Origin of the sequence: Streptomyces sp. 11x1, assembly GCF_032598905.1 — a bacterium.
Classification (GTDB): domain Bacteria; phylum Actinomycetota; class Actinomycetes; order Streptomycetales; family Streptomycetaceae; genus Streptomyces.
In genome coordinates this window covers 8,836,095-8,891,935 of sequence record NZ_CP122458.1, presented here as the reverse complement: position 1 = coordinate 8,891,935, position 55,841 = coordinate 8,836,095, and the positions used below count along the sequence as shown (strand labels likewise).

50 protein-coding genes, 7 tRNA genes and 1 pseudogene (2 of these 58 cut by a window edge) are annotated in these 55,841 nt (G+C 71.5%); 19 read left to right on the top strand and 39 right to left on the bottom strand.

Translation table 11 applies throughout. The features are described 5' to 3' along the window. The 3 genes from thrS to P8T65_RS39120 form a co-directional block, all read right to left on the bottom strand. Positions 1–14, bottom strand: partial view of a threonine--tRNA ligase gene (gene thrS, locus P8T65_RS39130; RefSeq protein ID WP_316730099.1) — the 5' end (the start) only. It extends 1,963 nt beyond the left edge of the window; 14 of the gene's 1,977 nt are visible here — the first part of the coding sequence; it begins with the start codon at positions 12–14; its stop codon lies beyond the left edge, outside the window. 106 nt (positions 15–120) lie between these two features. After that, a complete protein-coding gene (locus P8T65_RS39125) occupies positions 121–1,344 on the bottom strand; it encodes a hypothetical protein (protein ID WP_399103352.1) in 1,224 nt (407 codons plus the stop codon). A gap of 50 nt (positions 1,345–1,394) precedes the next feature. After that, positions 1,395–1,961, bottom strand: a complete 567-nt coding sequence (locus P8T65_RS39120) for a DUF4365 domain-containing protein (RefSeq protein ID WP_184896325.1) — start codon at positions 1,959–1,961, stop codon at positions 1,395–1,397. A gap of 168 nt (positions 1,962–2,129) precedes the next feature. On the opposite strand from P8T65_RS39120, the gene P8T65_RS39115 reads away from it, so the two are divergent. Continuing rightward, positions 2,130–2,858: a 3'-5' exonuclease gene (locus P8T65_RS39115; protein WP_316730096.1), complete on the top strand. Its 729-nt coding sequence runs from the start codon at positions 2,130–2,132 to the stop codon at positions 2,856–2,858. 40 nt (positions 2,859–2,898) lie between these two features. Here P8T65_RS39115 and P8T65_RS39110 read toward each other — a convergent pair. Together P8T65_RS39110 and P8T65_RS39105 are read right to left on the bottom strand one after the other, a co-directional pair. Then, positions 2,899–2,970: transfer RNA gene (locus P8T65_RS39110), tRNA-Val, on the bottom strand. 39 nt (positions 2,971–3,009) lie between these two features. Then, positions 3,010–3,468 carry an SRPBCC family protein gene (locus P8T65_RS39105; RefSeq protein ID WP_316730094.1) on the bottom strand — a complete coding sequence of 153 codons (459 nt, stop codon included), beginning with the start codon at positions 3,466–3,468 and terminating at the stop codon, positions 3,010–3,012. A 102-nt stretch (positions 3,469–3,570) separates the two neighbouring features. Here P8T65_RS39105 and P8T65_RS39100 point away from each other — a divergent pair, with 102 nt between their 5' ends. Then, a complete protein-coding gene (locus tag P8T65_RS39100) occupies positions 3,571–6,072 on the top strand; it encodes an SCO7613 C-terminal domain-containing membrane protein (protein WP_316730092.1) in 2,502 nt (833 codons plus the stop codon). Between the two features lie 107 nt (positions 6,073–6,179). On the opposite strand, the gene P8T65_RS39095 is transcribed toward P8T65_RS39100, so the two are convergent. The 7 genes from P8T65_RS39095 to P8T65_RS39065 form a co-directional block, all read right to left on the bottom strand. Further along, entirely contained in the window at positions 6,180–8,927 is a 2,748-nt protein-coding gene (locus P8T65_RS39095) for a Tat pathway signal sequence domain protein (RefSeq protein ID WP_316730091.1), read from the bottom strand. Between the two features lie 174 nt (positions 8,928–9,101). Continuing rightward, a complete protein-coding gene (locus P8T65_RS39090) occupies positions 9,102–9,731 on the bottom strand; it encodes a hypothetical protein (protein WP_316730089.1) in 630 nt (209 codons plus the stop codon). Positions 9,732–9,744: 13 nt separating this feature from the next. Beyond that, on the bottom strand, positions 9,745–10,644 hold the full coding sequence (locus P8T65_RS39085; RefSeq protein WP_316730088.1) for a carbohydrate ABC transporter permease: 900 nt from the start codon (positions 10,642–10,644) through the stop codon (positions 9,745–9,747). Next, a complete protein-coding gene (locus P8T65_RS39080; RefSeq protein WP_316730087.1) occupies positions 10,644–11,648 on the bottom strand; it encodes a sugar ABC transporter permease in 1,005 nt (334 codons plus the stop codon). The genes P8T65_RS39085 and P8T65_RS39080 overlap by 1 nt, the downstream gene beginning before the upstream one ends. Further along, on the bottom strand, positions 11,648–12,937 hold the full coding sequence (locus P8T65_RS39075; RefSeq protein WP_316730086.1) for an extracellular solute-binding protein: 1,290 nt from the start codon (positions 12,935–12,937) through the stop codon (positions 11,648–11,650). The genes P8T65_RS39080 and P8T65_RS39075 overlap by 1 nt, the downstream gene beginning before the upstream one ends. Before the next feature lie 560 nt (positions 12,938–13,497). Continuing rightward, positions 13,498–13,569, bottom strand: a tRNA-Val gene (locus P8T65_RS39070). Between the two features lie 78 nt (positions 13,570–13,647). Then, entirely contained in the window at positions 13,648–14,127 is a 480-nt protein-coding gene (locus tag P8T65_RS39065; protein ID WP_316731866.1) for a TIGR02611 family protein, read from the bottom strand. A gap of 191 nt (positions 14,128–14,318) precedes the next feature. Here P8T65_RS39065 and P8T65_RS39060 point away from each other — a divergent pair, with 191 nt between their 5' ends. Continuing rightward, positions 14,319–14,732: an SsgA family sporulation/cell division regulator gene (locus P8T65_RS39060; RefSeq protein WP_004002642.1), complete on the top strand. Its 414-nt coding sequence runs from the start codon at positions 14,319–14,321 to the stop codon at positions 14,730–14,732. 310 nt (positions 14,733–15,042) lie between these two features. Beyond that, complete coding sequence (locus P8T65_RS39055) at positions 15,043–15,603, top strand: CGNR zinc finger domain-containing protein (RefSeq protein WP_316730085.1); 561 nt, start codon at positions 15,043–15,045, stop codon at positions 15,601–15,603. 84 nt (positions 15,604–15,687) lie between these two features. Here P8T65_RS39055 and P8T65_RS39050 read toward each other — a convergent pair whose 3' ends face one another. Then, a complete protein-coding gene (locus tag P8T65_RS39050) occupies positions 15,688–15,840 on the bottom strand; it encodes a hypothetical protein (RefSeq protein ID WP_184896304.1) in 153 nt (50 codons plus the stop codon). A gap of 180 nt (positions 15,841–16,020) precedes the next feature. Then, positions 16,021–16,476 carry a hypothetical protein gene (locus P8T65_RS39045; protein ID WP_316730084.1) on the bottom strand — a complete coding sequence of 152 codons (456 nt, stop codon included), beginning with the start codon at positions 16,474–16,476 and terminating at the stop codon, positions 16,021–16,023. A 192-nt stretch (positions 16,477–16,668) separates the two neighbouring features. Between P8T65_RS39045 and P8T65_RS39040 the strand changes: the two genes are divergently transcribed. Then, positions 16,669–17,187 (top strand): DsbA family protein, encoded by a 519-nt coding sequence (locus P8T65_RS39040; RefSeq protein WP_316730082.1) that lies wholly within the window; start codon positions 16,669–16,671, stop codon positions 17,185–17,187. 130 nt (positions 17,188–17,317) lie between these two features. On the opposite strand, the gene P8T65_RS39035 is transcribed toward P8T65_RS39040, so the two are convergent. The 3 genes from P8T65_RS39035 to P8T65_RS39025 all read right to left on the bottom strand — a co-directional run bounded on the left by P8T65_RS39035 (position 17,318) and on the right by P8T65_RS39025 (position 20,084). Continuing rightward, positions 17,318–18,142, bottom strand: a complete 825-nt coding sequence (locus P8T65_RS39035) for a GNAT family N-acetyltransferase (RefSeq protein ID WP_316730080.1) — start codon at positions 18,140–18,142, stop codon at positions 17,318–17,320. A gap of 80 nt (positions 18,143–18,222) precedes the next feature. After that, on the bottom strand, positions 18,223–19,044 hold the full coding sequence (locus tag P8T65_RS39030; protein ID WP_316730078.1) for an aminodeoxychorismate lyase: 822 nt from the start codon (positions 19,042–19,044) through the stop codon (positions 18,223–18,225). Beyond that, positions 19,041–20,084 (bottom strand): chorismate-binding protein, encoded by a 1,044-nt coding sequence (locus tag P8T65_RS39025; protein WP_316730077.1) that lies wholly within the window; start codon positions 20,082–20,084, stop codon positions 19,041–19,043. The genes P8T65_RS39030 and P8T65_RS39025 overlap by 4 nt, the downstream gene beginning before the upstream one ends. 157 nt (positions 20,085–20,241) lie before the next feature. Between P8T65_RS39025 and P8T65_RS39020 the strand changes: the two genes are divergently transcribed. The 5 genes from P8T65_RS39020 to P8T65_RS39000 all read left to right on the top strand — a co-directional run bounded on the left by P8T65_RS39020 (position 20,242) and on the right by P8T65_RS39000 (position 20,717). Next, positions 20,242–20,314 (top strand) — tRNA-Gly (locus P8T65_RS39020). A gap of 40 nt (positions 20,315–20,354) precedes the next feature. Next, a tRNA-Cys gene (locus tag P8T65_RS39015) sits at positions 20,355–20,428 on the top strand. Between the two features lies 1 nt (position 20,429). Continuing rightward, positions 20,430–20,501 (top strand) — tRNA-Val (locus P8T65_RS39010). 40 nt (positions 20,502–20,541) lie between these two features. Then, positions 20,542–20,613 (top strand) — tRNA-Val (locus P8T65_RS39005). A gap of 32 nt (positions 20,614–20,645) precedes the next feature. After that, positions 20,646–20,717 (top strand) — tRNA-Val (locus P8T65_RS39000). A 95-nt stretch (positions 20,718–20,812) separates the two neighbouring features. Here P8T65_RS39000 and P8T65_RS38995 read toward each other — a convergent pair. The 4 genes from P8T65_RS38995 to P8T65_RS38980 form a co-directional block, all read right to left on the bottom strand. Next, entirely contained in the window at positions 20,813–21,124 is a 312-nt protein-coding gene (locus P8T65_RS38995; RefSeq protein ID WP_316731865.1) for a zf-TFIIB domain-containing protein, read from the bottom strand. Positions 21,125–21,211: 87 nt separating this feature from the next. Next, on the bottom strand, positions 21,212–22,165 hold the full coding sequence (locus P8T65_RS38990) for an aminoglycoside phosphotransferase family protein (RefSeq protein ID WP_316730075.1): 954 nt from the start codon (positions 22,163–22,165) through the stop codon (positions 21,212–21,214). 1,052 nt (positions 22,166–23,217) lie between these two features. After that, entirely contained in the window at positions 23,218–23,418 is a 201-nt protein-coding gene (locus P8T65_RS38985; RefSeq protein WP_316730074.1) for a hypothetical protein, read from the bottom strand. A 277-nt stretch (positions 23,419–23,695) separates the two neighbouring features. Further along, on the bottom strand, positions 23,696–23,935 hold the full coding sequence (locus tag P8T65_RS38980) for a hypothetical protein (protein WP_033532621.1): 240 nt from the start codon (positions 23,933–23,935) through the stop codon (positions 23,696–23,698). Between the two features lie 196 nt (positions 23,936–24,131). On the opposite strand from P8T65_RS38980, the gene P8T65_RS38975 reads away from it, so the two are divergent. Further along, a complete protein-coding gene (locus P8T65_RS38975) occupies positions 24,132–25,451 on the top strand; it encodes a protein kinase domain-containing protein (RefSeq protein WP_316730072.1) in 1,320 nt (439 codons plus the stop codon). A gap of 97 nt (positions 25,452–25,548) precedes the next feature. Here P8T65_RS38975 and P8T65_RS38970 read toward each other — a convergent pair whose 3' ends face one another. The 8 genes from P8T65_RS38970 to P8T65_RS38935 all read right to left on the bottom strand — a co-directional run bounded on the left by P8T65_RS38970 (position 25,549) and on the right by P8T65_RS38935 (position 37,531). Continuing rightward, on the bottom strand, positions 25,549–26,373 hold the full coding sequence (locus P8T65_RS38970; protein WP_316730070.1) for an RNA methyltransferase: 825 nt from the start codon (positions 26,371–26,373) through the stop codon (positions 25,549–25,551). 105 nt (positions 26,374–26,478) lie between these two features. Beyond that, the gene (gene cobA / locus P8T65_RS38965) at positions 26,479–27,711 is read right to left on the bottom strand and encodes a uroporphyrinogen-III C-methyltransferase (RefSeq protein ID WP_316730068.1); all 1,233 of its coding nucleotides are present in this window, start codon (positions 27,709–27,711) and stop codon (positions 26,479–26,481) included. A 270-nt stretch (positions 27,712–27,981) separates the two neighbouring features. Then, positions 27,982–32,304 (bottom strand): nicotinate-nucleotide--dimethylbenzimidazole phosphoribosyltransferase, encoded by a 4,323-nt coding sequence (gene cobT, locus P8T65_RS38960; protein ID WP_316730067.1) that lies wholly within the window; start codon positions 32,302–32,304, stop codon positions 27,982–27,984. 348 nt (positions 32,305–32,652) lie between these two features. Beyond that, complete coding sequence (gene cbiE / locus P8T65_RS38955; RefSeq protein ID WP_316730065.1) at positions 32,653–33,864, bottom strand: precorrin-6y C5,15-methyltransferase (decarboxylating) subunit CbiE; 1,212 nt, start codon at positions 33,862–33,864, stop codon at positions 32,653–32,655. Between the two features lie 125 nt (positions 33,865–33,989). After that, positions 33,990–34,628: a GNAT family N-acetyltransferase gene (locus P8T65_RS38950; protein ID WP_316730064.1), complete on the bottom strand. Its 639-nt coding sequence runs from the start codon at positions 34,626–34,628 to the stop codon at positions 33,990–33,992. 168 nt (positions 34,629–34,796) lie between these two features. Then, positions 34,797–35,630 (bottom strand): MetQ/NlpA family ABC transporter substrate-binding protein, encoded by an 834-nt coding sequence (locus tag P8T65_RS38945; protein ID WP_316730063.1) that lies wholly within the window; start codon positions 35,628–35,630, stop codon positions 34,797–34,799. Between the two features lie 78 nt (positions 35,631–35,708). After that, on the bottom strand, positions 35,709–36,446 hold the full coding sequence (locus tag P8T65_RS38940; protein WP_316730062.1) for a methionine ABC transporter permease: 738 nt from the start codon (positions 36,444–36,446) through the stop codon (positions 35,709–35,711). Further along, positions 36,443–37,531, bottom strand: coding sequence for an ATP-binding cassette domain-containing protein (locus tag P8T65_RS38935; RefSeq protein ID WP_316730060.1), 1,089 nt, complete (start codon positions 37,529–37,531; stop codon positions 36,443–36,445). The genes P8T65_RS38940 and P8T65_RS38935 overlap by 4 nt, the downstream gene beginning before the upstream one ends. Positions 37,532–37,985: 454 nt before the next feature. Here P8T65_RS38935 and P8T65_RS38930 point away from each other — a divergent pair, with 454 nt between their 5' ends. Together P8T65_RS38930 and P8T65_RS38925 are read left to right on the top strand one after the other, a co-directional pair. Further along, entirely contained in the window at positions 37,986–38,345 is a 360-nt protein-coding gene (locus tag P8T65_RS38930) for a hypothetical protein (RefSeq protein ID WP_316730058.1), read from the top strand. Continuing rightward, positions 38,326–38,778: a hypothetical protein gene (locus P8T65_RS38925; RefSeq protein ID WP_316730056.1), complete on the top strand. Its 453-nt coding sequence runs from the start codon at positions 38,326–38,328 to the stop codon at positions 38,776–38,778. The genes P8T65_RS38930 and P8T65_RS38925 overlap by 20 nt, the downstream gene beginning before the upstream one ends. 84 nt (positions 38,779–38,862) lie before the next feature. On the opposite strand, the gene P8T65_RS38920 is transcribed toward P8T65_RS38925, so the two are convergent. The 3 genes from P8T65_RS38920 to P8T65_RS38910 all read right to left on the bottom strand — a co-directional run bounded on the left by P8T65_RS38920 (position 38,863) and on the right by P8T65_RS38910 (position 41,229). Then, positions 38,863–39,360, bottom strand: a complete 498-nt coding sequence (locus P8T65_RS38920) for a GNAT family N-acetyltransferase (protein WP_230219103.1) — start codon at positions 39,358–39,360, stop codon at positions 38,863–38,865. Positions 39,361–39,405: 45 nt separating this feature from the next. Next, positions 39,406–39,912: an RNA polymerase sigma factor gene (locus P8T65_RS38915; protein ID WP_230219101.1), complete on the bottom strand. Its 507-nt coding sequence runs from the start codon at positions 39,910–39,912 to the stop codon at positions 39,406–39,408. A gap of 108 nt (positions 39,913–40,020) precedes the next feature. Further along, positions 40,021–41,229 (bottom strand): glycerophosphodiester phosphodiesterase, encoded by a 1,209-nt coding sequence (locus tag P8T65_RS38910; protein WP_316730053.1) that lies wholly within the window; start codon positions 41,227–41,229, stop codon positions 40,021–40,023. A 331-nt stretch (positions 41,230–41,560) separates the two neighbouring features. Between P8T65_RS38910 and P8T65_RS38905 the strand changes: the two genes are divergently transcribed. Beyond that, positions 41,561–42,235, top strand: a complete 675-nt coding sequence (locus tag P8T65_RS38905; RefSeq protein ID WP_316730052.1) for a lysophospholipid acyltransferase family protein — start codon at positions 41,561–41,563, stop codon at positions 42,233–42,235. A 203-nt stretch (positions 42,236–42,438) separates the two neighbouring features. On the opposite strand, the gene P8T65_RS38900 is transcribed toward P8T65_RS38905, so the two are convergent. The 4 genes from P8T65_RS38900 to argH all read right to left on the bottom strand — a co-directional run bounded on the left by P8T65_RS38900 (position 42,439) and on the right by argH (position 47,366). Continuing rightward, on the bottom strand, positions 42,439–43,962 hold the full coding sequence (locus P8T65_RS38900; RefSeq protein ID WP_316730050.1) for an MFS transporter: 1,524 nt from the start codon (positions 43,960–43,962) through the stop codon (positions 42,439–42,441). Continuing rightward, the gene (locus P8T65_RS38895; protein WP_316730049.1) at positions 43,959–44,525 is read right to left on the bottom strand and encodes a helix-turn-helix domain-containing protein; all 567 of its coding nucleotides are present in this window, start codon (positions 44,523–44,525) and stop codon (positions 43,959–43,961) included. Before P8T65_RS38895 ends, P8T65_RS38900 begins: the two co-directional genes overlap by 4 nt. A 104-nt stretch (positions 44,526–44,629) precedes the next feature. Then, a complete protein-coding gene (locus tag P8T65_RS38890) occupies positions 44,630–45,601 on the bottom strand; it encodes an aldo/keto reductase (RefSeq protein ID WP_316730048.1) in 972 nt (323 codons plus the stop codon). Positions 45,602–45,935: 334 nt separating this feature from the next. Then, positions 45,936–47,366 carry an argininosuccinate lyase gene (gene argH / locus P8T65_RS38885; protein WP_316730047.1) on the bottom strand — a complete coding sequence of 477 codons (1,431 nt, stop codon included), beginning with the start codon at positions 47,364–47,366 and terminating at the stop codon, positions 45,936–45,938. Between the two features lie 203 nt (positions 47,367–47,569). Here argH and P8T65_RS38880 point away from each other — a divergent pair. From P8T65_RS38880 to P8T65_RS38860, 5 genes and pseudogenes are all read left to right on the top strand, one after another. Next, positions 47,570–48,409, top strand: a pseudogene (locus P8T65_RS38880) (hypothetical protein); the annotation flags it as partial. Positions 48,410–49,109: 700 nt separating this feature from the next. Beyond that, the gene (locus P8T65_RS38875) at positions 49,110–49,697 is read left to right on the top strand and encodes a pyridoxamine 5'-phosphate oxidase family protein (protein WP_316730046.1); all 588 of its coding nucleotides are present in this window, start codon (positions 49,110–49,112) and stop codon (positions 49,695–49,697) included. A gap of 168 nt (positions 49,698–49,865) precedes the next feature. Then, entirely contained in the window at positions 49,866–51,203 is a 1,338-nt protein-coding gene (locus P8T65_RS38870; RefSeq protein WP_316731864.1) for a ferredoxin reductase family protein, read from the top strand. Between the two features lie 156 nt (positions 51,204–51,359). After that, positions 51,360–52,448 carry an FMN-binding protein gene (locus tag P8T65_RS38865; RefSeq protein WP_316730045.1) on the top strand — a complete coding sequence of 363 codons (1,089 nt, stop codon included), beginning with the start codon at positions 51,360–51,362 and terminating at the stop codon, positions 52,446–52,448. 4 nt (positions 52,449–52,452) lie between these two features. Then, a complete protein-coding gene (locus P8T65_RS38860; RefSeq protein WP_316730044.1) occupies positions 52,453–53,247 on the top strand; it encodes an FAD:protein FMN transferase in 795 nt (264 codons plus the stop codon). A gap of 287 nt (positions 53,248–53,534) precedes the next feature. Here the strand turns inward: P8T65_RS38860 and P8T65_RS38855 are convergent, their stop codons facing one another. The 3 genes in view from P8T65_RS38855 to argB are tightly spaced (at most 7 nt apart) and all read right to left on the bottom strand, a layout consistent with a single transcriptional unit that may run on beyond the window. Beyond that, complete coding sequence (locus tag P8T65_RS38855) at positions 53,535–54,077, bottom strand: arginine repressor (protein WP_184896243.1); 543 nt, start codon at positions 54,075–54,077, stop codon at positions 53,535–53,537. Positions 54,078–54,084: 7 nt separating this feature from the next. Continuing rightward, a complete protein-coding gene (locus tag P8T65_RS38850) occupies positions 54,085–55,302 on the bottom strand; it encodes an acetylornithine transaminase (RefSeq protein WP_184896241.1) in 1,218 nt (405 codons plus the stop codon). Next, on the bottom strand, positions 55,299–55,841 hold the 3' portion of the coding sequence (gene argB, locus P8T65_RS38845) for an acetylglutamate kinase (RefSeq protein ID WP_316730042.1). The gene runs 372 nt beyond the window's last position; only the last 543 of its 915 coding nucleotides appear in the window; the start codon falls outside the window, past its right edge; it ends in the stop codon at positions 55,299–55,301. Before argB ends, P8T65_RS38850 begins: the two co-directional genes overlap by 4 nt.

Below are 55,841 nucleotides of genomic sequence, written 5' to 3'. Positions count from 1 at the left end.
CGGACGTCGGACACCGGTCTCTCCTGACTGAAGGGGACCACCTACGGATTTTCGTAGGTGGTCCCCGAATCGTACCGAGCCAGGGGTGCCCTCTGCGAAACGGTTGATGGGCGGACGCGGTCAGTCGCCTCCGCACGCCTCCTCGAAGAAGGCCGTGATCTCCGCGGTCTCCTGCAGCGACTTCATCAGCCGGTCCCGTTCGGCCTCGTCGACCTGCACGGGTGCGATCCCGTCGGCGTTCGTCAGCCGCCGGAAGCCGCCCCGGCTCTCCAGCCGGCCGTGCACCCGGACCGGCAGACCGACGAGATGGGCCTGGCCTGCGATCCGGTACGACTCCTCGTCCAGGGTCATCCGGACGTGCGGGACCTCGGCGCCGGCGATGACCCGCAGCCGTACCGTGCCCTCGCCGCGCGCCGCCGACCTGCGCATCCGCACCACGGCTCCGGTGATCCGCACCGGCATCGGGGGCTCGGCGCGCAGGTAGCGGGCGCCGGCCTCGCGCAGCACGGGCAGGTCGCCCGGGGAGAACTCGACGGGGTCGGCCGGTGTCGCACCGCCCTCGGGGACACCGGCGGCGGGCGCCCAGTCGACGGCGACGCGGGCGCCCTCGGTGCCGCGGACGAGGGCGACGAGGGCCTCGGTCAGCTCGTGGCTGACCCCTGCCTCGACGGCGCTGTCGAAGGCGTCCATGCCGCCGGTGGCGCGCTGGTAGTCGATGGCTTCACGGGCGGCATAGAGGGCCTGGTGGAGCCGTAAGGCCAGGGAGCGGCCCTGGGCGACGGGGACGAAGGCGGTCAGCCGACGGCCGCCGGGGGCCGCGCCGACGAGGACACCGTCGAGGGAGGCGGCGGCGGGCAGGCGGTGCCGGGCGCCGTGGTAGCCGGCCCGCGCGCGGGTGGCCAGGGCCGCCGCGAGAAGCATCTGGCGGGCGGCGGAGCGCAGTTGGTCCTCGACGACCCAGGAGGCGGTACCCAGCGGTCCGGTGGGGACGTCCCGCCACCAGTGGATCTCGTCGCTCGGTACCGTGAGGGCGGTCAGCACGTCCCGGGCGGCGGGCGAACCGCTCCGCGACAGTGCCGTGAGGGCCTCGCCGAGCAGGTCGTCGCTGTCGGGGAAGGCCCGGTTCTCCGGCACGAGCAGGCTCATGGCCCGCCCGGCCGGCTCGGGCGGGGTCCAGCGCCCGTACCGCCCGGTGGCTCCGCCGCGCCGCTGCCACCCGTGCCGTCGCAGCAGGGTGCCCAGTACGGCGGGGTCGACGTGCGCGGGGTCGGGCGGCTGGGTCCAGACGGGTTCGGCGGGGTGGGGCCGGGCGGGGCCCACGGGTTGGTTGATGGGGCGGCGCACGGACGCGCCCGCGGTCCGCGGGCCGCGGCCGTCGTCGATGGGGCCGTGGGTCACGGTCTTCCTCCCGTTCCGACCCGCGTCATGATCTCGCAGAGCGCTCGGTCGTCGAAGATGCGCGAGGTCGGGATGCGCACGGTGGTGCGGCGCCGACCGGTGATCGGGTGTCCGGCGAGATTGGTCCAGTAGCAGCAGTGCCGCAGGTCGAGCCGGTCGTGGCCGGCCCGCAGCCACTGCTCCTGCGACCTGGGGACGATCATCACGACCAGGATCTTGTGCACCGAGACGGGGGTGCGGGCGAGCTTCGCCAGGTGCTCGTTGTCGAGGGTGAAGGAGAAGAAGCGGCCCGGGGGGTTCGGCGCGAGTTGGTAGGTGGCCTTGAGCTGCACCTTGATGGTGACCTCGTCGTCGACGGTGTGGCCGGGCGAGCCGTGACTGACGTGCCAGTCGATGCCGTTGTCCGGAAAGGGCTGGGACAGGGAGCAGCCGGCGGCGGCCGCCACCGCGTGCAGATAGCCCACCTGCAGGGTCTCCATGCAGGCGGTGGTGGCGAGGGAGCCGCGGAGCGGTGCCGCGTGCTCGGGCAGCAGCCCGCCCCGCTCGGGCTGCGCAATGGCCATGACCAACAGCCTTCCCCTACAGGTGTTTCCCCGTGCCGGGCCCCTGAACTGCGCAGACCCGTACTTCTGTTGTCTCCGTCCGGCGTACGGCGCAAACAGCCCGGGTATCACCAAACTGGCAGAAGACGGGACGTCAGCTGCCGTGGGTGAACGAGGAGTTGTGGACACATGACGTGTTGGTACGAGGGGCCCTTGGCGGCGTTCGACACGGAGACCACGGGCGTGGACGTCGAGACCGACCGGATCGTGTCGGCCGCCGTCGTCGTCCAGGACGCGCCCGGCACCCGCCCCCGGGTGACCCGGTGGCTGGTGAATCCGGGGGTGCCGGTGCCCGCCGCGGCGACGGCGGTGCACGGGCTGACGGACGATCAGTTGCAGCGCGACGGCCGGTGGCCGGCGCCGGTGATGGAGGAGATAGCCAGGGCGCTCGCCGAGCAGGCGGTGCGCGGCCGCCCGCTGGTCGTGATGAACGCGCCGTTCGATCTGACCCTGCTGGACCGCGAGTTGCGACGGCATCGCGCCTCGTCGCTGGACCGCTGGTTCGAGACGACGCCGCTGCGGGTCCTCGACCCCCGGGTCCTGGACAAGCATCTGGACCGCTACCGCAAGGGCCGGCGCACGCTCACCGATCTGTGCGCGCACTACGAGGTGCCCCTGGACGGCGCGCACGACGCGGCGGCCGACGCACAGGCCGCGATGGATGTCGTCCGCGCGGTGGGCCACCGTTTCGCGACCCGGCTCGCCCGCCTCTCCCCCGCCGAACTGCACACGCTGCAGGCCGTGTGGCACGCGGCCCAGGCCCGGGGGCTGCAGGCCTGGTTCGCCCGCAGCGGCACGGAGGAGTCGGTGGACCCGGCATGGCCCCTGCGTCCGGATCTGCCGGCCGCGGCGGCATGAGAAAGGCCGGCCCGCGACTGCGGACCGGCCTTTTTCCCGGTGGGCGATACTGGGTTCGAACCAGTGACCTCTTCGGTGTGAACGAAGCGCTCTCCCACTGAGCTAATCGCCCGGGAACGGACTGAACAATACAGGTCCCGACGGGTCTGGTTCAAACCGCTTGCCCGTCCGCCGTGAGGTACGCGAGGAGTCCTCGTCGTCCCGCCCGCATCATCAGCGCGTGGTTGGCGCGGAAGAGCGGCCGTCCCGGTACGGCGAACCGCCGCAGCAGGGGTTTGGAGACGTCGACCTCCTGGTCGTAACGGGCGAGCGTGCACGTGCCGTCGGCGGTGAGTGTCCAGCGGGCCCAGCCGTCCAGGTCGCCGGTCATCTCGATCTCCAGGACCCCGGCCGCCCGGTCGCTGCGTACCTCCCGCGCGGTGAAGGCGAGGTCGTAGGGGAGGACCGAGCGGACCCGGACGGTTCCGGTGGTGGCGTCGAGCCGGGTCACCTCACGGACCTGCGGCCACCAACGCGGATAGTCGTCGACCCGCTGGAGCACGTCGTACACGACGGTGGGGCGGACGGGCAGGTTCCAGTGGCTGAAGAAGCGGTAGTGGCACCAGTCCATGGTCGGATTCTGCCTGCACAGGGCCGGTTCACTCGGGAAGTGAGTACGTCCTGAGTATCCGCACTCATGTCGTACGCCGTGACGCGGACCACACTCCCCTGCATGACGTCCTTTCCGTCCCCTGCCGAGGAGTTGCGGGCCCTCGACGCCGAGCTGCGGCACCTCGACGCCCGCCGCGCCTTCCTGCTGGGCCGCCGCGCATGGCTGCTGAACGCCCTGTACACCTCCGCGCCCGGGTCCACGCCCGCCGCACCGCCCGTACGACGCCCCGAGGCGACGGCGCCTCGCGTCCAGAACGTGCTGCTGGTCCTCGGGGGCGTCCTGCTGACGGTCGCGGCGATCGCGTTCACCCTGGTCAGCTGGGGCCACCTGGGCATCGCGGGCCGGGCTCTGGTACTCGGCGCGGTGACGGTGACCGCGCTCGGCGCTCCCGTGCTCCTCCTGCGACGGGGCCTGCGTTCGACGGCCGAGGCGGTGGCCGGTCTGGGCCTCGCCCTGACGGTCCTGGACGCGTACGCCCTGCACGAGGTCGTGTTCACCGGGGCGGACGGTACGGGGTACGCGGCGGCCGCGACGGCGGTGCTCGCGACGGTGTGGGCGGCCTACGGGCTGGGGCTCGGCGCGCTGCCGGCCCGAGTGGCGGAGTCCGGCGCGGCGTCACCCCGCACGGCTCTCGGCCTCCCGCTCCCCCTCGCCCTGTGCGCCGCTCAACTCCCGCTCCTCCTCTGGTCGTTCGCGGTGAACGCGAGCGTGGAGACGGTCACGGCCGTGCTGCTGGTGACAGCGGCGGCCGACACCGCGATCGCGCTCCGGGTCTCCCTCAAGCCGGTACGGATCGTCGCCGTGGTCGGCGCGTCCGGCTGGGGTGCCTGGGGTGTGTCGGCGGCCGGGTGGCTCTCGTGGGCCGCCACCGGCCCGGGCGCCGCCGCCCGTGCGGCGGCGCTCCTCGCCCTCGCCGCCGCGGTCGCCCTGACGACGGCCTGGCTCGCCCCGAAGCCCGCTCTGGCCCTCGGCGCCGCCCTCGCCGGCGGGCTCCTCACGGTGACGGGCCTCGGCGGCGTCGCCCGCGCGGTCCTGCCCGAGGTCTGGACGGTTCCGGCCCATCTCCTCTGCGGGCTCGCCCTGTTGACTGCCGTACGGGCCCAGGCCCCCGAGCCCGTACGGCGTGGTCTCGTCCACGCCTCCGCCGTCGTCCAGGGCCTCGCGCTGGCCACGACGGTGCCGGTGGTGGCGATCGCGATGCTGGGGCCGGTCAGCCTGCTGGAGCGGATCTGGTCCGGCGCGCCCGGGAGCGCCCGCGCGGCGGTGACGCTCGACGCCCCGTGGCCCCCGAACACGGCGACCGTACCCCTCGTGCTCGTCGTCGTCGCCGGAGTACTGGCCCTGGCCGGACGCACGGCCGCGTGGCGGACCCCGGCCCTGGCCGGCGCCTCGGTCCTCGCCTGGGCCGCGGTCCTGGTCCTCCCCGCGGTCCTGGAACTGCCTTACCTGGCCGGGCTGATGACCCAGGGCCTCCTCATGGCGGCGGCCCTGACCCTGGCCGGACTCGTACGACTGACGGCACCCGAGCCCTCGGACCCGTCCAAGCCCTCCCAGCCGTCCGAGCCGTCCCAGCCCTCCCAGCACGCCCAGCCGTCCGATCGTCTTCGGTCGCCGTTGCCGCTCACCGGCGCCCTTCTGGCCCTGGTCACCTCCGTGAGCCTGGTCCTGCTCTCCCTGGCCACCGAGCCCACGACCCTCGTCGCCCTCGTGGCCTCGACCGTCCTGTTCGCGGCGGCCGCGTGGCGCACCGACCTCGGCCCCCTCGCCGCACCGGCCTCGATCGTCCACGCCACGGCCCTGACCTGCGCGATCGGCGCGTCCGTCGGCTGGGAGCCGCAGCACACCGCCCTGCTCGTCCTGGTGGTCCCGGCGATCGCGGCCCTGCTCGCGGCACGCCTCGGCGACTCGCCCACGACGATCCCGGTCGAGGCGACCGGGGCCGCGGCCGGCCTCCTGGCCATCGCCCTCTCGGCCACGCATCCGCCTCTGCTGGCCCTGACCCTCGCGCTCTGCGGGGTGATCGTCACGGGCAGGGCCGTACGACCGGACCGCCGCCACCTCGGCTATCTGGCCGCCGCGCTCTTCGTGACCGCCTCATGGGTACGGCTGACGGTGTGGGAGGTCGGCTCGCCCGAGGCGTACACCCTGCCGGTGACCGTTCCGGCCCTGGTCGTCGGTCTGTTGCGTCGGCGCCGGGACCTGACGGCCTCGTCCTGGGCGGCGTACGGTCCGGGACTAGCCGTCACGCTGGTCCCGAGCCTCTTCGCGGCCTGGGGCGACACGCACTGGCTCCGCCCCCTGCTGCTGGGCACCGCCGCCCTGGCGGTCACCCTGTTGGGTGCCCGCCACCGCCTCCAGGCACCGCTCCTCCTCGGCGGCGCCACCCTCGCCCTGGTCGCCCTGCACGAACTGGCCCCCTACATCGCCCAGGTCGTGGACGCCCTCCCTCGCTGGGTACCTCCCGCACTCGCCGGTCTGGCCCTGCTCGCGGCAGGCGCCACCTACGAACAACGCCTACGCGACGCACGACGAGTGCGGAACGTACTGGGAAAGCTGAGCTGAGACGCGCCCCGTCAGGAGCGCGGGGAACTGCGCGAGAAGCCCCCACGAGCCCGCAGTTCCCCACCAACCCCAGGCACCCCAAAGCCCCCGGCACCCCCAGCGGAGCGTCACGGCATCTTGTCGCCCACCAACGCCAGGTTCTGAATGGCCGCCAACCCGTACAGCGCCGTCGCGTTGGTCGACACCCACGCCGCCTCGCTGCCCGGCACGAGCGCCGTCGGGCCCTCGATCTTCTTCGTGGACCAGTCGGTCGACTCCTTGTAGTCCCAGGTGTCGGCGCTGTTGTAGAACTGCCGCCACGCCCGCGCCGCCAGCTTGTCGTCGCGCAGGTGAACCGCCGCGTACGCGTCCTGCCGTGAGTGGCCCTGGAAGAGCAGCAGGGTCCCGAAGTGGGAACCGTAACGGGCGGTCTGCTCGGCCCTCGTGGCGTTGTAGTAGCGGCAGTAGTCGAGCCACGCCTCCTTGAACTTCGGCATGTCGACCTGGTCGATGAGCTCCGCGCACATCTCGACCAGACCGAACATCGCCGACAGGTGCGAGACCCCGACCACGGGCTTGTCCGCGACGGCGAACTCACCCGTGTCCAGGTCGTAGAGGCCGGTGCCCTGGACGAACCCGTTGGGCTGGGCCGCGATCGTCTCCATGGTCGACAGGACGCGGGCCTTGGCCTTCTCCCACTTGGGGCCGCGCCGCTCCCACTCGGTCAGCCACGCCGACACCAGGCCGGACCAGTCGGTGCCGAAGCCGATCGACAGGGCGTTGCGGTCGGGGGTGTACGGCTCGGTGCGGATCTTGCGGATGGGGTCGAGGACGAGGAACGTCTCGTCGGAGTCGACGTTGGCGTGCATGAGGTCGCCGACGCGTTCGTCCGCGGTGAGGAAGTAGTAGTAGCGGCGGTACGTGGTGTTGGCGATCCGCTGCTGCTTGGCGCTGTCGGCGTAGTGCTGGACACCGTGGCGGGTGCCGAGGCCCGCCCATTTACCCAGGTGGTACACGTCGACCTCGCCGGTGTGCCGGGTCATGGCCTCGGCGAAGCGGAAGATGTCGGCGCGGCCGGAGCGCATGTACGCGAACCACAGCCACAGGTCGGGCGAGAGCTCGGAGTTGTCCCAGGCGTAACCGCCGACGTCGTAGCACCACTGGTGACGGCTGGGGTCGTAGCTGTGCATGATGTCGCCGTAGTCCCAGAAGCCGTACCACCGGCGCATCTCCACCTGGTCCTTGTAGTAGGTGAAGAGGAAGTCGAGGTGGTCCTCGATCTTCGCCTTGGCGACGGTGGAGCGGTCGGGCTCGGAGAACAGCTTGCCGAAGACGCCCGCCTTGATGAGCTGCTTGGGCGGGGCGGCGAGCTGCGCGGGCGTGCGGACGGCCTCGACCTGCTTGGCCATGTCCTCGGCGCCGGGCGTGGACTCGTGGGCCCAGAAGAGCAGTTCGCTGGTGCGGGCGATGCCGTAGGGGGTGCCGAACTCGGGCTCGTAGTCCTCGTAGGTGATGTTGAGGCCTTCGAGCTGCTCGGGGTAGGTGTCCTGGCCCATGCCGTCGTGGTAGAAGCGCAGGTCCATGGGCTGCGCCTCGGGCGACCAGAGCCAGAGGGTGATCTCGGCGGTGTCGGTGTGGGCGTCGCGGATGTCGAGCTGGGCGGGGAACTTCTCCCAGAAGTCCCGCAGGCCGAAGGCGAACCCTCCGGACGCGCCGCCGACGTACCCGAAGCCGCTCGCCCTGCGGCCGCCGCCGGCCGGGATCCAGCCGTGGCCCTTCTTGGTGCGCTTGCGGACCCCGAAGCCGTCGGCGGACAGCTGGGAGAGCGTGTAGTCGCCCCATTCGGGGATGTACTGCAGGCGGGTGGTGACCCGCTGGTCCCACGTCGACGGGTCGGGCAGCTTCTTGCCCTCGAACTGCGCCGTGCGCACGGCCGCCCCGGGGTCGCGGCGCAGCCCGGTGATGCCCTTGACCGCCTCGCGCAGCAGACCGGTACCCTCACCGCCGATACGGATGTGGCGGTCGTACGCGGCGTCGCGCATCGGCACCTTGAAGCGGACGCCGATGCCGCGGATGAAGTCGCCGCTTGCCTTCCCGGGTTCCTGGGTGCCGTCGAAGGTGATCGTGTGCACCATGCGGAACGACTCGGCGCCCGCGTAGAAGTAGAGGCGGATCGAGAAGGGCAGCCAACTGCGGCTTCCCTTGCGGTGCTTGCCGTCGATGCGGACGACCGCGCGGACCGGGCCCTCCTGCTCGACCTCCACCTCGTCGATGGCGCTCTCGAAGCGTTGGTACTTCTCGGTGCTCTGGTCGCCGTCCTCGATCTCGGGCTGGCGCAGCAGGACCAGTCGGCCGGTGTGGGCGATCTCGGTGGAGCCGCGCCGTACGGACTTCACCAGGGTGGAGCCGGACTTGCCGATTTTGGCGGTGATGACGCCGGTCGAGACGTCGAGGGTGCCACCGCTCCTGTGGACGGTGACCTTCTTCTCCGGCGCGGCAGGGGTACCGGCGGCGAGGGTGAGCTTGCCGGAGCCGGCGCCCGCGCCCACCGCGTGCGCGGTCCACTTCACGGAGCCGTCGGGCCAGTAGCCGATCGGCCAGGACTGGACCGGGATGTCCTTGCCGTCCGCGTCCTTCAAAGAGAACGACTGATTCTTCTCATGGGCGCCCTTCGGCCACGGCACACCCACGGTCGAACCGGGAGCGGCGCCGAGTCCGCCGTCCTCCAGCCAGTTCAGGGTCACCGGCTCCGCCTCCGCGGCCTCGGCTCCGGGCGCGGCCTGCGCGTTCGAGCTCCCTAGCGCCCAGCTGAACTGCGCGGCGGCTCCTGCGACGGCGGCCGCCTTGAGAAGGGACCTGCGGTCGATGGGGGACATGGCCTTTCCTTTCCGAACGGGAAGTCGTACGTGCGGGTGGTCAGGGGCATGACAGGGAGACGTGCGGCACCTCCGGAGCGCCGGCCTGGTACCGGCGGGTGCCGCCGGGCGGCGGCACCCGCCGATGCGGGCCACGACCGGTGCGTGGCCGCGACCGGTACGGGTCCCGGCCGGTCAGCGGCGCCGGTACCGCTCCTCCACGGCGACGGCCGCCGCCGCGACGGCCCCGAGCACGGGGACCGCGAGCGGCGCGACGAACCAGGCGGAGCAGGCCACCACGGCCAGTCCGCCGACGAGCAGAAAGGATCCGGCGGGATCGAGCACGGTCCGCCGCCCGGCCGCGCCCAGCAGGCCCCGCCAGGTGGCCCCGGGCCGCCAGACCGCCGCCGCGCGAAGCCCGGCGACGGCGGCCCCGATCAGTGCGAGGATCCCGATCGCGCCGACGAACGGCCCGCCCGGGAGACCGGCGCGTACGGCCTGGACATCCACCCAGACCGCCGCCAGCGCCGCCCAGCCGGCGAGCCCGACGAGCCAGCCGCCGCGCACCGCCGCCCGGAAGTCGGCCACGAACTCCCGCCACCCGCCGCCCACATGAGCCGTACGACGTCGCAGGTGCCGCGAGCCCGCGGCGAACGCGGCGGGGTACGTCACCAGCGGCAGCGCGGCCAGCGCGATCCACACCCCCGTGAGCAGACACTCGGCGAACAGCGCGAACCGTTCGGCGAGCGGGGACTCCTCACGGGGCGCGGCCGACCTGGCGCGGTCGTGGTCGCGGGTACGGCTGCGGGTGCGGGCGAGGGCCATGGTCGGCTTCACCTCAGCCCTTCAGACCGGACGTGGCCATACCGTCGATCAGATAGCGCTGGAAGGCGAGGAAGAAGGCGAGCACCGGCAGCAGGGCCACCAGCGACATCGCGATCATGCCGCCGTAGTTGGCCACGCCGTCCTGGTCAACGAACATCTTCAGACCGAGCGAGACCGTGTACTTGTCCGGCTCGTTCAGGTAGATCAACGGGCCCATGAAGTCGTTCCAGGAGTTGATGAACGTGAAGATCGCGCTGGTGATGAGCGCGGGCCGGGACAGCGGCAGCACGATCGACCAGTAGATCCGGAAGTGCCCGCACCCGTCGAGCCGGGCCGCCTCGTCGAGCTCCTTGGGCAGGTTCCGCATGAACTGCACCATCAGAAAGACGAAGAACGCCTCCGTGGCCAGGTACTTCGGCAGCAGCAGCGGGGTGTAGCTGTTGATCATCTCCATGTTGCGGAACAGCACGTACTGCGGGATGAGCAGGACGTGGTACGGCAACAGGAGCGTGCCGATCATCAGCGTGAAGAGCAGGTTGCGGCCCGCGAACTTGATCTTCGCGAAGGCGTACGCGGTCAGCGAGCAGGACACCAGGATCCCGACCACCGAGCCGAGCGCGAGCACGACCGAGTTGAGGAAGAAGGTGGAGATCGGTATGTCGGCGATGCCGTCGGAGAGCCGGGTGTAGTTGGCGATGATCGGGTCGGTCGGGAGCAGATCCAGACTGCCGACGATGTCCTCGCTCTTCTTGAACGAGCCGCCGACGACCCAGATCACGGGATAGAGGATCACGGCGAGGAGTGCGAGCGACCCGATGTGCCAGGCCAGGGAACCGGGCAGCCTGCGCCGCAGTGCGGTCGCCCGCCCGGACGCTGCCGGGGCCGGGGTGATCTCGGTGGCCTGTGCGCTCATCAGGCACCCTCCTCGTAGTGCACCCAGCGCTTCTGGGACCAGAACAGCACCGCTGTCACCAGGGCGACCGCGATCAGCAGCAACCACGCCATGGCGGAGGCCAGACCCATGCGGCTGTTCTCGAAGCCCTGGACGTAGAGATAGCAGGTATAGACCATCGAACCGTCCGCGGGACCACAGGCGTTGCCGCCGGCACCGCCGCCGACGATGTACGCCGAGCTGAAGATCTGGAACGAGTGGATCGTCTCCAGCAGGACGTTGAAGAAGAGGACCGGGGAGATCATCGGCAGGGTGATGTTCCAGAACCGCCGCCACCGGCCCGCCCCGTCGACCTCGGCGGCCTCGTACAGCTCGCGCGGCACCTGCTTGAGTCCGGCGAGGAAGATGACCATGGGAGCGCCGAACTGCCAGACGGTGAGCGCCACCAGGCTGTAGATGATCAGCTCCGGGTCGCCGGTCCAGCCGCCGACGTCGATCCCGAAGATCTTCTGCGTACGGTCGACGATCGCGTCGTCGGAGAAGATCGCCTTCCAGACGATCGCGATGGAGACACTGGCTCCGATCAGCGACGGCGCGTAGAAGGCGGCCCGGTAGAAGGCCTGCCCACGCCGCTTCTGGGCCAGCAGCAGCGCCACACCGAGGGCCAGCAGCAGCTTGAGCGGCGTGCCGACGACGACGTACCACAGCGTCACCCGCACCGAGTGACGCCAGCGCGGGTCGGCGAACATCTCGGAGAAGTTGTCCAGGCCGATCCACCGGGGCGCGTCGAACAGGTTGTAGTCGGTGAACGCGAAGTAGAGCGAGGCGATCATCGGGCCTGCCGTGAGCAGCAGGAATCCGGCGATCCACGGGGACATGAAGAGATAGCCGGCCAGGTTCTCCCGGCGGCCCCGCCGCTTGAGTGCGGCGGGGCTCGGGGTGTCGGCCGGACTCTGCCGCGGCTCGGAGCGCTCGTCCTTGGACAGGCCCTCCGTCGCAGGGGCGTGTGTCACGGTGGTTCCCATCAGGTGCCGAGAGCCGTCTTCGACTCGGTGAAGAACTGCTTGACGGCGTCGTCGACCGAGCGCGTGCCGAGACCGAGTTCCTCACCGATGCGCAGGAACGCCGCCTCGCAGATGTCCGCGCCGTTCGGGTGCGGGGTGATGGGCTCCAGCACGCCCGCCGAGACGAGGGACTCCTCGTACTCGGCGATCGCCTTGTTGACCGGGTCGGTCGGCTGGAACGCGTCGTACTGGGCCTGCGTCGCGGGCACCCCGCGGTCATAGCCCATGATCTTGGCGACCTCGGGCTCGTGCACCATGAAGTCGATGAACTGCGCGACCTCCTTGGGGTGCTGCGTACGCTTGGACGCGCTGAGCATGAGGGAACCGAGGTACTGACCGGTCTTCTTGCCGTCGGTGGTCGGGATGGGCGCCAGACCGTATTCGCTCTTGCCCTCGGAGGTGTAGCGGACGGTGAAGTTGTCCCAGGTGAACTCACCGGCGGCGAGCTCCGCGGCGACCGCGGACTTGGGCTTGATCTGCGCGACCTTCTTGGGGTCGGCGAAGAGGCCTTCCTCGATGCCCTTCTCGGCCTTCGACCACCAGGCCTTCAGGTCTGCCTCGGTGAAGCCGAGCCCGTCCTCGGTGAAGAACGCCTTGCCGTTCTGGCGCAGGTAGAGGTCGTAGAGGTACATCACTCCGTACATGCCGCTGTCACCGGCGCGCCCCGCCTTGTCGCGGATCTTCTTCATCGCCGCGTCGAAGTCGTCCCAGGTCCACCCCTGCTCGGGCTTGACGCCTGACTTGGTGTAGACGGGCTTGTCGATCACCAGGGCCATCGAGTTGGACCCGACCGGAACGCCGAGCAGCTTTCCGTCGACCTCGCCGAACTTCTCCAGGCCGGCTCTGAAGCCGTCGAGGGAGAGATTGCCCGCCTCGACCTGTGGGCCGAGATCGAGCAGCACATTCTTGGCGTCATATTTCCGGAGGAAACCGATGGCATTCTGGAACACATCCGGCGGATTTCCACCGGAGGCCTGGGTGTTGAACTTCTTCCAGAAGTCGAGGTACGGCTGGAAGTCCGTCTTCACCTTGATCTTCGGGTACTTCTTCTCGAAAAGCGCGATGCTCTTCTTGATGCGCTCCGCGCGGTCCTCGGCGCCCCACCAGGCGTAACGGATCGTCACCGTCCCGTCCCCCGCACCACTGTCGCCGCCACAAGCCGTGGCCGTCGCTCCCAACCCCGCGACGGCCAGTGAGGCTCCGGCCGCCTTGAGGACCGTCCGCCTCTCAACGTTCCTGTTCTGCTGCATGGTTGAGCCTCCCCGCGACGCTGCGTCCCGCGCCATGAATCGTTTCAAGTAAGCGCTTGCTGGCACAAGGTACGGAGCCCCTCAGGAGACGTCAATGATTCGGACAGGAATTGATGGAAAGCGGAGTCGGCGACGCGCCCGGCGCTGCGGCCCCGCAGGTGACGGCCGGTCAACTGAAAGCGCAGGTGGGCGAGTTGCGGCCGATGGGCCGATCACGAAGAGGGCCGCCACGCGGCTGACGGACGAGGCTGAAAGGAGTCAGCGTGGCGCGGCCCTCCCACGCCCCCCCAACACCGACCCCACCCGGCGGGCCCACCGAGCACGAGCGCCGCGCAAGGGACACAGAAGCACCGGATTCGACCAGAGGCCGAAGCGCCAGAGGCCGCCAGAGCCGCAGCGCTGGAGGCGTCACCGAGGCCGCGCACGACCGCCGGCTCGCCTCTCGCAGCACCGGCCCTCGGCAGGGCTAACGCTCCGGGCGACACACCGCGCACCCCCGGGCCGCCACCACGAAAAACGACCCGGTCCACGTTTCCGTGGACCGGGTCGTCGTCATCCGGTGGGCGATACTGGGTTCGAACCAGTGACCTCTTCGGTGTGAACGAAGCGCTCTCCCACTGAGCTAATCGCCCGGACGCAGGAAGAACATTACCCCATGTCAGGGGGTGCCTCCGACCACACCTGGAATCCCCGCCGCCGTCCCGGCGGGCTCACTGGTTCTTGATGTTCCAGGGCATCTCGAAGCCGAACTTCCAGACGTAGAAACCGACGAGGCCGGCCACGATCACCAGGCCGATCGAGGTCAGAATGATGTTGCGGCGCCGCACCTTGGGGTCGAGGGCGCGCTGCGTGGCCTCGGTGACCTTCCGCTTGGTCCAGCGGAGCACCAGCTGGGCCCAGACGAATTCCGTCGCCCAGATCGCCATGCCCGCGAAGATCACGACCCAGCCGGGACCGGGAAGCGGAAGCATGATCACGCCCGCGACCACCACCGCCAGACCGACGACGAAGATGACCACCTGCCAGCTCAGGTGCAGCATCCGCCGCGCTCTGATGAATTCCGGCGCACGGGATCCGAGCGGCGCTTCGTTCTTGGCCACATCGGCCTCACTGTTCGCTACGTCGATGTCACTCTTCGTTCCGTCGGCCGCCAGGGCGGCCTCCCTCGGTCCGTAACTCCCCGTGTCCATACGGCCAAACCCTACCGGAGAGAAACCGGTCACCGGAATGGTCGTACCAACAGAAGACGGTCTCGGCCGGATGAGCTACCAAAAGCGACGCAAAACTCCCAGAGGGGTTTACAACGGCACCGTAGGTGGCATGTCGATTTCGCCGACGTGCGAATCCCCGAGCGCACACTGAGCGAAAGGCCTTGGCGCTTATGAACACCACGGTCAGCTGCGAGCTGCACCTGCGCCTCGTTGTGTCGAGCGAGTCCTCACTGCCCGTTCCCGCGGGACTGCGGTATGACACGGCCGATCCCTACGCCGTGCACGCCACCTTCCACACCGGAGCAGAGGAAACCGTCGAATGGGTGTTCGCCCGCGACCTCCTCGCCGAGGGGCTGCACCGGCCCACCGGCACCGGTGACGTCCGTGTCTGGCCGTCGCGCAGTCACGGCCAGGGCGTCGTGTGCATCGCCCTGAGCTCCCCGGAGGGCGAAGCCCTCCTCGAAGCCCCGGCGCGGGCCCTGGAGTCCTTCCTGAAGCGCACAGACGCCGCCGTGCCGCCCGGCACGGAACACCGGCACTTCGACCTCGATCAGGAGCTCTCGCACATCCTGGCGGAGAGCTAGGGGCCGAGAGCCACAGAGCCGCCCGGCGCCGTCCACTCGGGGAGACGGCTCGGGCCCGTACAACCGAATACGGCTTCAGGCCGACCCATCGACGCCGTCGTCGCGGATCCCCGCGCGGCGGCGTCGCTGTGTCGTGGCAGCGCGAACCGGCGAACCGGGCACGAATCGGACCCCTGGCCCGTTCCGCTCGTACCAGGGGTCCTCCAGGGAGCTCCGGTACGGTCCACACCGGCCCGCCGCCCGCCGAACCATTACCATCGGCCAGCATCGGCGGGCGCCCGCCCGACCCTCGCAGGCCAGGGAGCGAAACGTGCTGATCACCCACGACACCCGGTGTTCCCTCGACGCCGTGGTCGATCTGGTGAACACCGCGCCGGAGAACGACCCGGCGACCGACGGGCTCGCGACCGTCGCGGCGCTCGCCGACTTCGTGCGAAACCACGAGGTCAGCGAGGTCGGAGTGCTGACGGAGCTCGACCTCGCGGCCGTGCGCAGGGTGCGTGGCCGGTTCGCGGAGGTCTTCGCGGCCCCCGACCCGGCCTCGGCCGCCGCCGTCATCAACGAACTGATCGCCGCCGCGGGCACCACACCCCGGCTCACCGACCACGACGGCTACGACTGGCATGTGCACTACTTCGCCCCCGGCGCGTCGCTGGCCGACCACCTCGCCGCCGACTGCGGCATGGCGCTCGCCTTCTTCGTGGTCGCCGGGGAACAGGAGCGGCTGCGCCGCTGCGAGGCGCCCGACTGCAGACGGGCTTTCGTGGACCTCTCCCGCAACCGCTCCCGCCGCTACTGCGACAGCCGTACCTGCGGAAACCGCCTGCATGTGGCCGCCTACCGGGCACGCCGCAAGGAGGCGGCGGGCTGAGCGGATCGCCGGCCCTCGACCCGTGTGCACGTACGAGGACTGACGGAGCCCTCGACGGGTGACGTCAGGGGCTCCGTTTACAGCTCACAGCATCAGCAGGTCGTGCAGTGACGCCATGAGCAGCAGGCAGCCGATCACCGCTAGGAAGATCATCAGCGGTGGCTGGGAGAGCGCGAAGAGACAACCTCGTCGCTCCTCGGGCGGGGCGGCGGTGTCGCTCGGTGTTGTGTCCAGCATCTCGCCGCGATGATGACGCAGCGGAGACCCTCCGCGCGATCAACCAACCCGGAATGACGGAGAGTTCGCCAATATCCACAACCTACGGAGCGAACGTGATCACTTCGGCGCCGCTGCCCGACCTTCTGTGTCGCTTCAGTCCGCACCCCTTCACAAGGTCGGAGGCCGTGCCGCCGGTGATCAGATGCCGTGCTTCTTCAGGATCGCCTCGATGTCGCTGAAGTCGTCCGCACCGGACGCACCGGAACCCGCCGCCCGAGGGGTCACCTCCGGGCGCGCCGCCGGGCGGGCGCCCTGGCCGAGCGAGGGCGCCGAGGCCGTCGGGGCTATCGCCTCCGTACGGGACGCCCTGGTCTCCTTGCGCTCCTTGCCGGTGACCCCGCGGCGCCGCTCCACGGCGCGGGTGGTCATGAAGAGGAACCAGGCGGCGCCGAGCACACCGAAGCCGACCCACGCGGTGGGGCTGAACGCGGTGTCGGCCAGCCACTCGACGACTCCGGTCATCACCAGGCCGAGCGGAACGAGGGAGTAGGCGGCGATACGGGCCGCACGGAGGAACCGCTTCCGATACGCCGTGATCGCGGCGATGCCCAGGCCCGCCGCTGAGACGGCGGCGCAGACTGTCTCGGCAATCATCCGGTCCTCCAGGCGGTGCTCGGTCGGGCGTTCGCGTTGCGTCCCTTCCATCCTGCACCGCCAGGCGTCCGATATGCCATGGTCCGGGGAGACCTCAGGGACATCTCCGGGTCGTCTCGGGGTCGATGTTCACGCCCGGGCCGCTACCGGGCCACGTCCGGGCACGGGCCCGGAAGCTGGGAGACTGATCTCATGAGCGACTCCTCCCCCGTGCCGTCCGCCGTCGTCCTGGACGTCTGGTGTGAACTCCAGTGTCCCGACTGCCGCAGCGCCCTCGACGACATCCGCGCGCTGCGGGCCCGCTACGGCGACCGGCTCGACGTACGGCTGCGGCACTTCCCGCTGGAGAAGCACAAGCACGCCTTCGCCGCCGCGCAGGCCGCCGAGGAGGCCGCGGAGCAGGGGCAGGCGTGGCCGTACGTCGAGGCGGTGCTCGGCCGGGTCGAGGAGCTGGGCCGGGCCGGAGAGCCGTTCCTGGTGGAGGCGGCCCGTGAACTCGGGCTGGACGCCGAGGAGTTCGACACGGCGCTGATCGACGGCCGGCACATCCTGATCGTCGACGCCGACCAGGCCGAGGGCAAGGCGATCGGCGTGACGGGCACGCCCACGTACGTCATCGGCGGCGAGCGTCTCGACGGCGGCAAGAGCCAGGAGGGGCTGCGCGAGCGCATCGAGGAGATCGCCGACCGGCTGCTGAACGAGAGCGTCTGAGCACCTTCGGCCACCGGCGGCGGCGCCCGTGATCCACACGGCCCGCTGTCGTGGGCCACGCGCCCTTGGGGCCACCAGTCCGGGGCCAGGCCCCCCGTACCGGGCGGGACCCCGTGCGCCCCACGACCGTTCAGAGCAGCGGCTTGGAGAGGTGGTGGCTGGTCGTCTCGTAGCCGAGGGAATCGTAGAGGCATTCGGCCCGGAAGTTGCCCGCGAAGACGTTGAGCCCGATCGCGGGCTTACCAGCCTCTATCGCCTGGGCCTCGGCCAGCAGCATCAGTGTGCGGCCGTGGCCCCGGCCCCGGTGGGCGGCGTCCGCCTCGACGTCGTACACGAAGGCCCGGTCGTCGGTCAGCCACAGCCACAGGGTGCCGACCCTAGTGCCCTCGTGCTCCAGCACGCTGCACAGGTTGTTCGCGGAGGCCACGCCCTGCGGGAGACAGCGCTCGTAGTCCAGGGCGGCCTTCGCGTACGCCTCCGCCTCGGGCATGCCACGGGCGATCCAGTCCTGGGCGTAGCCCTCCCGCCCGGCTTCCTTCCAGGGCCCGTACTCGGCCTCCGTCATGGGCCTGCCCCTGCTGCCCTCGGGCAGTTCGGGCGCGGTCCCGCCGAGGGCCTTGCTCATGTTCCGGTTGCGCAGGACGTACCCGAGCGTCTGGGCCAGCCGCAGGGCGGGCTCGGCGTCGGCCGGTACGGACACCTCGATCCGCCGGCAGCCCCAGCCGCGGGCCACCTCCTCGGCGGCGAGCGCCGCCACGGTGGCCCGGCCCCGCCGCCGGTCCGGTTCGTCGATGCGCAGGTCCAGGATGCGCGCGGCCGTCGATCCGGGGTCAGGGCGCGTGCCGAGGTGTATCTCGCCGACGGGACGGCTGTTGACACACACCTGGTAGCGACGTGAGCGCGTTCCGTCGGCGGCCTGTTGAAGCGGCTCGATGGGCCGCAGGGTGGTGGTCATCAGCAGTGTTCTACCCGCCGCGAGGCGTGGAGTCCGCCGAATGTCGTCAGCATTCTCGGGACCGCGTGAACGGGTCCCGATCACGGATCCAGGTCGTCGCCGGACCGCTCGTCGAAGACACGCATCGCCTTGACCGTCACCGGGCCAGGGGCGGCCGACAGCTCGCGGGCGTCGACACGGTGCACGGCCTGTACGTCGCGCAGGCTCGACGTCAGGAAGATCTCGTCGGCGCGGTCCAGGACGTCCAGCGGCAGGTCGGTCTCGCGGGCGCCGGTCCACTCGACGACGAGGGCGCGGGTGATGCCCGCGAGGCAACCGGAGGCGACCGGCGGTGTGTGGAGCTCCCCGTCGAGGACGACGAAGACGTTGGAGCCCGTGCCCTCGCAGAGCTGCCCCACCGTGTTGGCGAACAGCGCCTCGGTGGCGCCCTGTTCGTGGGCGCGGGCGAGAGCGACGACGTTCTCGGCGTACGAGGTGGTCTTCAGGCCGGTGAGGGCGCCGCGCTCGTTGCGGGTCCACGGGACGGTGATCGCGGCGGTGGAGTCGGCCCGCCGGGCGGTCTCGCCGAGGGCGACGACGAGCGTCGGGCCGTGGTCGCCGCGGTCGGAGCCGAGCGGGGAGAGGCCGCCGGTGTAGGTGATGCGCAGCCGGCCGAGCGCGACCGGTTCGGCCTCCAGGACTGCGGAGCAGGCGCGGCGCACCTCGTCGAGGTCGGGCTCGGGCAGACCGAGTCCGCGGGCCGAGAGGGCCAGCCGGTCGAGGTGGCGGGTCAGCGCGAACGGCCGGCCCCCGACCGCCTTCACGGTCTCGAAGACGCCGTCACCCACGGTCAGTCCGTGGTCGAGGACGGAGACACGGGCGGAGTCGGTGTCCTGCAGTCCGCCGTCGAGCCAGATCTTCACGTAAGGGTCCTCCCACTCGCCTCGTACGTCCCCGACGCTACCGCGAGCAGCCGGGCGGCCTTCAGCTCGGTCTCGCGCCATTCCGCCTCGGGGTCCGACCCCCAGGTGATGCCCGCGCCGGTGCCGAAGCGCAGTTCGCCCGCCGCCCGGTCGATCCAGAAGGTGCGGATGCCGACGGCCAGCTCGGCGGTGCCCCGGTCGGCGTCGACCCAGCCGACTCCCCCGCAGTAAGGGCCGCGCGGGGCGGTCTCCAGGGCGTCGATGATCCGCAGGGCGCTCGACTTGGGCGCCCCGGTGACGGAGCCGGGCGGGAAGGTGGCGGCTAGCAGTTCGGGCCAGCCTGCGTGCTCGCGCAGTTCACCGCGCACCAACGACACCAGGTGCACCAGCCCCGGGTGCTTCTCCACGGCGCAGAGGTCGGGGACGGTCACGGTGCCGGTGGCGCAGACCTGCCCGATGTCGTTGCGGACAAGGTCGACGATCATGACGTTCTCGGCGTAGTCCTTCTCCAGGAGGTCCGCCTCGGTCGCTCCGGTGCCCTTGATCGGACCGGATTCGACGAGCCTGCCCTCGCGGCGCAGAAAGAGTTCGGGGGAGGCAGTGGCGATCTCGACACCGTGCACCGGGAGGCGAATCGTTCCTGCAAAGGGGGCCGGGTTGCCGCGGGCCAGCAGCGCGGTCAGGGCGTCCACATCCGCGTCCGGCGCGACGGGCGCCGAGAGCACCCGGCAGAGGTTCGCCTGGTACACCTCGCCGGCGGCGATGTGCTCACGGATGCGGCGTACACCCGCCGTGTACGCAGCGCGGTCGAGCGAGGACGTCCAGTCGTCGACGCGCGGCCCGCGCCACTCCCCCGGCACGGGGGCGGGCGCGGGCGCGCGATGTACGTCACTGAAGCGCGCGCACACCAGACCACCCTCGTAGTCCGCGCACACGGCCCAGAAGCCGGAGGAGTCCAGGGCGGCGGCGTCGCTGGTCACATCGGTGAGACCGGTGGCCACGAGGTTGCCGAAGCGGGCGAGCGGAGGGAGGTCGGGCACGCAGTCGAGTCTAGGACGGGTGCCCCGCGGGCGGGCCCGGCCGGGTCCCGCACTGGACGCAGCGCAGCACGCTGCACAAACGCGTTTTTGTACTGGCCCCGGAATCCGCTAGAGTTCAACTCGTCGCCGGGACGCGGAAGCGAAACGGAAACGACAAGCGGACGTAGCTCAGTTGGTAGAGCGCAACCTTGCCAAGGTTGAGGTCGCCAGTTCGAACCTGGTCGTCCGCTCGTAGGAACGTGGGGGATCTTCACGAACCCCCTCACTCCTGGTGGAGTGGCCGAGAGGCGAGGCAACGGCCTGCAAAGCCGTCTACACGGGTTCAAATCCCGTCTCCACCTCCAAGGACGATTAGCTCAGCGGGAGAGCGCTTCCCTGACACGGAAGAGGTCACTGGTTCAATCCCAGTATCGTCCACTGAGGCCTGTCGGCCTCCGGAGCCGTACGGCTTCAGCCCGCGCGATTAGCTCAGCGGGAGAGCGCTTCCCTGACACGGAAGAGGTCACTGGTTCAATCCCAGTATCGCGCACGCAAGATCCACAGCCCCGGCTGTGATCCCGAGGACGATTAGCTCAGCGGGAGAGCGCTTCCCTGACACGGAAGAGGTCACTGGTTCAATCCCAGTATCGTCCACACACACCGAGCCCCCGGCCGTCTCGTACGGCCGGGGGCTTCGTCGTGCAAGCGCTCGTCGTGCGAGCGAAGGGCGCGGATGCGCCCCGCGCGCCTCAGCTGGAGAACAGCATGTGACCGAAGCCTCGGTTGTGCTGACCCCCGTGGTGGCCGCCGTGGTGCCCACCATGGTGACCGCCGTGCGGGGCGCCCCAGGCCGGGGCGTTGTGGCCGCCGCCCGCCGGGTACTGCGGAGCGGCCGGCGGCGGGGGGACGCCCGGGCCACCGGCCCACTGACCCTCCAGGCGGGTCAGCGCCTCCAACTCGCCGTAGTCGAGGAAGATCCCGCGACAGCCGCTGCACTGCTCGATCTGGACGCCACTGCGGTTGTAGGTATGCATCGGCGCATGGCACTTCGGACACTGCATGTGCATGGTTCGGCTCAACTCCTCGCCGTTCGGTCCTGCTTCGCGTTACGCCTGGACAGACATCGTCCGGCTGCGGTCGGTTGCACCCTACTTCGGGAAAGGCTCCACCAACTCCGGCGGGATGCTTCCTATTCGGTCACATGCGTCCACAACGGACTGCTGCGCGTCGTCGAGGGGGTGACCGGCCGCGGTGGACTTCGCGATCGCCAGGGCCGCGGTCTGCACGGTCAGTGCGCGGGCCGGTACGTCCAGTGAGGGCCAGGGGTCCCCGTGCGGGGGGACCGCGGGGCCGCCGGCCCGCTGGTATGCGGTGAGGAAGCGGGTCCAGTCGTCGGGGTGCAGGAGGCCGCAGGCGAACCAGGCCGCCGGGCGGGCGAGGTCCCAGGTGGGGACTCCCACGCCCAGGTCGTCGACGTCGATGAGGCGCCAGGGGCCGGTGGTCGCGGGGTGGCGGACCAGTTGCCCGAGGTGCAGATCGCCGTGGCAGAGGGTGGCCGTGTCCGGCATGGGTGCCTCGTTCCTCGCCCAGGCGGGGAGGGTGCGCCAGGCGCGGAGGATCGATGGCGTGGCGGGGTGGTGGGGTGCCGTGGCTTCGAGGCGGGCGATGGCCCGGGCGGCCTTGACCGGGCCGCGCATGGGCGGCAGGCCCGGGGGTGGGGTCTGTCGGTGGAAGCGGGCGAGGAGGGTGGCCGCCTCCACCCAGGGGGCGGCCTCCGGGGTGTCGGGGTCGACTGGGGTGCCGTACGGCCAGAACGTGACGAGGCGGCCGTGGAGGGGGGTGGGGGTGGGGTCGAGGGGCGCCAGGAGGGTGTCGGGGTTAGCGGCGGCGACGGTCAGGCGGAGGGCCAGCCGGGTGGGGTCGGTGTTGGGGGCGTGGGCCTTGGCGACGGTGTCCGCGTGACGGACGACCGTGCCGTCTGCGCGTGCCGCGAGGACCGTGTCGGGGTGCGCGCAGGGGGTGGGGTGGGGGTGGGTCGCGCGTCGCACCTTGGCCCTAAGGGCGGGGAGTACGTCGGCGTCGGCGTCGGTTGTGGCGGTCATGGGTCCCCCTGCGAATGTCGTACGGCGCTGCGGGTGAGCGTACGTCCGGGTGCGGGGTGGTGGGGCGGGTCAGGGGAAATCCCGCTGCTCGGCGGTCACGAGGCGCCGCCTGCGCCCACCCGTGCCGCCCCAGCGGCACGATTGCCCGCAGGAGAGTGGAGCGGGGCGGGGCGGGGCGGGCTGGAGCGTTGTGGGGTGGAGCGGGGCGGGGTGGAGCGGAGTGAGGTGGAGCGGAGTGGGGTGAGGCGGAGGGGGTGGGGTGGGAAAGGCAGAGCCGTGCCGGGCCGCAGGACTGCCAGCATCGAGGCGCAGTCGGCGCCACGCCGCAGGCGGCAGGCGGCAGGCGGCAGGCGGCAGGCGGCAGGCGGCAGGCGGCAGGCGGAGCTTGGCCGCCTGCCGCAGGGCCGCAGGGCCGCAGGGCCGCAGGGCCGCAGGGCCGCAGGGCCGCAGGGGGCAGGGCCGCAGGCGCAGGGCCGCAGGGCCGCAGGGGCCGCAGGCCGCAGGGCCGCAGGGCCGCAGGGGCAGGCCGCAGGGCCGCAGGGCCGCAGGGCCGCAGGGCCGCAGGGCCGCAGGGCCGCAGGGCCGCAGGGCCGCAGGGCCGCAGGGCCGCAGGGCCGCAGGGCCGCAGGGCCGCAGGGCCGCAGGGCCGCAGGGCCGCAGGGCCGCAGGGCCGCAGGGCCGCAGGGCCGCAGGGCCGCAGGGCCGCAGGGCCGCAGGGCCGCAGGGCCGCAGGGCCGCAGGGCCGCAGGGCCGCAGGGCCGCAGGGCCGCAGGGCCGCAGGGCCGCAGGGCCGCAGGGCCGCAGGGCCGCAGGGCCGCAGGGCCGCAGGGCAAGCTTGGTCGGCGGGAGAGCAACGCCGGACGGGACCGTAAGCCGACGGGAGAGCGAGGCCGGCGGGAGCGCGACGGGGGTTGGTTCTGGGATAGGACAACGCCCGCGCAGCTCCCCAGCTGCGCGGGCGTTTATTTGCCGTCCGCCGCACCCCCGTCCCCACGGGGTTTCATGGGTGGATGTCCCCGCCCGGACCGCTCTTCCGGGCCTGGGGTCGCCGCTCAGCGCCCCAGCATCACACCCACGGACGACGCTTGTGTGACCACTGCTTCCCAGCCGCCGAAGGCGTACACGAGCAGGGTCGCCAGGGGGAGGACCATCGCGGTCGCGACCAAGGGGTGGCGACGACCCGCGCGGCGGTCGGCGGTGAACACCCCGCGCTCCCGTGCGCGGATCGCGGTCCGCGGTGCCGTGTGGGCCATGGTCCCTCCTCCGACTTCTCGTAGGTCTTGCTCTGTCGTTGGCAGCGGCGGGTGCCTGACCTCGGGGGACGAGTGCTGCACCCGCCGCTTGACCTCAAATCTAGGCGCGCGGCCCGTCCGGGTCGTCATGCCCTCGTACCGATTGCCGGGCCTCCCCGAGGATGAGCGGTGACCTGCGACGTACTCCCCAGGGTGGAGACGGGGTCCTAGGTCTCGGGGTCTTCCCGGAAGGGACGTCCGGTCTGCCCCCTGTTGTCACTCTGTCGTCACGCGGTCATCACGCCGTTCGCTCCGAGCCGTCCTCCCGGGGCACCGGCTGTTCGACGAGGGCCAGGACCCTGTTGGCCATGAACCTGGCCGTTCGTACGACAGAGCCATTGCGGGTGACTTCGCTCACTTCCACTACACCTCGGCGTACCGCCGTCTCCACCCGGCGGCCCGCCCTGCTCGCGATCACCTCGTAGGTGCGCGTCGTGTCCCCGGCGTCGACGACTATCTCCACACGGTCACCCTTCACGGGTTCAATCCCCCTTCTGTGGTGGGTGGTTGGGATCACAGGTAGCCCAACACCGGCCCGAACTCCTGTTCCCTGACCACCTTTCAAGTTTCCCACCCGGCACTGACAATCGATCGGGTCGTGAGGGCGCGGCCTCTGCGCACGCCCGGCCCTGGAAACGTAAGCTGTGGCTCGTCAGACGGAACGGGCAGCGGGGATGAACATGGCGATGATGCGCCTGAGGCGCGAGGACCCGCGCGTCGTCGGCTCGTTCAGGATCCACAGACGGCTCGGCGCGGGCGGAATGGGCGTCGTCTACCTGGGCTCCGACCGGCGTGGACAGCGCGTCGCGCTCAAGGTGATCCGGCCGGATCTGGCGGAGGACCAGGAGTTCCGGTCGCGGTTCGCGCGCGAGGTGTCGGCGGCGCGGCGGATCAGGGGCGGGTGCACCGCCCGGCTGGTCGCCGCCGATCTGGAGGCGGACCGTCCGTGGTTCGCCACGCAGTACGTGCCGGGGCCGTCGCTGCACGACAAGGTCGCCGAGGAGGGGCCCATGTCGGCCGCCGACGTGGCCGCCGTCGGTGCCGCCCTCTCCGAGGGGCTCGTGGCCGTGCACGAGGCCGGGGTCGTGCACCGGGATCTGAAGCCGTCCAACATCCTGCTGTCCCCGAAGGGGCCGCGGATCATCGACTTCGGCATCGCCTGGGCGACCGGGGCGTCCACTCTGACCCATGTCGGCACGGCCGTCGGGTCGCCCGGGTTCCTCGCGCCCGAGCAGGTGCGCGGGGCCGCGGTCACACCGGCCACGGACGTCTTCTCCCTCGGGGCCACCCTCGCCTACGCGGCGACCTCCGACTCACCCTTCGGACATGGCAGTTCGGAGGTCATGCTCTACCGGGTGGTGCACGAGGAACCGCAGCTGCGCGGCGTGCCCGACGCGCTCGCCCCGCTGGTCCGCGCCTGTCTGGCGAAGGCCCCGGACGAGCGGCCCAGCACCCTGCAACTGTCGCTGCGGCTCAAGGAGATCGCCGCACGTGAGGCGCAGGGGCTGGCCGATGTCCGCCCGCCCGCGCCGCGCGGCGATCCGGACCGGCCCTCGGGGCGGCTCGCGGAGCAGTACGTCGACCAGCGGACGTTGCGGCAGCCGCCGGAGACCCGTCGGGCGCAGCCGGGTGCGGCGGGTACGCCGTCGCCGCGGACCGGAGGTGGCTCCCGGACGGGCGGGGGCGGCGGTGCACACACCGGTGGCGGCTCGCGGTCGGGGGCCCGGCCCGGGTCGTCGCGCAACACCTCCGGGGCGGGGAAGCGGCCCGCACCGCGCAGTGGTGCGGGGCGGCCGGGGCCGCGGACCAACGGGACCGGGCGGCGGCCCGCCAATCCCCGGCTGCTGCGGCAGCGGCTCTTCGTCTTCGTCGTGGTGACGTTGCTGGCCGCGCTCGGGATCGCGACGGCCCAGGGGTGCCAGGGGCCGTCGCGGGGCCTCGGGGACGACGGTCTCCGGCCCGAGCGGGCGGTTGTGGAGTCGGGCGGCAGTTGAGAGGCGCTCCGGGCGGTCGGAAGACCGAGCTCGGAGCTGCTGTTCGGTTGTTCGCCGCGGGTGCGTGGGGGGCTGGACGGGCGGCTCCCCACACCCCTTACGGGGCCGGGTGTGGGCGGCCCGTCGCCACCGCGTAGAAGGCGACCGCCGCCGCCGCGCCCACGTTGAGGGAGTCGACCCCGTGGGCCATCGGGATGCGGACCCATTCGTCGGCGGACATGAGGGCCTTGGTGGAGAGGCCGTCGCCCTCGGCGCCGAGCATCAGGGCCACGCGGTCCATACGGTGCGGGGCGGCCTCGTCCAGGGACTTCGCCTTCTCGTCCGGGGTGAGGGCGAGGAGGGCGAAACCGGCGTCGCGTACGGCGTCGAGGCCCTTGGGCCAGGTGTCGAGACGGGCGTAAGGGACCGAGAAGACCGCGCCCATGGAGACCTTGACGCTACGGCGGTAGAGCGGGTCGGCGCAGTCCGGGGAGAGCAGGACCGCGTCCATGCCGAGGGCGGCGGCGGAGCGGAAGATCGCGCCGATGTTGGTGTGGTCGTTGACCGACTCCATGATCACGACCCGGCGGGCGGCCCCCAGGAGCTGGTCGGCCGTCTGCAGCGGCTTGCGCTGCATGGAGGCGAGGGCGCCCCGGTGCACGTGGTAGCCGGTGACCTGTTCGGCGAGCTCGGGGCTGACCGCGTAGACGGGGGCCGGGAGTTCGTCGATGACGTCGCGCATGACGTCGACCCACTTCGCGGAGAGCAACATCGAGCGCATCTCGTAGCCGGCTTCCTTGGCCCGTCTGATGACCTTCTCGCCCTCGGCGATGAACAGGCCCTCGGCGGGTTCGCGTCTGCGGCGCAGCTCCACGTCGGTCAGGCCGGTGTAGTCGCGCAGGCGCGGGTCGTCGGGGTCCTCAACGGTGATGAGATCGGCCACAGGGTGATACTGCCTTGTCCTGGGTGTGGTGCCAACGGCTCGGGACGGGTGTGTTACCGGTGGTTACAATTCCGCTCCCCGTGCTCCGGGGGCGCCTGCCGGGGTTTAGGCGTGCGTCCCGGGGCCCACCTTCACCACCTCGCCGATGACGATGACCGCCGGCGGCTTGACCTCTGCCGTCCGCACGGTCTCGGCGACGGTGGCGAGGGTCGCGTCGACCCGGCGCTGTGCGGCCGTGGTGCCCTCCTGGATCAGGGCGACCGGGGTGTCCGGGGACTTGCCGTTCGTCACCAGGGTCTCCGCGATCCGGCCGATCTTGTCGACGCCCATGAGGATCACGAGGGTGCCGGTGAGGCGTGCCAGGGCCGGCCAGTCCACCAGGGAGCGCTCGTCGTCGGGGGCCACATGGCCGCTGACCACGGTGAACTCGTGGGCGACGCCCCGGTGGGTGACCGGGATGCCGGCCGCGCTCGGGACGGAGATCGAGCTGGAGATGCCGGGGACGACCGTGCACGGGATGCCGGCCTCGGCGAGGGCCTGGAGCTCCTCCATGCCGCGACCGAAGACGTACGGGTCACCGCCCTTGAGGCGGACGACCGACTTGCCCTGCTTCGCGTGTTCGATCAGCGCGTTGTTGATGGCCTCCTGCGCCATGAAGCGGCCGTACGGGATCTTCGCCGCGTCGATCACCTCGACGTGGGGCGGGAGTTCGGCGAGGAGGTCGCGGGGGCCGAGGCGGTCGGCGATGACGACATCGGCCTCGGCGAGGAGGCGGCGTCCGCGCACGGTGATCAGGTCCGGGTCACCGGGACCACCGCCGACGAGGGAGACGCCGGGGGTGCGGGTGCGGTGATGGGGGGCGACGAGGGTGCCGTCGCGCAGGCCCTCGACGACCGCGTCACGGATGGCGGCGGTGTGGCGAGGGTCGCGGCCCTCGGCGCGGGCGGTGAGGACGGCGACCGTGACGCCCTCGCTGTGGCCGGTCGCAGGAGTCCAGGCGGTGGCCTCCTCGGCGCTGTCGGAGCGCACGCACCAGATGCGGTGGCGCTCCGCCTCAGCGGACGCGCGGGCGTTCGCCTCCGGGTCGCCGGTGGCGATCAGGACGTACCAGGCCTCGGCGAGGTCGCCCTCCGCGTAGCGGCGCTTCTCCCAGGTCAGCTCGCCCGCGTCCACCATCGCCTCCACGGAGGGTGTCGCGCTCGGCGAGACGAGGACGATGTCGGCACCGGCCGCGATGAGGGCGGGCAGGCGGCGCTGGGCGACCTGGCCGCCGCCGACGACGACCACGCGGCGGCCGGCGAGGCGGAGGCCTACGGGGTAGGCGGGGTGTTCGGCCATGAGGGTGCGGCTCCCTGCGGGGCTTTGTGCGGGTGAGGTGCGCTGCGGCTGTGGAGCGACCCTGACGTGCGGATTCTAAGGGGCGGGTGGGAGGTGAGGCTCAGCAGGTGCATGGCTGAGCGCCGTTGTTGAGTACAGCCCGGCGGACGGCTGTGCCCACCCTCCCCCATTCTCGACTTCGCTCGAACGGGAGGTGCCCCAGTCGCCCCAGCGGAACGACTGCCCACAACCACGGCCCTGCCGAGAACGAACCCGGCGCCCACTCGTCCTCTACTTCTCGGTCACCCCCGCCGAGTCGAACGTCGCCACCTCGTGCATCGCTCGTGCCGCGCTCTGGACCACCGGGAGGGCCAGGAGGGCGCCGGTGCCCTCGCCGAGGCGGAGGTCGAGGTCGACCAGGGGGCGCAGGCCCAGTTTCTGGAGGGCGGCCACATGGCCCGGCTCCGCACTGCGGTGGCCCGCGATGCACGCGGCGAGGACCTCGGGAGCGATGGCGCGGGCCACCAGGGCGGCCGCGCCGGCGCTGACGCCGTCGAGGATCACCGGTGTACGGAGGGAGGCGCCGCCGAGGAGGAGGCCGACGATGGCGGCGTGTTCGAAGCCGCCGATGGCTGCCAGGACGCCGATGGGGTCGGCGGGGTCCGGCTGGTGGAGTTCGATGGCACGGCGGACGACCTCGGTCTTGCGGGCGAGGGTCTCGTCGTTGATGCCGGTGCCCCGGCCGGTGACCTCGGAGGGGTCGGCGCCGGTGAAGACGGCGATCAGGGCGGCGGAGGCCGTGGTGTTGGCGATGCCCATCTCACCTGTGAGCAGCGCCTTGTTACCGGCCGCCACCAGATCACGGGCCGTCTCGATGCCCACCTCGATGGCCTGCTTGGCCTCCTCGCGGGTCATCGCGGGGCCGGTGGTCATGTCGGACGTACCGGCGCGGACCTTGCGCGGCAGCAGCCCCGGGGTGGCCGGGAGGTCGCTCGCCACGCCCACGTCCACGACGCAGACCTCGGCGCCCACCTGGGCGGCGAAGGCATTGCAGACCGCTCCCCCGCCGAGGAAGTTGGCGACCATCTGGGCCGTCACCTCCTGGGGCCAGGGGGTGACGCCCTGGGCGTGGACACCGTGGTCGCCCGCGAAGATCGCGACGGCCGCGGGCTCCGGGATCGGCGGCGGGCACTGGCGGGACAGCCCGGCCAGCTGGGCGGAGATGATCTCCAGCATGCCGAGGGCGCCGGCCGGTTTGGTCATGCGCTTCTGCCGTTCCCACGCCTCGCCGAGCGCCTTGGCGTCCAGCGGGCGGATACCGGCGACGGTCTCGGCGAGGAGGTCGTGCGGCTCGGCGCCGGGCAGGGCGCGGCGGCCGTACGTCTCCTCGTGGACGACCCAGGACAGCGGGCGGCGCTTGGCCCAGCCCGCCTGCATCAGCTCGGGCTCCTCCGGGAACTCGTCGACGTACCCGACGCACAGGTACGCCACGACCTCCAGGTGTTCGGGGAGGCCGAGGGCGCGGACCATCTCGCGCTCGTCGAAGAAGCTGACCCAGCCGACGCCGAGGCCCTCCGCGCGGGCCGCGAGCCACAGGTTCTCGACCGCGAGCGCGGAGGAGTAGGGCGCCATCTGCGGCTGGGTGTGGCGGCCCAGGGTGTGGCGGCCGCCGCGGGTCGGGTCGGCGGTGACGACGATGTTGACCGGGGTGTCGAGGATCGCCTCGATCTTCAGTTCCTTGAACTGCTTCGCCCGGCCCTTGGGCAGCGACTTGGCGTACGCCTCGCGCTGGCGCTGGGCGAGTTCGTGCATGGTGCGGCGGGTCTCGGCCGACCGGATGACCACGAAGTCCCAGGGCTGCGAGTGGCCTACGGAGGGGGCCGTGTGGGCGGCCTCCAGGACACGGAGCAGCACGTCGTGCGGGATGGGGTCGGAGCGGAAGCCGTTGCGGATGTCGCGGCGCTCCCGCATGACCTTCAGGACGGCCTCGCGCTCGGCGTCGTCGTAGGGGGGCGCGGCCGGACCGGTGGGCTGCCGCACTTCGTCCCTCACGTCTTCGGGTACTTCTTCCACCGGGGCCGCGCTCTCTTCGGCTGCTGATTCCACTGCTGCTGCCTCCGGCGCCGTCGTTTCGTCGTCCTCCTGGCCGGCGGCCCTGGTGTCGAGGTCCTCGGCGCTCTGGACGACGTCCGGGTGGGCGCCGGCCGCCGCGAGCGGCTGCGGTACGACGATCGTCTCGGCCTCGGAGTCCCGGGGGGCGGGGACCCTGGCAGCCACGGGCTCGCCCTCCGTCTCCGGTGCGCCCTCAGTCGTCGCTGTCTGCGGCTCGGGCGCGTCCGTCTGTCCCTCGGCGGCCGGGAACTCGGCAGCGGCGGGCGTCGGGCCGGCGTGCTCGGGGAGCGGAGGAAGCACCAGCGCCTCGGTCTCGGGCGCAGGCTCCTGGGAGCTCACCGCGAGGGCCGGGGCGTCGGCCTCGGGCTCGGCCGGGGGCTGGATGACGGCGCCCTGCGGGGCATCGATCCCGGAGGCCGGTGCTGCCTGGGCGTCTGCGGCGAGCGGCTCGGCGACCGACGGGTCGGCGGAGGCCGGGTCCACGGATGCGGGGGCGGGGGCGGCCGTGGGCTCGGCGGGAGGCGGGACCTCGCCGGTCGACTCGTCGGCGGGGGCGGGGTCTTGGGCGTCCGCGTCGTCGGTCGGCTGGACCGCCGCGTCCGCTTCCGTGGCCTCCGGCTCGGCGGTGGTGTCGGAGGTGAGGGGCTGCGCGGGCTCCGGCTGCGGGACGGTCACGGCGGCCTGGGCCGCCACGGCCGGGTCCTGGCTCGGGTCCTGATCCTGGTCCTGGGTCTGGCCTTGGGCCGGGTCCTGTTCCTGGTTCGCCGGGTTCGCGGCGGGTGCGTCCGGCTCGGCGACCTGCGGGTCCTGGCCCGTGGGGTGCGGGCCCGCCTGGTCGGTCTCCGTCGGCTGGGGCTCCTCGGCGGCCGGGGTCTGCGCCGACTGCGCGGGGTCCTGCGCGGGCTCGGTGTCCGGGGCCGTGTCCGGCGGGACCTCGGCGGTCTGCTCGGCCGAGGACGCGGCGGCGTTCTCCTCATCCGGCGCGACGGCCGCGGTCTGCGGGTCCGGGGCTTCGGTGGAGGCCGGCTCGTCGGGCACGGCAGTCGGCGTCTGCTGCTGGGGTGCGGTGGCGGGCTGCTCGGGGCCCGCTGCCTCGGTCGGTGGCGTCGCCGGGTCTGCGGTCACGGCTTCGGGCTGCGACGGCACGGGCGCCTCTGCGGGCCGGTCCTCGGCGGAAGCGTCGACCGGGGCGGCGGCCTCCGTCTCCGGTGCGGCCTGGGGGGCGTCCTGTGCCTCGTCGACGGTCTGTGCCGCGATCGGCTCGGGGTCCTGTGCGGCCGGGGGGAAAGGCGTCGCGTCCGGTGCCTGTGCGGCCGCGGTGGCAGCGGCGGCCTCCTCGGCGGCCGGGGCCCCGACGACCTGGGTTTCGGGAGCCTGGGCCTCGGGAGTCATCGCGGCCTGCTCGGGCTGCGGCGCCTCGGCCTGCGGAGGCTGCGCGGGCTCCTCGACGGCCCCAGCCGCGGCCGCGGCTTCGGCCGTCTCCGCAGCCGTGGGCTCGACGGCAGCCCCGGGGACAGGAATCTGGTGCTGGTCGGAGGCGGGTGCCTCGACGGATGGGGGGACCTGGGCGGGCTCGACGGCTCTGGGTGCCTCGGCCACCTGCGAGGCCTCGGCCTCAGCCGTCGTCTGGGCCGCCTGCGGAACCTCGACGGCCGTTGCGGCGGCATCGGCGGCCGGAGCCTCGACGTGGGCGGCCGGCGCATCAGCCGTCTCCGGCGCTTCCGTGACCTCGGGGGCCTGGAGGTGTGCCGCGACCGGCGTCCCGACCGCCTCCGGGGTGCGGAACTGCGCGACCGCGGCCTCCTGGGCCAGGGCGTAGGCGGCGTCCTGCGCCTGGTGGAGGGCCTCGAGGTCCTGGACCTCCTCGTCGGCCGCCGCGCCCTGCGGGGCCTCCGCCGCCAGCGGCGCCTCGGCCACGGCCACGGAGAGGGGCGTCTCCTGCGGAACGACCGTTTCTGCAGCCGCTCCCCCTTCGGCGACTCCCCGCGCGGGAGCGGCCTGGGCGGGGGCGCCCACCCACTGCGACACAGGCTGCTGTGGCCCGTCGAGGTACTCCGGACCGGTGGTGGAAGGACCGGCGTGGCGTGCGGCGCCCGGCGGTACGGGAGCGCCGGCCGGGCCCCGGTCGGCGAGGGAGCGGACCGGGCTGGCGGAGGCGTCGGGGGTCGGCGGGCCGAGGTGCAGCGGGCGGCGGGCCACCGGCGGCTGCGGGACGGGCGTCGCGACGGGGGTGCGGACGGCACTGAGGTCGTGCGCGCCGCTGTCGCGACCGGACATCTCGTGCGGTCCCGGCTCGTGGACGACCTGGACGACGGGCTCGGGGGCGGGCGGCGGCATCTCGTTGCCCCACGCGCCCTGGGCGCCCGGCAGCAGAAGGTCCTCGTCCTCGGCGGCGGTCTCGGAGAGGTAGGTGTACGCACCCGGCGCGGGGACGCCCGGCTGCTCCACCATGCCTGCGCTCTCCGGCAGTCCCTCGCCCGGGACCTGGCCGGTGTCGGTCATGCGTACCCCTCGCCCATCGGTTAGTGCCTCCATGCCAGCTGGCCCGGGAACGGCGCACCTACCGCCCCCACTGTGGAGAACGAGCGTGCGTGCCCAGCGGCACGTGACGACCCGCCTGCATGTCGACAAAGCCATTGAAGGGCCATTGTCCCGGTCGTCCCCCCGTCGCGACAGCTTGATCCGCGACGGTCCGCTGTGGACTGCGCCACGTTGCGCGTCCTCCCCGTTGCGCCTTACCACACACGCTCCCAAATCGGGCGCGCTTTTAGGACATTGACCGACGAAGTGCCGGGTGTCGAAGTGCGGTACGACAGTCGGCCAGCCTACCGCGCCGGTACGACAACCGGATCACGGGGAACGTTCGGGCAGGGCCGCGCTGAGCAGGAACGCGACGCTCCGTTCCCTCTCCGTCCAGGCCCTTGTATCGAGTTCGACGGACTGGACGAACTCGCAGCGGACCTCGTACCCGTGCTCGGTCAGGTCGCGTCCGACGCGTTCGGCGGCGGGGCGGGTGAGCGCGTGGGTGACGATGCGCTGGGGGCGGCGGTCAGCGACGGCGGAGACGACTGCCGCTCCCCCGCCGCCGACGCGGACGACATCGGGTTCGGGCAGGTTCTCCAGGACGTGCGGGGCGGCGCCGTGGACCACTTGGAGCTGGACGCCGAAGCGGCGGGCGGCGAGGGTCGTACGGCCGCAGGCCTCGGGGTCGCGGTCGACGGCGATGACGGCGGCCCCGCTGCGGGCGGCCTCGGTGGCGAAGGCGCCGCTGCCGGAGCCGATGTCCCAGACGAGGTCGCCCACGCGCGGGCCCAGGCGGGCGAGTTGGGAGGAGCGCAGCAGTTCCGCCTCGCCCTCGCCCGCAGCGGCGCCGTAGACGTGGGACGGCAGCGCCCAGCCGCGCGGCCCGGTGGCGGGGTCGCGGCCCGCCAGCCAGCCGCCGCCCTCGGCCGCGGTGGCGGGGCCGCCGATGGCGATGACGAGGTTGGGGTCGCGCCAGGTGCGGTCGACGGCCTTGTCGGAGCTGAGGACGGTGACCCGCTCGCGTTCCGTGCCGAGTTCCTCGCAGACCACGAAGGTGCGGTGAACTCCTTCGAGCAGCAGGCCCAGTTCGGCGGGTCCGGCGCCGGGCGAGGTGAGGACGGCGACCTTGGCGTGGGCGCGGCACACGTTGACCGCGCGGCGCAGCGTACGGCGGTGGGCGACGACCACCTGTGCGTCGTCCCAGGGCATGCCCGCGCGGGCGAAGGCGGCGGCCACCGAGGAGACGCCGGGGACGACCTCGACCTCCAGGCCGAACTCGGGGGCCCTGAGGGTGCGGACGACGCCGAAGAAGCCCGGGTCGCCGTCGGCGAGGACGACGGCGGTGCCCCTGTGGCCGGCGATGCGGCGGGCGGCGAGGGCGACACTGCCGAGGCGGATGCGTTCGGCTGCGGGGGGCACCTCGGGCAGGGCGAGGTGGTGGGCCGCGCCGGCGACCAGCGTGGCGGCGGCGAGGGCGGAGCGCGCCGCGGCGGTCAGGGGGGAGCCGTCCCAGCCGATCACCGTGACCCGGTCGGCCATCGTCGTCAGTCTCCAGAGGGTCTTCGCAGGTCGTCGGTCAGCCCGCTCGGGGTCCCGTGAGGGTACCTGGTGACGGGGTGGGCCCCGGCGGCCGGGCGGCGGCCTCGCGCTTACCCGTGGGTTGTTCAGTTCCAGTCCGAGTAGGAGCCGAAACCACCGCTGCCGGCCAGTTCCTCGCTGACGCCCTCGATGTCCTCGGGAAGCAGGCTCCAGACGATGAAGTCCGTGCGGATCTCGGTCCAGCCGTCCTCGGGGGTGCGGGTCCGCGCTATGCAGGCGTTGCGCAGCACACCCTCGCTGATACAGCCGATCTTCTGCGCGACCTGCTGGGAAGCGGTGTTGTCGGCGGCGGTGCGCAGCTCGATGCGTTCGAACTTCTGCTCACGGAACAGCCATTGGGCGGTGGCGAGGGCGGCTTCGGAGGCGTAGCCCTCGCCGCGTGCCCAGGGGGCGACGACGTACGAAAGCTCAGTGGCCCGCACGTGCCAGTCCGTCCCGGTCAGTTGGATGACGCCGACCAGCCGCTGGGTGAGGAACTCGGTCACCGCGAGGCCGAGGCCGCGTCCGGAGGTGCGTTCGGTGGGCGCGTAGTCGGCGATCCAGGTACGCGCCTCACGTTCGGTGAAGGGTTGCGGGACGTCGGTCCAGGCCATCACCTGTTCGTCGTTCATCATCTCGGTGAACGCCTGGATGTCGTCCTCGTCGAACGGGCGCAGAACCAACCGATCCGTGCTGATGGAGATGTCGGGAAAGGTGCTCGTCATGCGCCGCTCCGTAACCTTCGAAAACTTTGAGAGCCTGCTGAACTGCCCAGCATGCAGCATGAAGGCACTGAATCGCACCACAGGGTCCACTCCCCGTGAGGGAGCGGACCCCATGCGTGGCGATACGCCGTATACGTACGGTCGGAATGTGTGCGGACCGGCGGACGGTCAGAAGGACGGGATGACGGAGCCGTTGCTCCACTTGTCCTGGATGAACTTCCGAACCTCGTCCGAGGTGAGGAGCTTGGCGAGCTTCTCGACGCGCGGGTCGTCCTCGTCGCCCTCCTTGACGGCGAGGAAGTTGCCGTTGGGGTTGTCCTTGGCGGGCTCGACGGCGAGGGCGTCGTCGGCGGGCGAGAGGTCGGCCTCCAGGGCGTAGTTCCCGTTGATCACCGCGGCGTCGACGTCGTCCAGGGAGCGCGGGGTCTGGGCCGCCTCCAGCTCCTTGAACTTGAGCTTCTTCGGGTTCTCGGTGATGTCGGCGGGGGTCGCGTCGGTGCCCACGCCGTCCTTGAGCGTGATGATCCCGGCGGAGTCGAGGAGCTTGAGGGCACGCGCCTCGTTGACCGTGTCGTTCGGTACGGCGACGGTCGCGCCGCTCTTGAGGTCGTCCTTGCTCTTGACCTTGTTCGAGTAGAGACCGAGCGGCTCCAGGTGCACGGTGACGACGGGCACGATGTGGGTGCCCTGCTTCTTGTTGAAGTCGTCGAGGTACGGCTGGTTCTGGAAGTAGTTGGCGTCCACGGAGCCGTCCTCGGTCGCCGTGTTCGGCAGGACGTAGTCGGTGAACTCCTTGACCTCCAGGTCGAGGCCCGCGTCCTTCGCCAGGTTGTCCTTGACGAAGTTCAGGATCTCGGCGTGCGGGGTGGGGCTGGCGGCGACGACCAGCGGGCCGCTCGTGTCGGACGCGCCATCGGTCTTGTCCGCGCCGCAGGCGGTGAGTCCGAGGGTGAGGGCTCCGGCGGCAAGCACGGCGGTGGTGAGCTTGGCGGTGTTACGCACGAAAAGTGCCTTTCCTTTTGGGTGGAGCAGTCCCGTCTTGGGTGGGACGGGAGAACTGTGGGTGGCCCAGGAACGTGTTCAGACCTTGGTGGCCTCGGGCGCGGTGGGCTGGGCCTTGGCCCTCAGCAGCCGGAGTGCCGGCGCGGGGCCGGACCGGCCGCCACGGCGGTGCAGGGCGCGGGCGGCGTGGTCGCCCGCGAACTGGATGGCGGAGATGACGACCGCGAGGACCGCCACGGTGATCCACATCAGTTCGGTCTCGAAGCGCTGGTAGCCGTAGCGGATGGCGATGTCGCCGAGGCCGCCCGCGCCGACGGTGCCGGCCATGGCCGAGTAGCCGATGAGAGCGACGACGGTCGTGGTGGCGGAGGAGATCAGCGAGGGCAGGGACTCGGGGACGAGGACGCTGCGGACGACGGTCCAGGTGTTGCCGCCCATGGCCTGTACGGCCTCGACCAGCCCGTGGTCCACTTCGCGGACGGACGTCTCGACGAGGCGCGCGAAGAACGGGATCGCGCCGATGGCGAGCGGCACGATGGCGGCCTCGCGGCCGATGGTCGAGCCGGTGACCCAGCGGGTGAAGCCCATCAGCGCGACCATCAGGATGATGAACGGCATCGAGCGGGCGATGTTCACGATCTGCCCGATGACCTTGTTGGCGAGGACGTTCTGCAGCAGGCCGCCGCGGTCGGTCAGGACCAGCAGGATGCCGAGCGGGAGTCCGCCGACGACCGCGATGAGGGTGGACCAGCCGACCATGTAGAGGGTGTCCCAACACGCCTGCTCCAGCAGGGGTCGCATCTCGGACCAGGTCACTTGGCACCTTCCTTCGCGGGCGTGGACGTCGGCACGGAGGTCGGGGCGGTCGTCGGTGCGGTCGTGCGGGTGTCCCGGCCGATCACGTCGATCTGGAGGCCCTTCTCGCGCAGGAAGCCGACGGGAACCACGTTGTCCTCGTAGCGGCCGGGCAGTTCGATGCGCATCCGGCCGATCTGGAGGCCGCCGACGGTGTCGATGGCGGCGCCGAGGATCGAGATGTCGATGTTGTACGTACGGGACAGCTGGGAGATGACCGGCTGGGTGGCGGTCTCGCCCTGGAAGGTGACGTCGAGGACCGTGCGGTCGTCGCCGGTGGCCTCGCCGCCGACCGGGAAGAGCGCGGCGGCCAGTTCGGACCCGGGGGTGGCGAGCAGTTCGCTGACCGTGCCGGACTCGACGATGCGCCCCTTCTCCATCAGGGCGGCGGAGTCGCAGACGCTCTTGACGACGTCCATCTCGTGCGTGATGAGCAGGACGGTCAGGCCCAGCTGCCGGTTCAGGTCGCGCAGCAGCGTCAGGATGGAGCGGGTGGTCTCCGGGTCGAGGGCGCTGGTGGCCTCGTCGGAGAGGAGCACCTTCGGGTCCCCGGCCAGGGCGCGGGCGATGCCGACGCGCTGCTTCTGACCGCCGGAGAGCTGGGCCGGGTAGGCCTTGGCCTTGTCGGCGAGGCCCACGAGGTCGAGCAGTTCCAGGGCCTTGCGGGAGCGCTCCTGGCCCGACCTGCCCAGGATCTCGAGCGGCAGCTCGACGTTCTCCTGGACGGTGCGGGAGGAGAGCAGGTTGAAGTGCTGGAAGACCATGCCGATCCGACTGCGCGCCTGTCGGAGCTGCCGTCCGGCGCGGGGGCCGCGGCCGACCAGGGCGGTGAGGTCCTGGCCCGCGACGGTCACGGTTCCGGAGGTGGGGCGTTCGAGGAGGTTGACGCAGCGGATGAGCGAGGACTTACCGGCGCCGGACTGGCCGATGACGCCGTACACCTCGCCCTCGCGGACATGCAGATCGACGCCGTCGAGGGCGGTGACCTCGCGGCCACGACCTCGGTCGGCCCGATAGATCTTCGTCAGGCCCGATGTGGTGATCACTGGATTTCCGTCACTGTCGAGTGCGCGGGCGTGGGTGTGCCCGGGCAGGGGTGCAAGCGGTCAGGGACGCGACACGGTTCTCGCGGTGGCGAGGGAACCGGAGGAGAACGGGTGCGCGGGGAGGCTCTGTTCCATCACGCGCAGTGGCGTGCGGGGCCTTCTAGAAGGCGCACATTCGACACATACAACGAGCACCGGGCGTCATCGTCGCCTCGGTCGCAAGGGTGCGGCAGCTCGTCGTGGTCATGAGATCAGTAAAGCAGATGTATGTAGCAGGTGAGAGAGGGCTGTCCGCATGACGGACGGAGATGTGGCACGTTTCCGCAGGTGCGAGCCGATGCTGTCCACCCTGTGGGCATCCGGCGCTGTGGCCAAGGCCACGATGCGCGGTTCGGGGGCTTCCCGGTCCGGGGCCGGGCGCGGCGGGGGTTTTGGGCCGTAATAGGGTCGCGGCATGCTTGTTGCCCTGACGGTGACGACCGCCGTCGCCGCGCTCCTGCTCGCCGCGTGGTGCGGCTGGGCCGCGTATCGCGATCAGCCGACCAAGGACTGGCACTTCATCGGCATGGCCGTGGTGTCGGTGCTGGCCCTCGTCCAGCTGGTCGTCGGGATCGCGCAGCTGGCGCGCGGGGAGAAGCCGGAACAGGGGACCACGATCTTCGTCTCCTACCTCCTCGGGGCGTTCGCCTGTGTCCCCGTGACCGGGTTCATGTCCTTGGCGGAGCGCACCCGCTGGGGCAGTGCGACCGTCGCGGCCGGGGGCGTGGTGCTCGCCGTGCTGCAGGTGCGGCTCCATGACATCTGGGGAGGCTGACGTGACCGCTACCGACGAGGTGCCGCAGCGGGAGAGGCCGACACGCCTCATCGGCGGGCCGGGGATGCTGCTGGTGTGGCTGTACGGCGTGATGGTCGTCGGGGCCGTCTCGCGGTCCGCCGTGCAGATCTCGACGGAGTTCGAGCATGCGCCGCTCGCCTACTCGCTGTCCGCGCTCGCCGGTGTCGTGTACGGGTTCATCACGTACTCGCTGGTGCGGGGCGGGGAGTTCGCCCGCAAGGCCGCGCGGCTGTGCTGCGCGGCCGAACTGCTGGGTGTGCTGGTCGTGGGCACCTGGACGATGGTCGAACCGTCCGCCTTCCCGGACGCGACCGTCTGGTCCGACTTCGGCATGGGGTACCTGTTCATTCCCGTGCTGCTGCCCATCACCGCGATGTACTGGCTCACGAAGGGCACGCGGGCGCCCCGATAGGGGCGCGGGGAGCTGCGCGACAAGCGACCACGGACCAGGTGCCGCCACAGGGGCCTGACGCGGCACCCTCCACCGGGCGCCCCTTCACGCCGTCGTGGCGTACGCCTCCGCCGGCTTCTCCAGCACCACCATCGGCACGCCGTCCGTGCCCTGGCTGGTGCCGACCGTCTCATAGCCCACCCGGCGGTACAACCGGAGGTTGCCCTCGCTGCGGTGGCCCGCGCTGAGGCGGAACCTGGTCGCGCCGCGCTCCTCGGCGAGGGCCGCCTCGGCGGCGCGCAGGAGCCTGGCGCCGATGCCGTGGCCCTGGAGGCGCGGGTGGACGCAGAGTTTGCCGATGGCGGCGGTGCCGTCGGCGTCGAGGGCGCCGCGCACGGAGCCGATCACCTCGTCCCCGAGCCTGGCCACGAAGACACAGTCCGAGGCGACCTCCGCGCGGACGGAGTCGAGGCTCTCGACGAGCGGATCGATGCGGTAGTTGCCGTACAGTGCCGCCTCGCTCTGGAAGCACAGGTACTGCAGCCTGAAGATCTGCTCGGCGTCCTGCTCGGTCGCCACCGAGATGGTCACGCTCATGCCCATGTGTGCACGCCTCCCGCTCACCTGCTCACCCGATGTCCCTCACTCCTATCCCCGTGGTTCGCGTGCCGCAACCTCCGCCGTGAGCAATCGCCGAAGACATCCCAGACATCGGGAACGTTCCGGACCGAGGCTGCCCTGTGAGATACCCAACTCGCCCGCGATCTCACGGTAGGTGAGGTCCTTCGGAGACAGCAGGGCGGCGAGCAGCCGGGGGCAGCGGCCGGGGAGCCGGCGCACGGCCGCGTGCAGCGCGCGGCGGCGGGCCGCCGTCAGCGCCTGCTGCTCGGGGCCCGGCGCGTGCTCGTCCGGAGGCTCGGCGGCGTAGGGCCGTTCGAGCCGGGCCGTGCGGCGACTGAGACGGGCCTCGAAGCGGACGGCGCTGCGCAGCCAGCTCTCCGGATCCTCGGGTGGGCCGTCGGCGTCGAGCCGTTCCAGCAGGCGCAGCCAGACCGCCTGCTCCAGGTCTCCCGCCTCGGCCCCGGCCGCGTACGCCTCCGCCGAGACCTCCGCGACCAGCAGCGGGCGGAGGCCGGCAAGCATGTCGTGTGTCATATGCCCCGGGACGCCGCCGCCCCGGCAGGGGTTGCCGGGGCGGACGGGAGTCACCCCAATCGGGGCTCCGGGCTTGGCCGTTGACGTTCGAACCGCTGTGCCGTGCGGTCAGTCGCCGACGAAGTCCGCGTGGGCCAGCAGCCCGGTGTCCGGGTTGTCGGTGAAGATGCCGTCGATACCGGTGTCGAAGTACACCTTGAGCGCGCCGAAGGAGTCTCCGTAGGCGTTGGGGTCCGTGCCCTTGCGGAAGTTGGCGGGCAGGAAGGTGTTCTCGTTGCGCAGCGTGTAGGGGTGCAGGATCAGCTTCTCGGCGTGCGCGTCGGCGACGAGGGTGGTCGGCGTGGTCAGGTTGCCGCCCGAGTCGCGCGGGATGATCAGGTCGAGGGTGGGGCCGATGCCGTTCGCGAACGAGGCGATCCAGGCGAGTCCGGCCGGCTTGACCAGGTCGGCGACGGTGCGCGGGTCACCGGCCTCGACGAAGTCCCAGGGGCGGGTGGCGGCGCCGGAGAGCAGGACGACGAGCGGGCTGTCGACCAGCCGGTTCAGCCGCTGGATGCTGCTCGGCTCGAAGGACTGCAGGAAGACGGGCGAGTTCTTCCGGTGCCGGTCGTACCGGCGCAGCAGCTTGGCGAGCGGCTCCTCCAGACCGAGACCGAGCTTGCGGAAGTAGGTGGGGTGCTTGGTCTCGACGTGCAGCCAGACGCGCCTGCCGCGCTTCCTGCCCTCCTTCTCGGCCCAGCGCAGCACCTCCTCGAAGGAGGGGATCTCCCAGCGGCCGTCGTAGAGGGTGTTCTCCTGGCGGTTGCCCGGGATGCGTTCCTTGGCGCGCAGCGTCTTCAGCTCGGCGAGGGTGAAGTCCTCGGTGAACCAGCCGGTGTAGGTGACGCCGTCGACGACCTTGGTGGTCTTCCGGCCGGCGAACTCGGGGTGCGCGGCGACATCGGTCGTCCCGGTGATGTCGTTCTCGTGACGGCATACGAGATGGCCGTCCTTGGTGGGCACCAGGTCCTGCTCGACGACGTGCGCGCCCATGTCCAGGGCGAGCTGGTACGAGCCGAGCGTGTGCTCCGGCCGGTAGCCGCTGGCTCCGCGGTGCGCGATGATCGTCGGCACCGGCAGGCTCCGGTAGCCGCCCGAGTGGCCGGCCGCCTTGGCCTCCGGTGCCGCCTCGCCGGCTCTCGCCGCGGCCGGCAGTCCGAGGACCGCTCCGCCCGCGCCGAGCACCGCGGCACCGAGCAGCGCCCGTCGGCCCGTTGTGCGGTCCTGTTCGTTCGCGCCCTTCGCGTCCTGCGACTGCCGCGACTCCTGCGTCCCCATGACCGGCTCCTCCACCGTGATGCCCTGCACCTGTCAAAGCGGGACGATCGTAGGTGTCATGAGGTGACCGTTGGGAGACCCGGGACCGAACACGCGGAAGACGCCTTGTGTCGCACGGGAGGCGCAATTTGACGGAGTGTCGGTTCGGTGACGCGATATCCGTCACATGGCGCGCCCGGGTGACATCCCGCCACCACAGCGTCACCGCAGGTAAAACAGCGTCAACAGTTGGTATCCACTCGGTGAACCCGACGTGCGCCGCCCCGTGGGCCGGGAGTATCGTCCTCACCTGCACAGACTTGTACCGGAACGCTTGACATGGGAGGGCCCGTTGTCCCGCTTCGTGCTCATCAAGGCAGTGCTCGGACCGATCATGCGCCTGATGTTCCGCCCCCAGGTGGAAGGCGCGGAGCACATTCCGGGCGACGGCCCGGTGATCCTCGCCGGGAACCACCTGACCTTCATCGACTCCATGGTCCTGCCGCTGGTCTGCGACCGGCAGGTGTTCTTCATCGGCAAGGACGAGTACGTCACCGGCAAGGGGATCAAGGGCCGACTGATGGCCTGGTTCTTCACCGGGGTCGGCATGATCCCCGTCGACCGCGACGGCGGCCGGGGCGGGGTCGCCGCCCTGATGACCGGGCGGCGGATCCTGGACGAGGGCAAGGTGTTCGGCATCTACCCCGAGGGGACGCGGTCGCCCGACGGTCGGCTGTACCGGGGGCGGACCGGGATCGCCCGGCTGACGCTGATGACCGGGGCGCCGGTGGTCCCCTTCGCGATGATCGGGACGGACAAGCTCCAGCCGGGCGGGGCGGGGTTGCCCCGGCCGGGGCGGGTCACCGTGCGGTTCGGTCAGGCGATGGAGTTCTCTCGGTACGAGGGGATGGATCGGGACCGGTATGTGCTGCGGGCGGTGACCGACTCGGTGATGGCTGAGGTCATGCGGTTGTCGGGGCAGGAGTATGTGGATATGTACGCGTCAAAGGCCAAGGAAGCGGCTTAGCTCCGCTTGGGGATCGGGGACTTCGGTCGTTGGTTCGGTGCGGGTCGGTGGGGGCTGGTCGCGCAGTTCCCCGCGCCCCTGGGTCTGCTGGGGCTGGGCGGGGGCGTCCAGGTGCTGGGGGTGCCGGGAACTGCGGGCGGTTGTCGAGTGCCGGCCGGTGGCGGCTTCTCGCGCCGTTCCCCGCACCCCTGGGTCTGCTGGGGCTAGGCGGGGGTCTCCAGGTGCTGGTTGCGCAGCATGAACCATGCCGCCACTGCTGTGGTCAGGAGGACCGCCGCGCCCGCGCCCGACGCGATCGTGAGGCCGTCCACGAAGGAGTCCCTCGCGGAGGACAGCAGGGCCTCGGCCTTGTCCGACGGCATTGCCGCCGCCGCCTCGACCGCGCCGCCCAATGACTCGTGCGCACCTTCCGGAGTACCCGCGGGCGCCGGGAAGCCGCGGTAGACGCCGGTCACGATCGAGCCCAGGACCGCGATGCCCAGGGCCGCGCCCAGCTCGTACGCCGTCTCGGAGACCGCCGAGGCCGAGCCCGCCTGCTCCTTGGGGACGCTGGAGAGGATGACGTCGGCGGTGACGGTGAAGGAGAAGCCGGCGCCGATGCCGACGAACAGCAGGGCGGCGCCGATCAGCGGGTAGCCGGTGGCTCGGTCGGCCAGGGTGAGCAGGGCGAGGGCCAGACCGATGGCGGCGAGGCCCCCCGCCACCACGGAACGGACGGAGAAACGGCGGGCCGCCGCTCCGGCGACCAGGCCCGCGGCCACCGCTCCGATCGCCGCCGGAAGCTCGGCGAGACCCGCCTCCAACGGGCCCCGGCCCTGGACCAGTTGCAGGAACTGGGAGAGGAAGAAGACCAGCCCGGAAAGGCCGAGGATGGTCAGCAGGTCGGCGAGGACGGCCCCGGAGAAGCCCCGGTTGCGGAACAGGCGCATGTCCAGCAGCGGGTGCGGCAGTGTGAGCTGACGGCGCACGAAGAAGGACAGCCCGGCGAGACCGAGGAGGCCGGCGGCGAGTGCGATGCCGTCGACGCCGTGGGTGGCGGCCTCCTTCACCGCGTACACCACACCGATCATGCCGACCAGCGACAGGCCGACGCTGGGCATGTCCCACGGGCCCGGGTTCGGGTGGCGGGACTCGGGGAGCAGCTTGATGCCGACGAGGACGAGCACGGCCATCACGGGCAGGTTGATGAGGAAGACCGAGCCCCACCAGAAGTGTTCGAGCAGAAAACCGCCGACGACCGGTCCGACAGCCGTACCGGCGGAGGCCGTGGCGCCCCAGACGCCGATCGCGAGGCTGCGCTCACGCGGGTCGTGGAAGAGGTTGCGGATCAGGGCGAGGGTGGCGGGCATCAGCGTCGCGCCCGCGACTCCGAGCAGCGCCCGCGCGACGATCATCGTCTCGGGCGTCGTCGCGTAGGCGTTGAGCACGGATATCGCGCCGAACGCCGTGGCGCCGATCAGCAGCAGCTTCTTGCGGCCGATGCGGTCGCCGAGGCTGCCCGCCGAGACGAGCAGGCCCGCGATGACGAAGGAGTAGATGTCGCCGATCCACAGGAGTTGGGTGCCCGAGGGCTTCAGATCCTCGCTGATGTAGGGGGTCGCGAGACCGAGGACGGTCGCGTCGACGGCCACCAGCAGCACGGCGAGCACCAGGACGGCGAGCGCGAGCCAGCGGCCCGGCCTCTTCTCCGCCTCGACGGTGCGGGCCGGCCGCAGGGTGCTGGTCATGATTCCTCTCTCGGTTGTTCGGGATGACGCAGGGCGCCGCCGAGCAGCAGCTCGGTGATCATGAAGGTGAAGTCGTTGGCGGCCACGCGCCCTTCGGAGACCGCCCAGGCGCCGGAGGCCAGCAGGCCGTAAAGAGCCTCGGTGAGCCAGGCCGGTGTGAGGTCGATGCGGAACTCACCGGCCGCCTGGCCGCGTTTGAAGAGGGCCGCGACACGGTCGTCGATCCGGGCCCAGCCCTCGTGCTGCCCCTCCCCCTCGAACAGCTGGTTCTCGGTGTAGAGGAAGGCGAGCAGGCCCGCGGCGGGTTCGATCTCGCGCACGAGCCGGCGTACGGCGTCGCGCGCCGGGCCCTCGTCGAGGCGCGCCGCGTCCAGCGCGGCCTCGCACTCCTCGATGCCGAGCGCCTCCAGCGCCCGTACGAGCGCGTCGCGTCCGGCGAAGTGGCGGTGCAGCGTGGCTCGGCTGATCCCGGCGGCCTTGGCCACCTCGTCCATGGTCGCGGTGGACTTGCGGGTCAGCAGGGCGGCTGCGCTGCGCAGCACGTGTTCACGATCGACGGCCATGAGACAACCATAGCCCATATGAGACATTGATGTCTCACAGCGGGCATGAGCGTCTCATGGCCGGGGTGGTGCAGAGGGTTCTCCCCGCGCCGGAGCGGCCGTGGTCAGTGCCAGGGGAGGCTGCCGCGCTTCTCCCAGTACGTCCGCGGGTCCTCGGCGAGGTCCGTGAGGCGGGTCAGCTGGTCGTCGTCGAGGTCGACTACCGCCGCGTGGAGATTGGAGGCGAGCTGGTTGGTGGTGGCGGCGCCGGAGAGGACGACTCCGGCCCACGGCTGCCGCAGGACCACCGCCAGGGCGACCGCGTCGCAGCCGAGGCCCGTCCGCTCGGCGACGGCCTTGAGGGCGTCCGGGGCGTGCGGACCGGCCAGTCGGCCGTTGGCCATGCCCTCCTTGACGATCACGGTCAGACCGGCATCGTGCGCCTCGGCGAGGGCGGGGGCGGCGGAGGTCTCCAGCGCGTTGTACGTCGACTGGACGGTACGGAAGAGGGGTTCGCCGTCGACGGTCACGGTGAGGGCGGAGCGGATGGCGTCCGCCTGTGCCGGGCCGCTGGTGGAGAAGCCGATGGTGACGCCCTCGGCGGCGGCCTCCGCCAGTTTGGCGTGAAGCTCCTTGTCGGTGAGGGCCGGGCTGTCCGGGGTCACCGAGTGGATCTGGTAGAGGTCGAGGCGGTCGCCGAGCAGGGCGGCGGTCTCGGCGCGCTGGCGCTCGTACGTCGCGAGGGTGTGGTCCTTGACCTCGTGCTTCTCGGCGTCGGTGGTCCAGTCGGCGGTGTAGGTGTAGCCCCACTTGCTGCCGATGACCACGTCGTCGAGGCCCGGGCGGGTGCGGAGCCAGTCCGCGAGGAACTTCTCGGAGAGGCCGTAGGAGCGGGCCGCGTCGAAGTAGCGGACGCCCTGGGCGTAGGCGGCGTCGAGAAGTTCGTGGGTGCGGGTGCGGAGGGCCTCGACGGTGCGGGTCTCTCCGAGGTCGGCGTCGCGGCCGAGGTTGATGTAGCCGGGGCGGGCGACTGCGGCGAGGCCGAAACCGATGTGGCAGGTGGGGGTGGTGGCTGCGGCCAGTCGGGCGAAGGGCATCGCGGGCTCCGTTCGGGTCGGCTCCATGCGGTTCCTGAGCAAACGTAACCCGTGATGACCTTCGTGGTGCGGTGCGGGGGCTTTCGGTGGTTTTTCGCCCCCGCCGCCCCTACCCGTCCCTCCCCCACTCTTGGCTTCGCTCGAGCGGGAGGTGCCCCCACCCAGGGGCTGCGCCCCTTCGCCCCCCCATCGCGCTCCGCTCGGGGTGAGGGGGTGAGTGGGTTAGTGGATGGGTGCGGGTTCGGTGGGGGTTCTCGCGCAGTTCCTCGCGCCCCTTACGGGGCGCTCCTCCTCAGCCCAACACTCCCCGGCGGCCCTTACGGGGCGCGTCGTCTCAGCCCTTCTTCGCGGTTGCCCACGCGTGCTGGGCCGTCACGTTCTGCTTGATGTCCGCCAGTTGGATCGCCACCGCGCTCGGGGCCGTGCCTCCGCGGCCGTTGCGGGAGGCCAGGGCGCCCGGGACGTTCAGGACGGTACGGACCTCGGGAGTGAGGTGGGCGGAGATCTTGGCGAACTGGTCGTCCGTCAGGTCGTTCAGTTCCTTGTTCTCGGCCTCGGCGGCCTTGACGCACTCACCGGCGACCTCGTGGGCGACCCGGAAGGGAACGCCCTGCTTGACGAGCCACTCGGCGACGTCGGTGGCCAGGGAGAAGCCGGCCGGGGCCAGCTCCTCCATGCGCTCACGGTGGACGGTGAGGGTGGCCATCATGCCGGTGAAGGCGGGCAGCAGGACCTCCAGCTGGTCGATCGAGTCGAAGACCGGCTCCTTGTCCTCCTGGAGGTCGCGGTTGTAGGCGAGGGGCAGCGCCTTGAGCGTGGCCATGAGGCCCGTCAGGTTGCCGATCAGGCGGCCGGACTTGCCCCGGGCCAGCTCCGCGATGTCCGGGTTCTTCTTCTGCGGCATGATCGACGAGCCCGTCGAGAACGCGTCGTGGAGGGTCACGAAGGAGAACTCCTTCGTGTTCCAGATGATGACTTCCTCGGCGATCCGGGAGAGGTTCACGCCGATCATCGCGGTGATGAAGGCGAACTCGGCGACGAAGTCGCGGGACGCGGTGCCGTCGATGGAGTTCGCGGAGCTGCCGTGCTCGAAGCCCAGGTCCTTGGCGACCGCCTCGGGGTCCAGGCCGAGGCTGCTTCCCGCGAGGGCGCCCGAGCCGTACGGGGAGACCGCCGTGCGCTCGTCCCACTGCCGCAGCCGCTCGGCGTCCCGGGAGAGCGACTGGACGTGCGCGAGGACGTGGTGGGCGAAGAGGACCGGCTGGGCGTGCTGGAGGTGGGTACGGCCGGGCATGGCCACGTCCGGGTGGGCCTCCGCCAGGCCGATCAGGGCGTCCTGGAGGTCGGCGATCAGACCGCCGATCGTGCGGGCGTGGTCCCGCAGGTACATCCGGAAGAGGGTCGCGACCTGGTCGTTCCGGGAGCGTCCGGCGCGCAGCTTGCCGCCCAGGTCCGGGCCGAGGCGCTCCAGGAGACCGCGCTCCAGGGCGGTGTGCACGTCCTCGTCGGCGACAGTGCCGACGAAGTCGCCCGACACCACGTCCGCTTCGAGCTGGTCCAGGCCGGCGATCATCCGGGACAGCTCGTCCTCGGTGAGCAGGCCCGCCTTGTGCAGCACGCGCGCGTGGGCGCGGGAGCCCGCGATGTCGTACGGGGCCAGCCGCCAGTCGAAGTGGACGGAGGCGGACAGCTTCGCCAGGGCCTCGGCGGGTCCGTCGGCGAAACGGGCGCCCCAGAGCCGTACGTCACCGCTGTTGCTGCTCACTCGCGTTGCTCCTAGATCTCCGCTTACTACGTTCACTGCCATGCATGAGTATGCAGAACTCTGCATGAATCGTCAATCTGAGAGAAGTCCAAGAGACGCCGAGAAACCTTTGAACAAACGAAACCGCTTTCACGTAACTCACACCGGACGCAGGCGCCGCGTTCGTAAACACCGAACACACCCGACCCGAGTGAGGCATCCGCATGTCCAGGGCTCTTCCGAAGTACAACAAGCGTCGCGTAGGGATCATCGGCGGCGCCACCGCGGTCGTGCTCTCCGGAGCGGTCATCGCGGGTTCCGCCCTCGCCGGCGAGGGTGCCAACAACGAGGACGCCGCGGGGAACGCCTCGCCCGGCACCATCACCTGCCCGGCCGTCGCAGGCAGCCTCCCGGCGATCCCCGCCTCCGCGCAGGCCGAGGTCGACCGCAACCTCGCCCTCCTCGACACCCAGATCCAGGAAGCCAACCAGCGCCTCATCGACACCGTCGGCCAGGGCGGCCCGAACTTCGTCAACAACGCCATCCTCGGCCCGCTCGAGGACAAGCGCATCGCCACGCTCAACCGCATCGAGACCGCCATCGGCCGCGCCGCCGCCAAGCCCGAGGGCCTGGAGGCGCTCGCACCCTGCCAGCTGAACCAGGGCGGTGCCGCAGGCGCCGGTGAGGAGGCCGGTGCGGGCGAGGAAGCCGGAGCCGAGGCCGGTGCGGGTGCCGAGGCGGGCGCAGGCGAGGACACGGGCAACGCGGGTGCCGCCGGCACCATCACCTGCCCCGAGGTCGAGGGCGAACTCCCGGCCATCCCCGCCTCCGCACAGGCCGAGGTCGACCGCAACCTCGCCCTCCTCGACACCCAGATCCAGGAAGCCAACCAGCGCCTCATCGACACCGTCGGCCAGGGCGGCCCGAACTTCGTCAACAACGCCATCCTCGGCCCGCTCGAGGACAAGCGCATCGCCACACTGAACCGCATCGAGACCGCCATCGGCCGCGCCGCCGCCAAGCCCGAGGGCCTGGAGGCGCTCGCACCCTGCCAGCTGAACCAGGGCGGTGCCGCAGGCGCCGGTGAGGAGGCCGGTGCGGGCGAGGAAGCCGGAGCCGAGGCCGGTGCGGGTGCCGAGGCGGGCGCAGGCGAGGACACGGGCAACGCGGGTGCCGCCGGCACCATCACCTGCCCCGAGGTCGAGGGCGAACTCCCGGCCATCCCCGCCTCCGCACAGGCCGAGGTCGACCGCAACCTCGCCCTCCTCGACACCCAGATCCAGGAAGCCAACCAGCGCCTCATCGACACCGTCGGCCAGGGCGGCCCGAACTTCGTCAACAACGCCATCCTCGGCCCGCTCGAGGACAAGCGCATCGCGACGCTCAACCGCATCGAGACCGCCATCGGCCGCGCCGCCGCCAAGCCGGAGGGCCTGGAGGCGCTCGCACCCTGCCAGCTCAACCAGTAGTCCGGACGAGCGGGCGGTCCGCCGCGTCGGCGGGCCGGAGCTCCGCCGGTCGCACGAGGGGGTCCGAGCCGAGGGGCCGGTCGCGATGAGCCGTCCGCGACGGCCCCCTCACTCGGCGAGTGACCTCCTGCGCCCCTCGTGGGCGACAGGGGCCGTGTCCGCCCCGCGCGCCGGCCGGGGCGGACACGGAAGACCCTGGTTCCGGGTGGATCTCCTTGGGAGGCCCACCCGGAATCCGTGTTCCAGGCCCCAATTCATTAGACAGGCAAAACTTTTCCGTCGATAATCGTTAGACATGGGAAAGACCTATGAGCGCATCGACGGCCGTCTGCGGACGTTCATCGAGGCACAGCCGCTGTTCTTCACCGCCACGGCGCCCCTGTCCGCCGACGGCACGATCAATCTCTCCCCCAAGGGCCTGAAGGGCTCGTTCGTCATCCTCGACGAACGGACCGTCGCCTACCTGGACTTCGCCGGCTCCCACGCGGAGACGATCGCGCACCTGCGCGAGAACGGCCGGATCACCTTGATGTGGTGCGCCTTCCAGGGCCCGCCCAGCATCGTGCGTGTGCACGGCACGGGCGAGGCCGTCTTCCGCGACGACCCACGCTTCGCCGAGCTCCTCGCCCGCTTCCCCGACATCGACCCGACCCCGCACGGTCTGCGCGCGATCATCGTGGTCCGCGCCGAGCACATACGCGACAGCTGCGGCTACGCGGTGCCGTTCATGGCGTACGAGGACGAACGCGACCTGCACGGGCGGCGCTTCGCCCGCGAGGACGACGAGTCGCTCAGTGCCTACTTCGGCTCCAAGGAACACATCGCGACCAGCATGGACGGCCTGCCGGGGCTGCCCCTGCCGCTGCCGCCGTCCGCCGTCTGACGGCAGGGGAGGCGGGCGCGCCCTCCGGTGGCGATCGTTCCGCGAGGCAGTTGTTCACACGGTTGAACACACGGCACTCGCTGCACGTACGTGTGGGCCAAGGGTCCAGCCCACCACGGAGGAACCGTGTCCACGATCGCCGGAGGTCGCGCCGCGCGCCGCCAGACGATGCGCCGCATCCGACCTCGCCGCTCCCCCGCCGTCCCGCTGCTGATCGTTTTCTATGCGGGCGTGGCCGCGGTGGTGTGGCTGTGGTGGGACAACACGCCCTCCATCGCGGACCAGGGCAGCAAGATGGTCAACGCCGGGCGGATCACCGGTCTGCTCGGCGGCTACATGATGGCCCTGGTGGTGCTCCAGATGGCCCGGGTGCCCGCGCTGGAACGCCGGGTGGGCTCCGACCGGGTCGCCCGCTGGCACGCGATGACCGGCCGCTACACGCTCTGCCTGGTCGTCGCGCACGTCGTCCTGACGATGTACGGGTACGCGCTGCAGGCCGGTCTCACCCACACCGCGATCCTGCAGCAGACCATCGATTCCATCAACCAGCTGCCCGACATGGGCAAGGCCGCCATCGGCACCGGTCTGCTGGTGCTCATCGGGCTGGTGTCGATCGGCCCGGTGCGCAAGCGGATCCCGTACGACTTCTGGTACCACACGCACCTGCTGACCTACGCGGCCACGTTCCTGACGTTCTGGCACCAGATCTCCACCGGCAACGAGTTCGCCGTCACACCCGCCGCGAAGACCGGTTGGTACGCGCTGTACGGGTCGGTGACCGCGCTGGTGCTGTGGTACCGGATCATCACGCCGATCCGGCTCAACATGCGGCACCGGCTGCGGGTCGAGGCGGTCATCGAGGAGTCGCCCGGCATCGTCTCCGTGCTGATGAGCGGGCGCAAGCTGCACCGGATGGGCGCGGAGGCCGGGCAGTTCTTCCGCTGGCGGTTCCTCGCCCCCGGCATGCGGTTCAGCTCCCACCCGTACTCGCTGTCGGCGGCGCCCCGTCCCAACATGCTGCGGATCACGGTCAAGGCGATCGGCGACCACAGCTCGGCCCTGCGCGACCTGGAGCCCGGCACCCGGGTGTGGGCCGAGGGCCCGTACGGGGCGCTGACGGCCGGCAAGCGCAGCCGGGGCAAGGTGCTGCTGGTGGCCGGCGGTGTGGGCATCACGCCGATGCGGGCCCTGTTCGAGACACTGCCCGGCGCGGCCGGTGACCTGACCCTGCTCTACCGGGCCAACACCACCCAGGACCTGGCCCTGTGGGACGAGCTGGCGCTGATCGCCGAGGAGCGCGGCGCCCGGCTGATGTACGCGGTGAACAGCCCCGACGGCGAGCGCCCTGACATCTCCCCTGACTCGCTGCGCCGCAAGATCCCGGACATCGAGAGCCACGACGTGTTCCTGTGCGGGCCGCCCGGTTTCGCCCAGGGCGTCTACGAGGCCCTGCGCGGCGCGGGTGTTCCTACCCGGCGTATCCACCACGAGTCGTTCGAGATGTGAGCGGCGGGGCCGCTCGCCGCGTATCCCCATCCGACCGACCGTTCCAGCCGCCGGTCGCCACCACCTGCCCCACCCCGACTTCTGGCCATGGTTTCCCGCGGGTTCGCCCGACGGGTCTCCCCCGCGAGACTTCACACTTCAGGAGCTGAAGGAGCGATGAAGAAGAGCCACCCCATCCGGCGGACCCTGCTCGCCACCGCCGCCACCGTGTCCGGCATCGTGCTGCTGCTGTCGCTGAAGCCGGCCTCCGACCCGGCCGGTTCGGTCCAGGCGGGAGCGGCAGGGGGCGCTCCTTCGGCACAGGGCGGGGTGGCGGCCGGCGCGCAGACCCTCACGGGCACCGCCGTCCAGACCGACTACGGGCCGGTGCAGGTCCGGATCACCGTCAACGGCGGCAAGATCACCAATGCCGAGACGGTGCAGCAGCCCAGCGGCGGCCGCTCCACGCAGATCAGCTCCGACGCGATCCCGAAGCTCAACCAGGCGGCCGTGGCCGCGGGCAGCGCCGAGATCGACGCGGTCTCGGGTGCGACCTACACCAGCGCCGGCTACAAGGAGTCCCTCCAGTCCGCACTGGACCAGGCCGGCAACGCGCAGGACCCGGGCGCCCAGGTGCTCACGGGGACCACCGTGCAGACCGACTACGGGCCGGTGCAGGTCCGGATCACGGTCAGCGGTGGGAAGATCACAGGCGCCGAGGCGATCCAGGCCCCGAGCGGCGGCCGCTCCACCCAGATCACCGGCGACTCGGTGCCGAAGCTCAACCAGGCGGCCGTGGCGGCCGGTAGCGCCGACATCGACGCGGTCTCGGGCGCGACCTACACCAGCGCCGGCTACAAGGAGTCCCTCCAGTCCGCACTGGACCAGGCCGGCAACGCGCAGGGCTCCGGGTCCGAGGTCGAGGCGGGCGGCTCCGCGGACGCGGGTGGCGGCGCCGAGGACGGCGGGGGCTCCGGGGCCGGGCAGGCGACGGGCACCCAGGTGCTCACCGGTTCCACGATCCAGACGGACTACGGCCCGGTCCAGGTCCGTGTCACGGTCACCGACGGCAAGATCACAAGCGCTGAGGCGCTGCAGCAGCCCAGCGGCGGCCGTTCGACCCAGATCAGCGGCACCGCCATCCCCGAGCTCAACCAGAACGCCGTCTCGGCAGGGAGCGCTGACATCGATGCTGTCTCAGGCGCCACGTACACCAGCGGTGGCTACAAGCAGTCCCTCCAGTCCGCACTGGACCAGGCCGGCTGATCCGATGGCCGAACCCGCCGGGGCCCCCGCGCCCTCCCCGCTGCGCCACGCCGAGGAGGTCATGGGCACTGTCTTCTCCTTCGACGTCCGAGGAGGCGAGCCCACGGCGGTCCGGGCCGCGCTCGCGGAAGCGGTGGCCGGACTCCACGCCGTCGACGAGGTGTTCAGCACCTATCGCGAGCACAGCCAGATCTCCCGGCTCGCCCGGGGCGAGGTGACGATCGAGGAGTGCGACGCCGAGGTCGCCGAGGTGCTCCACCTGTGCGCCGAGGCCGAGCGGGTGAGCGACGGCTGGTTCAGTGCGACGTACGAGGGCCGTTTCGATCCGACCGGCCTCGTGAAGGGGTGGGCCACCGAGCGGGCCGCGCTGCGGCTGGTCGAGGCCGGGGCGGTCGGGGTGAGCGTGAACGGGGGCGGCGACGTGCAGCTGTGCGGTGTCCCCGGACCGGACCGGCCGTGGCGCGTGGGCGTCGCCGATCCCCTCCGGCCCGGGGGGCTGGCCGCGGTCGTCACGGCCGCCGGCGCGGATCGCCTGGCCGTCGCCACGTCCGGTACGGCGGAGCGGGGCGCGCATATCGTCGACCCCCGCACGGGCAAGTCCGCCGTGACCGACCTGGTCTCGGTGACGGTCGTGGCCCCCAGTCTCACCTGGGCGGACTGCTGGGCCACGGCGGCGTTCGCGATGGGCTCCAGGGAGGGCCTGGCGTGGCTGGAGTCGCTGGAGGACGCGGAAGCGCTGCTGATCACGGCAGGGGATGAGGTCCGCTGCACGAGTGGGTTGGCAGCGCGACTCGGCTGAGCGGCGGCTGTACTTCGCTGCGTACTGGGGCTGAGCCGGGGTGGGGGCGCTCACCGGCGCTGACAGGGTGCCGCCTGCGCCCACCCTCCCCCACTCTCGGCTTCGCTCGAGCTGGAGGTGCCCCCATCGCCCCAGCGGCACGACTGCCCGCAGCAACGACGGCAGGTTGAAGGGCGGGCGCAGCCCCTTTCAGGGAAAGCGGCCGCAGCCCGTCTTTCAGGGGCGCGGGGAACTGCGCGACCGGCCACGACGGACCCGCGGTCGGTGTCCCCGCGAAACCCACCCCCTCAGTGGCCGTTCCCATTCTGAGCGAGCCGCAGCAAATGGTCGGCCAGGGCCTGGCCCCCCACCGGATCCCGGCTGATCAGCAGCAACGTGTCGTCGCCCGCGATCGTGCCCAGGATGTCGTGCAGTTCGGCCTGGTCGATGGCCGAGGCCAGGAACTGGGCCGCACCCGGCGGCGTGCGGAGCACGACCAGGTTCGCGGAGGCCTCGGCGGAGATCAGCAGCTCCGCGGAGAGCCGCCGCATCCGCTCCTCCTTCGCCGACTCCCCCAGCGGAGCCCGAGGCGTACGGAACCCCCCCTCGCTCGGCACCGCGTAGATGAGGTCGCCGTCGGTGTTGCGGATCTTCACCGCGTTCAGCTCGTCCAGATCCCGGCTGAGCGTCGCCTGTGTGACGCTCAGCCCGTCGTCGGACAGCAGCTTCGCCAACTGGCTCTGCGACCGCACGGGTTGCCGGTTGAGGATGTCGACGATCCGCCGGTGGCGGGCGGTACGGGTCTGCGGCACCGCGGGCCCCGCCTGGTCGTGCTCCTGCGCCTGGCTCATCGTCGTCTCATTCTCCGGCTCGTCCGTCCCCACTGGCTTCGTGTGCCGCCCGCGCCGCGTCGAGGATGCCGGGCAGGGCCTGGAGGAGGGCGTCCACCTCGGCGTCACCGATGTTGAGCGCGGGCATCAGCCGTACGACATCGGGGGCGGGCGCGTTCACCAGGAAACCGGCGTCCTGAGCGGCCTGTTGCGCCAGGGGCGCGAGGGGCTCGGTGAGCACGATACCCAGCAGGAGGCCCGCGCCACGGACATGGTCGATCATCGGGTCGCCGAGGGACTCGATCCCGTCGCGCAGCTTCTCGCTCTGCCGCTTGACGTTCTCCAGCAGCCCTTCCGCCCGAATGGTCTCCAGGACGGCGAGGCCGGCGGCGCAGGCGACCGGGTTGCCGCCGAAGGTGGTCCCGTGCTGGCCGGGCTGGAGCAGCTCGGCGGCCCGCCCGAAGGCCACGGTCGCGCCCAGCGGCAGTCCGCCGCCGAGGCCCTTGGCGAGGGTGACGACGTCCGGCAGGACGCCCTCGTGGGCCTGGTACTCGAACCAGTGTCCGGTCCGGCCGACGCCGGTCTGCACCTCGTCGAGGACCAGCAGCGAGCCGGTGGCGGCCGTGATGGCTCGCGCGGCCTTCAGATAGCCGGGCGGCGGGACGACGACGCCCTTCTCACCCTGGACGGGTTCGATGATGACGAGCGCGGTCTCCTCGGTCACGGCCGCGGCGAGGGCCTGCGCGTCGCCGTAGGGGACGTGGGTGACGTCACCGGGCAGCGGGTGGAAGCCGGTCTGCTTGCCGGGCTGGCCGGTGAGGGCGAGGGCACCCATGGTCCGGCCGTGGAAGCCGCCCTCGGTGGCGACCATGTGGGTCCGCCCGGTCAGCCGGCCGATCTTGAACGCGCCCTCGTTGGCCTCGGCGCCCGAGTTGCAGAAGAAGACCTTGCCGTCGCGGCCGAAGTGCTCCAGGAGCCGTTCGGCGAGGGCGACGGGCGGCTCGGCGACGAACAGGTTGGAGACATGGCCGAGGGAGGCGATCTGGGTGCTGACCGCCTCGACGATCGCCGGGTGGGCGTGGCCGAGCGCGTTGACCGCGATACCGCCGACGTAGTCGACGTACTCCTTGCCGTCGGCGTCCCACACCCGGGTGCCCGCGCCGCGGACCAGGGAGAGCTTCGGGGTGCCGTAGTTGTTCATCAGCGAGCCCCGCCACCGCTGGGCCAGCTCCTCGTTGGCGGTCATTCGGCGTCCCCCTCTTCCGCATCCGGCACGACCATCGTGCCGATGCCCTCGTCGGTGAAGATCTCCAGCAGGATCGAGTGCTGGACCCGGCCGTCGATGACGCGCGCGGTCCGGACGCCGCCCCGGACGGCGTGCAGGCAGCCCTGCATCTTCGGCACCATGCCGGAGGACAACTCCGGCAGCAGCTTCTCCAGTTGGGAAGCGGTGAGGCGGCTGATCACCTCGTCGCTGTTGGGCCAGTCCTCGTAGAGGCCCTCGACGTCGGTGAGGACCATGAGGGTCTCGGCGCCCAGCGCAGCAGCGAGTGCCGCAGCCGCCGTATCAGCATTGACGTTGTAGACATGTCCGTCGTCCTGGCTACGGGCGATCGAGGAGACGACCGGGATGCGGCCGTCGGCGAGGAGTGCCTCGATCGCGCCCGTGTCGATCGAGGTGATCTCGCCCACCCGTCCGATGTCGACCAGTTCGCCGTCGATCTCGGGCTGGTGCTTCGTGGCGGTGATGGTGTGCGCGTCCTCGCCGGTCAGTCCGACGGCGAG

Coding starts and splice junctions, on each gene's coding strand:
- P8T65_RS39120 (WP_184896325.1), bottom strand. CDS start 1,961: ATGGCCATTGCGCAGCCCGAGCGGGGCGGGCTGCTGCCCGAGCACGCG.
- P8T65_RS39115 (WP_316730096.1), top strand. CDS start 2,130: ATGACGTGTTGGTACGAGGGGCCCTTGGCGGCGTTCGACACGGAGACC.
- P8T65_RS39105 (WP_316730094.1), bottom strand. CDS start 3,468: ATGGACTGGTGCCACTACCGCTTCTTCAGCCACTGGAACCTGCCCGTC.
- P8T65_RS39100 (WP_316730092.1), top strand. CDS start 3,571: ATGACGTCCTTTCCGTCCCCTGCCGAGGAGTTGCGGGCCCTCGACGCC.
- P8T65_RS39095 (WP_316730091.1), bottom strand. CDS start 8,927: ATGTCCCCCATCGACCGCAGGTCCCTTCTCAAGGCGGCCGCCGTCGCA.
- P8T65_RS39090 (WP_316730089.1), bottom strand. CDS start 9,731: ATGGCCCTCGCCCGCACCCGCAGCCGTACCCGCGACCACGACCGCGCC.
- P8T65_RS39085 (WP_316730088.1), bottom strand. CDS start 10,644: ATGAGCGCACAGGCCACCGAGATCACCCCGGCCCCGGCAGCGTCCGGG.
- P8T65_RS39080 (WP_316730087.1), bottom strand. CDS start 11,648: ATGGGAACCACCGTGACACACGCCCCTGCGACGGAGGGCCTGTCCAAG.
- P8T65_RS39075 (WP_316730086.1), bottom strand. CDS start 12,937: ATGCAGCAGAACAGGAACGTTGAGAGGCGGACGGTCCTCAAGGCGGCC.
- P8T65_RS39065 (WP_316731866.1), bottom strand. CDS start 14,127: ATGGACACGGGGAGTTACGGACCGAGGGAGGCCGCCCTGGCGGCCGAC.
- P8T65_RS39060 (WP_004002642.1), top strand. CDS start 14,319: ATGAACACCACGGTCAGCTGCGAGCTGCACCTGCGCCTCGTTGTGTCG.
- P8T65_RS39050 (WP_184896304.1), bottom strand. CDS start 15,840: ATGCTGGACACAACACCGAGCGACACCGCCGCCCCGCCCGAGGAGCGA.
- P8T65_RS39045 (WP_316730084.1), bottom strand. CDS start 16,476: ATGATTGCCGAGACAGTCTGCGCCGCCGTCTCAGCGGCGGGCCTGGGC.
- P8T65_RS39040 (WP_316730082.1), top strand. CDS start 16,669: ATGAGCGACTCCTCCCCCGTGCCGTCCGCCGTCGTCCTGGACGTCTGG.
- P8T65_RS39035 (WP_316730080.1), bottom strand. CDS start 18,142: ATGACCACCACCCTGCGGCCCATCGAGCCGCTTCAACAGGCCGCCGAC.
- P8T65_RS38995 (WP_316731865.1), bottom strand. CDS start 21,124: ATGCAGTGTCCGAAGTGCCATGCGCCGATGCATACCTACAACCGCAGT.
- P8T65_RS38990 (WP_316730075.1), bottom strand. CDS start 22,165: ATGACCGCCACAACCGACGCCGACGCCGACGTACTCCCCGCCCTTAGG.
- P8T65_RS38985 (WP_316730074.1), bottom strand. CDS start 23,418: ATGGCCCACACGGCACCGCGGACCGCGATCCGCGCACGGGAGCGCGGG.
- P8T65_RS38975 (WP_316730072.1), top strand. CDS start 24,132: ATGAACATGGCGATGATGCGCCTGAGGCGCGAGGACCCGCGCGTCGTC.
- cobA (WP_316730068.1), bottom strand. CDS start 27,711: ATGGCCGAACACCCCGCCTACCCCGTAGGCCTCCGCCTCGCCGGCCGC.
- cobT (WP_316730067.1), bottom strand. CDS start 32,304: ATGACCGACACCGGCCAGGTCCCGGGCGAGGGACTGCCGGAGAGCGCA.
- cbiE (WP_316730065.1), bottom strand. CDS start 33,864: ATGGCCGACCGGGTCACGGTGATCGGCTGGGACGGCTCCCCCCTGACC.
- P8T65_RS38950 (WP_316730064.1), bottom strand. CDS start 34,628: ATGACGAGCACCTTTCCCGACATCTCCATCAGCACGGATCGGTTGGTT.
- P8T65_RS38930 (WP_316730058.1), top strand. CDS start 37,986: ATGCTTGTTGCCCTGACGGTGACGACCGCCGTCGCCGCGCTCCTGCTC.
- P8T65_RS38925 (WP_316730056.1), top strand. CDS start 38,326: ATGACATCTGGGGAGGCTGACGTGACCGCTACCGACGAGGTGCCGCAG.
- P8T65_RS38920 (WP_230219103.1), bottom strand. CDS start 39,360: ATGGGCATGAGCGTGACCATCTCGGTGGCGACCGAGCAGGACGCCGAG.
- P8T65_RS38915 (WP_230219101.1), bottom strand. CDS start 39,912: ATGACACACGACATGCTTGCCGGCCTCCGCCCGCTGCTGGTCGCGGAG.
- P8T65_RS38910 (WP_316730053.1), bottom strand. CDS start 41,229: ATGGGGACGCAGGAGTCGCGGCAGTCGCAGGACGCGAAGGGCGCGAAC.
- P8T65_RS38900 (WP_316730050.1), bottom strand. CDS start 43,962: ATGACCAGCACCCTGCGGCCGGCCCGCACCGTCGAGGCGGAGAAGAGG.
- P8T65_RS38895 (WP_316730049.1), bottom strand. CDS start 44,525: ATGGCCGTCGATCGTGAACACGTGCTGCGCAGCGCAGCCGCCCTGCTG.
- P8T65_RS38890 (WP_316730048.1), bottom strand. CDS start 45,601: ATGCCCTTCGCCCGACTGGCCGCAGCCACCACCCCCACCTGCCACATC.
- P8T65_RS38875 (WP_316730046.1), top strand. CDS start 49,110: ATGGGAAAGACCTATGAGCGCATCGACGGCCGTCTGCGGACGTTCATC.
- P8T65_RS38870 (WP_316731864.1), top strand. CDS start 49,866: ATGCGCCGCATCCGACCTCGCCGCTCCCCCGCCGTCCCGCTGCTGATC.
- P8T65_RS38865 (WP_316730045.1), top strand. CDS start 51,360: ATGAAGAAGAGCCACCCCATCCGGCGGACCCTGCTCGCCACCGCCGCC.
- P8T65_RS38860 (WP_316730044.1), top strand. CDS start 52,453: ATGGCCGAACCCGCCGGGGCCCCCGCGCCCTCCCCGCTGCGCCACGCC.
- P8T65_RS38855 (WP_184896243.1), bottom strand. CDS start 54,077: ATGAGCCAGGCGCAGGAGCACGACCAGGCGGGGCCCGCGGTGCCGCAG.
- P8T65_RS38850 (WP_184896241.1), bottom strand. CDS start 55,302: ATGACCGCCAACGAGGAGCTGGCCCAGCGGTGGCGGGGCTCGCTGATG.